Genomic DNA, 40,663 nt, shown 5'->3' on the forward strand with positions numbered 1-40,663 from the left:
GGCCGAGACCGGCATCGATCAGCCAGCTGGCCATCGCCTGCGGAATGCCTTCGCTGGTCATCAGGAACGAGAACAGCACTGCGTTGGTGATGATGTACAGCAGCATCGCCGACATGCTGGCCGAGTCGAGCAGCACCTTGGGTACCTGCTTCAGCGTCAGGTCCTTGTACACGAACACTGCCACGAAGAAGGCGTACACCGCGGACATGGCGGCCGCTTCGGTCGGGGTAAAGATACCGGTGTAGATACCGCCGACCACCACCACGATCAGCAACAGGCCCCAGATGCTTTCACGGAATGCCTTGATGCGCTGGGCAAAGCTGGCCTTGGGCAGGCGCGGGTAGTTGTACTTGCGGGCACGCCACCAGGTGGTGAAGCCCAGCAGGGAGGCTAGCATCAGGCCCGGAATCACGCCGGCCATGAACAGCTGGCCCACCGAAGTATTGGTGGCCACCGAGTACATCACCATGGCAATGGATGGCGGAATCAGGATGCCCAATGCCCCTGCGGTGGTAATGACGCCGGCGCCGAAGTCACGCGGGAAGCCCTGCTTCACCATCGCCGGTAACAGGATGGAGCCGATGGCGACCACGGTCGCCGGGCTGGAGCCGGACACGGCGGCAAACAGCGCGCAAGCCACCACACCGGCGAGGCCGAGGCCTCCGTTCCAGTGGCCGACCATCGACGAGGCGAAGTTGATCATCCGCCGCGCCACCCCGCCGTGGGTGAGGAAGTTGCCGGCGAGGATGAAGAACGGAATCGCCATGATCTCGAACTTCTCGATACCGGTGAACAGCTTCAGCGCCACCGCCTCGATCGGCACTTCGGTCATGGTGAACAGGAAGGTCAGTACCGTCAGGCCCAGCGAGATAGAGATCGGCATGCCGGTCAGCATCAGCACCAGCAGCAGACCAAAAATGATGAGTGCGCTCATTTAGCGTCGCCTCCGTTTTTCTTGATGTCGTGCGGATGCAGGTTGTCGTCCATGGCGTACCAGTTGCTGTCTTCGGCCACATCTTCCATGCCATCGACGTGGCTATGGTCATGCTTGGGCAGGTGGCCGGTCTTGAGGAAGGCCACCATTACCTGCAGGAAGCGGAAGCACATCAGGTAGGAGCCGCACGGTACGGCCAGATAGACCAGCCACATCGGGATTTCCATGTCGACCGAGGTCTGGTCGGTATGGGCGATTTCCCACACGAAGTCGGCGCCGAGGGTGCCGACAATGCCGGTGAACAGTGCGCCGGCCAGCAGGCCGATGACGATGAACTTGGCACGATTGCGATCGGACAGCTTGTTGATCAGCACATCGACGCCGACGTGGATGCCGGTGCGCACACCATAGGCGGCACCGAACTTGGCCATCCACACGAACATATAGATGGTCAGTTCCTGTGCCCAGCTCATGTGGATGCCGGACAGCAGGGGGTTGAGCCAGGCAGTGCCACTACCGTAACGGTGCAGTACGGCCACAAAGGTGATGAGCGTGGCTGCGCCCATCAGGATGGCGATAAGCCACTCCTCCAGATGATCCAGGAATTTCACAACAACCTCGCTGGGAACAGGTAGGCGGCGGGTAGCAGAGCACTACCCGCCGATGGCCGCTTATTTGGCGACAGCGCTACGTACTGCGTTGATGGTTGCCAGGCCAACGCGCGGGGCGATGTCATTGAAGGCTGGCTGCATCGCCTTGACCCATTCGCTCTTCTCGGCAGCAGTGGGGACATAGACCTGGGTCTTGCCGCTGGCCTTGATGCGCTCGTAGGCCTGGTTGGTATCTTTTTCGGCTACCTGGTCGTTGTAGGCGGTGGCATCACGCATCGCGCCTTCCAGCGTGGTGCGGATATCGGCCGGCAAGCCGTCCCAGAATTTCTTGTTCACCACCACGGCGTAGCCGCTGTAGGAATGGCGGGTATCCACAACGTACTTCTGCACTTCAAACTGCTTCTGGGTGTAGAGGTTGGATACGTTACCATCGGCCCCGTCAACCACCCCGGTCTGCATCGCTTGATACACCTCGGACAGCGCCATGGTCTGCGGCAGTGCGCCTACCGACTGGATAATGGCCTGGTTCACTTTCGACGAGTTGATACGGATTTTCAGGCCCTTGATGTCGGCAGGTACTTTCAGCGGCTTGTTGGCGCTGAACACGCGGAAGCCGTTATCCCAGAACGCGAGGCCCTTGATGCCGCGGCTTTCCAGCTTCTGCAGCAGGCTGGCGCCCACCGGACCGCGGGTCACCTTGTGAACCTGGTCTTCATTCATGAAGACATAGGGCATGTCGAATACTTCGAACTCCTTGAAGCCCATGGGGCCGAACTTGCTGGTGGTCGGTGCCAGCATCTGCACGGAGCCCATCTGCAGGGCCTCCAGCTCCTCTTTGTCTTTGTACAGCTGGCTGTTGGGGTAAATCTGTACCTTTACCTGGCCTTTGGTGCGCTCTTCAACCAGCTTCTTGAAGTACTCGGCGGCCTGCCCCTTCGGGGTGTCCGGTGCCACGACATGGCTGAACTTGATCACAATGGGCTCGGCTGCCAGGGCAGCTTGGGAACCCAGCAGCAATGCGGTCATTGCAAGGGGGGCGATCAATTTTTTCATGGTGCTGTCTCTCCGTATTGTGTCTTCCTTACAGCGTAAGCGGTTGCCTGCTGCTTGACTTGCATTGTGGTAGCGTCTTTTTGTTTTGTTAAATGCATTGTTCTTGATTATTTTTGCGAAAAACTGATCAATCTCCGTGGTCTCAAAAAAAAAGCCACCGGATCGGGTGGCCAAAAAGAGAGTACTCATCGCTGTGCTGCCGAAGCAGTCGGCTGCAGTGTGCAAAGTGCCGCTAGCCGAGTAAAGTAAATTTATCTGCAGGATTATTGAGTTTTAGTTATGAAAATCGACACTATCGGGGTACAAGCCTTCGTGGCCATTGCCGAATGCGGCAGTTTCCAGACGGCGGCGGAAAGCCTGTTTCTTTCCCAAGCGGGAATTACCCGCCGTCTGCAGAACCTGGAAGACTACCTGGGCGTAAAGCTGATTGAGCGAACGACGCGTTCGATGGCGCTGACCCAGGTGGGGGCAGAATTCCTGCCGCACGCCAAGCGCCTGCTGATTGAGTTGGCGGGGTCGCTGAACGAGATTCGCGATAGCGGCCGACTCAAGCGCGGCAGTGTCACGATTGCCTGCGTGCCCACCGTTGGCGTGCGCTTTCTGCCGCGCATCATCCAGGCCTACTCGCGGCAATATCCGGAAAACCACATCAAGATTCTCGATCACACCTCGGCCGGTGTCTCGCGGGCGGTGCTGCAGCGCGAGGCCGAATTTGGCATCACCATCGCCGGTAGCCATCATGCGGAGTTATTCGGCGTGCCGCTGATCGAGGATAAGTTTGTACTGGTCTGCCGAGACGATCACCCCCTGGCCAACCTGCCGGCGTTGGAGTGGCGTGATCTCGAACCGCACCCGCTGATCTCGATTGGCCAGTTCAGCGGCAACCGCCCGCTGCTCGACCGAGCCCAGCAAGAAAATGGCGTTTCACTGCAGTCGCTGTACGAAGTGCAGCGGGTGTCTACCGCTCTCGGTCGGGTGGCAGAAGGGGTGGGGGCCGCCGTTTTGCCGGGGCTGGCATTGCAACGCGAGGCCTACCCACGCATCCGGGTATTGAAGCTTGGCAACCCGGTTGTCTCGCGTGGACTGGTGCTGATTACCCGCAAGACAGCCGAACTGTCGCCGGCCGCAGAGGCGCTGTATGAGCTGGTGAAGTCCTATCAGGACAACGCAGAATAATTTACAAAAACACAATAATAACGAAGATAAATTCATTTCTCTTGCGGTGTGGGAGTAACGAGAATGACTCGGTAAGCCATTCATCTACCGAGGTAACACCATGTTGATCCCTATTCCCTGCGTCGTAATGCGCGGTGGCACGTCTAAAGGACCGTTCTTCCTGCGCAGCGACCTGCCGGAAGACGAAGCCCGTCGCGACAAGGTGCTGCTGGCCGTAATGGGCTCGCCGGATCGCCGCCAGATCGACGGCATTGGTGGCGGGGATTCGCTGTCCAGCAAGGTGGTGATGGTGTCGGCATCATCTCGTCCCGGCATTGACGTGGAGTACCTGTTTGCCCAGGTCTCCGTGGACAGTGCCACGGTAGATACCTCGCCCAACTGCGGCAATATGCTGGCTGGCGTGGCGCCCTTTGCGCTGGAGCACGGCCTGGTGGCCGCCGACATGCCGCAGACGGCGGTACGTATCTATAACCAGAACACCGGCAAGGTGGTCGAGGCGGTGGTGCAGACGCCGGGCGGCAAGGTGAACTACGAGGGCGATGTGCACATCGACGGCGTTCCGGGCAGCAGCGCGCCTATCCTGCTCAACTTTCTGGATGCCGCCGGAGCCAAGACTGGCAAGCTGATGCCCACCGGCCAGGCCATTGATGTAATCGATGGCGTAGAAGTGTCGTGTGTGGATTTCTCCAGCCCGATCGTGTTCATCGCAGCCAGCGCGCTGGGAAAAACCGGCTACGAAAGCAAGGCGGAACTGGATGCCGATAGCGCGCTGCTTGCCAGAATCGAAGACCTTCGCCGCAAGGCGGCACTGCGCATGGGGCTGGGCGATGTCAGCGGCAAGGTCTTGCCCAAGGTGGTGCTGTTGGCCGCACCGGCTCATGGCGGGCAGATCAGCTCCCGCTACTTTGTGCCCTGGAATTGCCATGCCGCCCATGCCGTCACCGGCGCGCTGTGTGTGGCGGCCGCCTGCCATATTCCGGGCACGCTGGTGCAGCGCCTGGCACAGCTCGACCCCGCCGCACCGCAAAACGTAACGATCGAACATCCCAGCGGCCAGTTACACACCCAGATCACCCTGGCAGGTGTGGATGCCGAAGGTTGGCCGCAGATCACCAAGGCCGGCGTGATCCGTACCGCACGGCCACTGGTAGCGGGTGTCACCTATATCCAGAGCAGTGTCTGGGACTAGCGGCTTGCCCCCCGGTTAGCCGCGGCTCGCCGCAAAGCGTGCCTCGGCCTCGCGGAACAGCGACTTGGCGTGTTCCACATTCCACGGCTCTTCGATAAGCGTTTCGTGGTCCCATTCACTGCGCGGGTTGGGCGGCGCGAAGAAATCACCGCCATACACGTGTAGCGCGCAAGTCATCTTGCCGATCGGGTTCAGCACCGAATGGATGGCATCGCTGCCGAGGGTGGCCACATCGCCGGCCCCCAGCGATTTGGCCGCGACGGCTTCGATGGTTGTTCCCTTCCGTTGCCAGAACACGTTGTCCTCGCGCCCGGTATAGATGCCGACGACGGAAAACATCTGGTGGTTGTGCGGCATCAGGCTCATGCAGGGCGGTGGGCTTCTGCTGGGGCGGCGGACAGGTGGGGCAGATGGCGGTGCAGTTGCCGGATTTGCGCGCGGCGGTGATGTATTACGGCAGCCATCCGGCGGCCTCAGACGTTAGCCGCGTTCATGCGGCCATGTTGCTGCACCATGCCGGGCTCGACGAGCGTATCAATGCCGGCATTCCCGCCTTCGGGGCCGCGATGAAGGCGGCGGGCAAGCCTTACCAGCTGTATCTGTATCCGGGGGTGAACCACGCGTTCAACAACGATACCAATGCCGCGCGCTACAACCGCGATGCGGCCAACCTTGCCTGGCAGCGCACGCTGGATTTCCTGCGACAGCAACTGGCTTGAGTGAGCAAGAAAAACGGCACCGGGCGCTTGTGCTGCCGGTGCCGTTGCCTCTGGGGCTGCTATCTGGCTAGTTGTTGCCCTTGCCATTGCCGCCTTTATTGCCGCCCCCGTTCCCGCCTTTGTTGCCGCCCCTATTGCCGCTTTTGTTGCTTGAGTTGCCGGCAGCGCTGTTGTCGTCAGTCGCTTCCGGTAGGGTCGCTTTCTTGGCCGGAATCGCCGGGCTGACGCCCGGGATGGCCGGCGCTGTGCCGGAACGGGTGGTGACGCGCTGGCCGTTAATGGTGAGGTTGGCGCGTACCCGGTTCAGGTCGCCCTGGGTGATGCCGGGCAGGCTCAGCAGCTGTTTGCTGCTGGTGAAGGTCGTCGGGGTGCCCGATAGCGGGTGGGTGGCGTCATAGATGGTCTGGGCATCGGCCGGACTGAATCCTGCGGCTTCCAGTTCGGACACGGTGGCCGTGTTCAGTTCCAGTGCCATCGCTTGCCCGGTAATGACGAGCAGGGCGAGGGCCAATAGTGATCTGCGCATGATGTGCTCCTGGTGCTGGCTGTGCTGCAGTATAGACCGGCCGGTTTCGGCTGTTAGTCGTCGCCGCCCTTGCCGCCGCTATCGTGGCCACCATCGTGACCACCGCCGTCGTGACCGCCGCTGTCATGGCCGCCGGACTCGTGGTCACTGCTTTCGTGTTCGCTGTTGCGATCCTGTCCTTTGTCATCGTTGAGGTCGTGAGTGGCGCTATCGGGGCTATCGTTAACAATCACGTTGCTGCCATCCGGGGTGGTAACAGTGTCCTCGGCCTGGGCCAGCGGCAGTAGCAGTGCCAGTGGCAGTGGCAGTAACCAGAGTAGCTTTTTCATGAGTCTCTCCTTGTCGGCCGTTTGGCCTGGGTGTCGTTGCGTCGTAGCGTATTCGGACGCTACATACTTATTGATAGTATCGCTCGCTTATCAGTGCCTTAACACGCGGCACCTGCGGTGCAAGAAAGGCCAGGCTGTGGCGTACAAGGAGAAAATTGTCACCTTGCCAGCCGGAGTGACGGGCGCGGCAAGGGCGGGCGCTGGTCGTGCAGCGCTGGGATTTGGCTACGGGAGTGGGCGACGGCTAGTCGCGGCGGGCTGCGTCCAGCGTGGCAAACAGCTGGTGGATGGCCTGCTGCCAGCCCGGTAGCCGCAGGCCAAAAGTCTGCTGCAGTTTGCTGCAATCCAGTACCGAATACGCCGGCCGCTGCGCTTGTTGCGGGTAGTCGGCACCGGGGATCGGCAACAGACCGTCGCCGGGCAGGGCCAGCGGCCAGCCGGCCTCGCGGGCAAGGCCGATGACATACTCGGCATAGTGGTACCAGCTGGTGCAGCCGCCACTGGCCACGTGATAGGTGCCGTAAGGCTGTTCGCTGTCCTGCAGGGTGCGGCCCAGTAGCTGGGCGCTGACATCGGCCAGCAGGCTGGCTGGCGTGGGGGTGCCAAACTGGTCGTTCACCACCCGTAGCTGTTCCTTGCTGGCGGCCAGCCGCAGCATGCTCTTGGCAAAGTTGCTGCCATGTACCCCGGCCACCCAGCTGGTGCGCAGGATGAAGTGGCGGCAGCCGGCGGCCCGCACCGCCTGCTCGCCCTGCCATTTGCTGTGGCCGTACACCGATAGCGGCCGGGCGGCGTCGTCTTCGCGCCATGCGGTTTCGCCGCTGCCGTCGAACACATAGTCGGTGGAGTAGTGCAGTAGCAGGGCATCGTTGGCCGCGGCCCATTGCGCCATGGCGCCCGGCGCGCTGGCGTTGATGGCATGGGCCAGCTCCGGCTCGCTTTCCGCCTGGTCCACCGCGGTATAGGCCGCCGCATTGACGATGACATCCGGCCGCTCGGCATCCAGCCAGGCCAGTACGGCCTGGCGGCTGGCGAGGTTGAGGCGTTGCCGGCCGGGGCAGCGCAGCTCGCCGAACAGGCACAGCGCGCGCTGCAATTCGAAACCCAGCTGGCCACTGGTGCCGGTAATCAGGATGCGGGGCATGGCGGTGCTTTCTTGGCGATGGGGCGATGGGTGGTGGCGGGGCACGCAGGGTGCGCGCTTTGCCGCGGCAGGGCACAATCCGCCATTTTAGCGCGCGGAGAATGCGATGCCTGTTTCCCGTTACTGGCTGCCGGCCTGGCTGTGGTGGTTGCTGTCGCTGTGGTTGCTGTTCAAGCCGGCCGGCGTGCCCTCCGGTATTCCGTATCTAGACAAGATAGGCCATTTCGCCCTGTTTTTGGCGGGCGGCGTTTTGCTGGCCTGGCCGCGACTGCGGCAGGGGGCACAAGCTGCCGCGCTGTGGCGGCCAACTCTGTCGCTGTGCCTGGCGTGGGCGGTGGGCTCCGAGCTGGGGCAGGGCTTGCTGACAGCCACGCGCTCTGCCGAGGTTGGTGACGCGCTTGCCGATATGCTGGGGGCGGTGGCGGGTGTCATGTTGGCCGCATGGGCCATCGCCTGGCGGCAGCGGCAGGTGTAAACTGGGCGCCGTTCCGATTGCAGGTGTACCGCATGCATCCGAGTCTTGTTGAACGCCGCCGGCAGCTGCTGGCGGCCATTGGCGACGCTGTCGCCATCCTGCCTACCGCGCCGGAAGCGGTGCGCAATGCCGATGCCAATTATCCCTATCGCGCCGACAGCCATTTTCTGTACCTGACCGGCTTTACCGAGCCGGAGGCGGTGCTGGTGCTGGATGGCCGCCGTGGCAAATCCATCCTGTTCTGCCGCGGCAAGAATCCGGAGCTGGAAATCTGGGAAGGCTTCCGTCACGGCCCGCAGGCTGCCGCCGAAGCTTTTGCCTTTGACGAGGCCTATGCCATCGAGGAACTGGACCAGCGCCTGCCCGAGCTGCTGGCCGATGTGCCGGCGCTGTACTGGCCGCTTGGCCGGGTCGCAGCCTGGGATGCGCGGGTGGCTGGCTGGCTGGAGGCGGTGCGCGCCCGCGCACGTTTCGGGGTGGATGCGCCGGCGCAGTTCGGCGATCTGCTGCCGCTGGTCGACGAGATGCGGCTGCTCAAGGACGAGCGCGAGCAGGCGATACTGTTCCGTGCCGGCCAGGTCTCGGCCGAGGCGCACGTACGGGCGATGCAGGCAACCCGTGCCGGCAAGTACGAATACGAAATCGAGGCCGAGCTGCTGTACCACTTTGTGCGCAACGGTGCCCGTCAGCCGGCCTACGAAAGCATTGTTGCCGGTGGCGCCAATGCCTGCACGCTGCACTATGTGGCCAACAATGCCCGCCTCAACGACGGCGAGCTGCTGCTGGTCGATGCCGGCTGCGAGTTCATGGGCTACGCCGGCGATATCACCCGAACCTTTCCGGTGAATGGTCGCTTCAGCCAGCCGCAGCGCGATCTGTACGAAGTGGTGCTGGCGGCGCAGCTGGCCGCCATCGCCGCGGTGCAGCCGGGTGCCACGCTGGATGCACCAGCCAATGCCGCGCTGCGGGTACTGGTGCAGGGCATGCTGGATTACAAACTGCTGGCCGGCAGCGTGGATGGCGTGATCGAATCCGGTGATTACCGCCGCTTCTACATGCACGGTATCGGCCACTTCCTGGGGCTGGATGTGCACGACGTCGGCTTGCGCCGTCCCGGCGGCCAGTGGCGGCAGTTCGCGGCCGGCATGTGCACCACCATCGAGCCAGGACTGTATGTGCGGCCGGACGACAGCGTGCCGGCGGCTTTCCACCATATCGGTATCCGCATCGAGGACAATGTGCTGGTGACCGCCAATGGTCACTATGTGTATACCGATGCGGCACCAAAACGCATTGATGACATCGAGGCGCTGATGCAGGCCAGCTAGTTGGCCGCAGCGTAAGCAAGCATGCAAGCAGACATTCTTCATTCCGACATCGTGATCGTGGGCGGTGGCCCGGTCGGGGCGCTAGCCGCCTTGCGCCTGAAGCAGGCCGGACGCGATGTGTTGCTGATCGAGGCGCGCGCCAAGGATGCGCCAGTGCGTGACGCGCGCGCGCTGGCCTTGTCGTGGTACAGCCGCGAGCAGCTGGCGGCGGCCGGTGCCTGGCCGGACAGCCTACCGGCGACCGATATCGACACCGTGCATGTGTCGCAGCAGGCGGCTTGGGGGCGCACGGTGATCAGCCGCGACGATCTGGCGCTGCCGCACCTGGGCGCGGTAGTGGACTATCCGGCGCTGGCCGCCGGGCTGGGCGATGCGCTGCAGCAGCAGGGCGTGGCGGTGTGCTGGCAGCACAAGGTCACCGCGGTGCAGTCGCTGGCGCGCTATGCCAGCCTGACGGTGGAAGACGCCGCCGGGCGCAGCCGCAAGCTGACGGCGCGGCTGGTAGTGTTGGCCGAGGGCGGTGCGCTGGCGGAATCGCTGCCGGGAATTCGCCGTCATGTGCACGACTACCGGCAGAGCGCGCTGCTGGCCGAAGTCACCCCGGGCCTGCCGCACGGCAATATCGCCTACGAACGCTTTGCCGATGATGGCCCGTTTGCACTGCTGCCGCATGGCGAACGCATGATGCTGGTGTGGACGCGCACGCCGGCAGAAGCGCTGCGTTTGCACGACGCCGACGAGGCTGCCGTGCTGGCCGAGCTGCAGCAGGCCTTTGGCGAGCGCCTCGGCAGCTTTACTGCCATCGGCGAGCGCGCGGTTTTCCCGCTGCTGCTGCGCCAGCTCAATAGTGTGGTCTCCGGGCGGGTGGTGATGATCGGCAATGCCGCGCAGACCATGCATCCGGTGGCGGCGCAGGGTTTCAACCTCGGCTTGCGCGACGCGGTCGGGCTGGCTGCGCTGGTGGCGACGGCCGCCGATCCGGGCGATGCCGCCGTGTTGCGTCGTTACGCGGCGCAGCGCCGGGTGGACAGCCATGCGGTAGTGGGCTTCACCCACAGCCTGATCCGGCTGTTCGACGGCGCCAATCCGCTGCTGAAAACCCTGCGCGGCGCCGGCATGAATGTGCTGGATAGCGTGCCGCCGCTGCGCAAACGCTTTGCCGGCCATCTGGTCTTTGGCGTGTAAGCTGTCACCATTCGATTGCCTGCGGCCAACGTTGGCCACGGCGTTGCCATTAGGGAAACATGAGCAATTCATTTGATGTCGTAATCGTCGGCGGCGGTCTGGTAGGTGCGGCGCTGGCGCTGGCGCTGGACAAGCAGGGCCGGCGCGTCGCGCTGGTGGAAGGCCAGGCGGCAAGATTCGATGATCTGGAACAGGGCTGGGATGCGCGGGTGTATGCCATCAGCCCCGCCAACCGCCGCTTCATCGAAAGCCTGGGCGTGTGGCCGGAAATGGCCCGCATCGGCACCATCGCGGCCATGGATGTGCGCGGCGATCAGGGCGGACGCATCGCGTTTGCCGCCGCCGATGCCGGCGCCGAGGCGCTGGCGTGGATAGTAGAAAACCGCTGGTTGCTGGCCGCACTGTGGCGGCAACTGCAATCCGCCAGTAGCGTCGAGCTGCTGGAGGGTGTGCGACCAACCTTGCTGGAACATTCGCCCAAGTCGGCGTCGTTGCAGCTGGAGGATGGCCGCGTGCTGCAGACCAGCCTGCTGGTCGGCGCCGATGGTGCCAATTCCTGGGTGCGACAGCAGAGCGGCATCGCTGCCGGGGTGAAACCGTATGGCCAGAGCGGCGTGGTGGCCAATTTCGCTACCGAAAAACCGCATGACGGCATCGCGCGGCAGTGGTTTCTGGGCGATGGCATCCTGGCCTGGCTGCCGTTGCCGGAAAACCGCATTTCCATCGTGTGGTCCACGCCGCAACCGGAGCCGCTGCTGGCGCTGCCGGGGGAACGATTTGCCGAAGTGGTGGCCGAAGCCGGTGACCATGCCCTGGGACAGCTGAACCTGCTGACGCCGGCGGCGGCGTTTCCACTGCGGCTGCTGACACCGCAGCATGTGATTGCCGAGCGCGTGGCGCTGGTCGGCGATGCCGCCCATACCGTACATCCGCTGGCCGGACAGGGCGTCAATCTGGGGTTCCAGGATGCCGCGCGGCTGGCCGCCATCATCGCCGGGGGCAAGGACCCGGGCGAGTGGCTGGCGCTGCGCCGGTACGAGCGCGGCCGCAAGGAAGCCGTGCGTACCATGCAGCTGACCTGCGACACGCTGTTCGGGTTGTTCCATGCCAAAGAATTGCCGGGCATTGCCTGGTTGCGCAATACCGGTCTGAACCTGACAAACCGTCTGCCGCTGATCAAGCGGCAGCTGGCCCGCCATGCGGTGGGCTTTTAACTGAAAAGGATTGCAATGAAGCTCCGTCTGCCCCAGTTGGCCATCATTCCGCTTTGCCTGTCGCTGTTGGCCTGCACCGCTTCGGCGGAGGAAACGCCGGCCAGCGTGCTTGCCACGTTCAAAAGCAAGTTCCCGCAACACGAAGTGACCAGCGTGCAGCCGGCACCGGTGGCTGGCCTGTATGAAGTGGTGGTGAAGATGAAGCGCGGCGGTCGCGAGGAGTACACCGTGGTCTATGCCGATGCCAAGGTCGAGCATCTGCTGACCGGCGACCTGATCGATACCAAGACCCGGCAGAGCCTTACCGAACAGCGTCTGGAAGACCTGAACAAGATCAGCTTCGACTGGAACAGCCTGCCACTGGACAAGGCGATCAAGGAAGTGCGCGGCAAGGGCGAGCGCAAACTGGCGGTGTTCTCCGATCCGGATTGCCCGTTCTGCAAGCGTCTGGAGCAGGATGCCCTGTCCAAGCTGGATAACGTCACCATTTACACCTTCCTGTACCCGCTGGCGCAACTGCACCCGGACGCCCCGCGCAAGGCCACCCAAATCTGGTGCAGCAAGGATCGCGCCGCCACCTGGACCGCCGTGATGCGTAGCGGCGCCAAGTTGCCGGCCGGCACCGCCAACTGCAGCACGCCACTGGCCGAGTTGGCCGCACTGGGCGAGAAGCTCGGTGTCGCCGGCACGCCGGCACTGTTCTTCCCCAATGGCCAGATGATCTCCGGTGCCGTGCCGGTCGAGACCATCGAGGCGGCATTCAAGGTCAAGGCCAAGTAAGCGCTGCATGCCTGCCTGTCTGGCAAACGATCGGCCGCTGCTGGCCAGTGCCTTGTTGGCGCTGGTCGTGCATGCGGCCTTGTTGTTGCTGCCGCTGGCTCCGGCCGGGCAGCGTGGCGGGGGGCGGCTGTCGCAGCTGGCGGTGACGCTGGCTGCCGCTGCGCCCGTGCCGGCTGTTCCAGTTACATCACCGCCGGCATTGCCCGAGTCGTCCGCGTTGCCGGTCGAGACTGACTCGCCACCAGAAGATGTAACAGCCTCTCAGCCGCAGGTTGAACAGTCGCCACAGTTGGCTGCAGCGTCGGCCGCTGCGGGCGTGCTGCCGGGGCTGGCGCTGGACCCGTATTACCCGGCCAGCGAGCTGGATGTACTGGCGGCACCGATTGGTCCGCTGTTGCTGGACTATCCTGCGGGCAGTCCCGAGCAGCTGCAGCTGTTGCTGTATATCGGCAGCAATGGCGAAGTGGACCGTGTCGAGGTGGTTGCCGGCAACGGCGACAGCGATTATGCCCGCTTTGTGGTGGCACGCTTCCGGCAGGCGCATTTCATGCCGGCACAGAAGGGGGGTGTGGCGGTCAAAAGCCGCAAGCGTATCCAGGTGGCGCTGCAGCCGCATTAAACGATCGTTTCATGGTAAATTTGGCCGGCCGGTTTGCACCGGTGGGCTAATACAACATAAACCAGGAGCGAGCATTCGTTCCGTCATGCGGAGGATAAAACCATGTCCGATCTGAAAACCCTGTTCGAACAGGCGCAAAAAGATGTCACCACCCTGGCCGAGCGCCCGGATAACCAGACCCTGTTGCAGCTGTATGCCATGTTCAAGCAGGCTACCGATGGCGATGTGCAGGGCGAGCGCCCGGGCATGATGGATTTCATCAATCGCGCCAAATACGATGCCTGGGACAAACTCAAGGGTCAGACCGCCGAGCAGGCGATGCAGGCCTATGTAGACCTGGTGAAATCGCTGCTGGCCTGATGGCAGCGTTGTCGCCGCGTTGCGGATGCAAAAAAGCCGGACCGTAGGATCCGGCTTTTTGCTGGCGGGCAGTGATCAGGCCTTGACCACGTTGGCCGCAGGCTGCAGGTACTTGCCGCGGCTATCGACGATCAGCTGGGCATGCTGCTGCAGCTGGGCGTAGTCGAACTTGTCGTGGTCGGTCGCCAGCAGTACGCAGTCGTAGCTGGCGATGTTGTCGTTGCTCAGTGCCACGCTGGACAGTTCGAAGTGGTGCTCGCGCATCTTCGGGAACACCGGCACGTGCGGGTCGCTGTAGCTGATCTCGGCGCCCAGGTCGCGCAGTTTTTCCATCAGGAACACCGACGGGCTTTCGCGCATGTCGTCGACGTTTTTCTTGTAGGCAATGCCCAGCACCAGAATCTTGCTGCCGTTAATGGCCTTCTTGCGCTCGTTGAGGGCGCTGGCCACCTTGCTGATCACGTAATCCGGCATCGAGGAGTTCACTTCGCCGGCCAGCTCGATGAAGCGGGTGTGCACGCCGTACTCACGCGCTTTCCAGGTCAGGTAGAACGGGTCGATCGGGATGCAGTGGCCGCCGAGGCCCGGGCCCGGGTAGTAGGGTACGAAGCCGAACGGCTTGGTGGCGGCGGCACGGATCACTTCGTGAATGTCGATGCCCATCTTGTCGGCGACGATCTTCATCTCGTTCACCAAGCCGATGTTCACCGCGCGGTGGATGTTCTCCAGCAGCTTGGTCATCTCGGCGGCGCGGGTGGACGACACCGGTACCACCTTGTCGATCACCGCGCTGTACAGAGCCACGCCGATTTCCTGGCAAGCCTCGGTTACGCCGCCGCACACCTTGGGAATGGTGCGGGTGGTGAAATTGGGGTTGCCCGGGTCTTCGCGCTCCGGCGAGAACACCAGATAGGCGTTTTCACCGACCTTGAAGCCGCGGGATTCGATGCGCGGCAGCAGTTCTTCGTCGGTGGTGCCAGGGTAGGTGGTGGATTCCAGCGATACCAGATGACCGGCACGCAGGTGAGGTACCAGGCTGTCGATGGTGCCCAGCACGAAGGACATGTCCGGTTCGCGGTATTTGTTGAGCGGGGTCGGTACGCACAGGATCAGCGCGTCGGCTTCCGGTGCGCGGCTGAAATCGGCGGTGGCTTCAAAGCCGGCAGCGCGAGCGCTGGCGATGCTGTCGCCACTGATATGCTCGATGTAGCTCTTGCCGGCATTCAGGGCATCAACCTTGCTCTGGTCGATGTCGAAGCCCAGGACCTTGAAGCCCACTTCATTGAAACGCAGCATCAGCGGCAGGCCGACATAGCCCAGACCGACGATGCCGATGACCGCGGATTTGTCTGCTATTTTATTCAAAAATTCTTTTTTCATGATCAGAACTTAACTTATTAACTCGAACGCCAAGTCTGCACAATCACACTCCATGGGCTGGGCCGGTTATTCGCCGCCGCACGTGAGTTGAATTCGCGCACAATGGCAAGAAAAAACCCGATTAACAGCCCCAGTGCTGCGCCAGTAATACAAATCAGGGCACGCTGTGGCTTGGATTTTTGATCAGGCACGGTCGCAACATCCAGAACCTGGATAAGAGATGAGTCACGGGCCTCGTCGATTCTGGCCAGTTCAAACTGCTTGGCCAGCATCTCGAACATGGATTCCTGGTATTTAACCTCACGCAGTCGACGCAAGTAATCCAAGCCGGACTCCGGCAATCTGCTAGTTGGGACCATCAGGTCGGATGCTTGCGGATTATCCTTTTCCAGCTTGGCCAGCTGCCCTTTCAGGCTTTGAATCTCCAGCTGCAGCTTCTGCAGATCAGGGTTTGCATTGGTAGCAAATGCCCGCATACTTTCCAGTTGAACTTCACGACTAGAAATAGCCGCCTTTAGCTGGGCCACGTTGGCTACGATCGCAGATATTTGACTGTCAACCTGAAGCAATCCTGTTTTTTCTTGCGTTTTCTTTAATGCCAGCTCCGCAGCAGCAAGCTTCTCTTTTGCACTCTCCAGTTGCTTTTCAAAAAACAACCGTCGCTTTGCTGCATCAGTTACCGCTATTCGCCGCATGATTTCAGTCAGCTCAATCACATAAGCATTAGCCAATTTCGCAGAGAAATTGGGGTCATCAGACTCGACACTGATACTAATCAGGCCATCTTTTCCGGAGCTAACATCAGTAAGCGAATCCAATGTTTTACGTGCACTGGTCAGTGTGACAGACTCAAATCTCTCCCGCAGTTTCAGCTTCTTAATCAAGCTGTCAGCGATTGTCTGACTCTGAAGTATGCCGACATATAGGTCATTGGGGTTTTTCAAACCAGCAATACCACCAACGGCCCCCGATAGCATACCAAGCTGCCCCAACAAGGCAGATGCGCTCGATCCTTGTTGCTGTGGCGGCATGATCTTGGCAGTTGCCCTAAACTGCGGTGTCAGCATGAAACTTACCACCACAGCAATACTCGACATCAAAATCACTGATCCGGCGATGAATTTTCTTTGCCGAATAATAGCCGTGATAACGTCCATGAGATCAACCTCCGCCTGCTGCGGAGCGATATTATTTTGACTTTCCATTATTTTTTAGCCTAGAGCATTGCGCTATTAGTTTTTCAAAACCTTCAAACCAGCGGCACCTAGGCCAAACTGATACAGAATAGTAGTCCACTCTTTTACAGTCTGAGTCCAGTTACTCCGTTCAATATTCTCCGGAACAACTACGGCATCTCCTGGATTAACTCTTAGCCCTCCAACCCCACCAAGCAAGGTACCACTAGCATCTACAGTGCCATCAGCGCGAATCAAGTACATCTCCGATTTATTACCCGTCAAGGAAACACCGCCGGCCATACCCAGATAATCTGCAACCGTGCGATCCGACTTGTAGATAAACGAATTCTGCTGATAAACCGCTCCTAGCACTTCTACCGTTCCCGGCTTTCGCGGCACATACACAGTATCACCATTCTGCAAGGGCATGTCCGGCAGATCTTTAAGTGCGGCACTACCATCTTTCAGCTCAAGAATAATCCGCCCATCAGCTTTTACACCGCGCATTTTTTGAACCAACGAACGCTGGCGTTCTACTTCTTTTTGAATATTTGCGGCAACATCCTTATCCGTTGAACCAGATATTTTTTGAGCGGCGCTAGACTCCACATCCTGCTCGAATCTATCTACAACTATGTCAAGTTGCTTTTGTTGGCTAGCACGTACACTGTCTCGTGTGAATACCATACCAAAAACATAGCCATCTTCATCCACACCGCCCAGCCTAGCCATGAATTCTCGCAGAGTTTCACCTTTTCTTATTTCAAATGAACCAGTATTTTTCGCATAACCAGAAACATTAACAAACTCGCGAGAATTGCTAGCGGCAACCGATACAGCTCCAGGGGCAGTCACTCGCAGAACACTACCGGGAACCAAAGCAATTCCAGCCAGCGAGCTTGCACTAGATATATCATCGCTACTCTTTACTTCAGCGACTGTCTGGAAGGAATTATTAAAATTCCACTCAACAATAAATTTTTTCCCCACTGCAGAAGAGCTCAAACCGCCCGCCCATTCCATCGCCTGTGAGGCATTCTCCTTACCATTCAATTCATAAATGGCAGGTCGCTTCACATCCCCCAAAACGGCAACCAAGGGGCCAGTCTCCGGGATGTAAATAACATCACCATCCTGCAATGAAACATCCTTGCTTTTATCCCCATGTACCAGCATGTCATAGAGGTCGAACTTTGTAATAACTTTATCGCCGCGCTTCAACTGAACATTGCGCATTGAGCCTGTCGCAGACGGACCTCCCGAACTGAACAGGGCATTCAATAGCGTACTCATCGCACTAAGGTTATATGTGCCTGGACGCTGGGCATGCCCTACTACATAAACCTGAACGGAACGCAGCTGCGAGAGGCTTACCGACAATTCAAAATTGGTGAATACTCGCTTAATGGCTGCCTTCAAATATCCCTGAAGGTCACGAAATTTCACACCGGCAACTTTCACCGTTCCAACTCGCGGCAAGTAAATTGCACCACTACGATCTACCTGTGTAGTCAGGTCAATATCGACCATCCCCCATCCATGCATCTGTATCTCGTCACCCGGGCCTACAACATAATCACCATTAACCTGAGCCCCTTCTTGTGGAACAAACCCTGATACATTATCTTGAAACAACTCAGACCCGAAGACATTTAGATCTTTCCCGGTCACACCAAATACATATCTGATAAAATCCGACTGTTTCTTATCTTGCAAAACCGGCGACTGGGTCACAAAGGGATTACCCTGCTTATTCTGCAAAGCTCTGGATTGAGCATTAGAAATATTCGATTGATCAGTCAACTGTGCCGCCGCCAACCCCATGGTCATAGCCTGGCTTGAATTTACAATCGAACTCTGCTGAGAAAAATCCGGCACAGCCGCCGTGCCAGCTTGGCTTACTACACTCAAAAAACACAACAGACAAAATGACGAACACTTAAAATAATTACTCATAAAATTCCTTGGACCAAATTAATACTGCTTGGCAAAAGAGAAACCAACACCAGTTTTGTCAATAGCCACAGATGCTTGATATTTATTTTCGTTTCTCTGGGCGCGCCATAGAAATTTCCCGATGGAATAACCCAACAAGGAACCGGCTACCGTATCTGACAACCAATGTTTATGCTCCGCCGTGCGTGAAATGGCAGCCAGCCCCGCCACCCCATAGAGCCATGGGGCATCATATTCAGAGGCAAATGGGGTAACAAGAGAGAAGACTACAGCGGAATGATTGGAAGGGAACGAGCCACTATTGTCATTTTTTTGCGAATAGCCATCCCCACTCTCAGGCCTAGACCTATTCACGACTTTTTTCAAAGCCATACTGCCAAAACCAGAAGCGACAGCCGACTGCAACGATATTAATCCTGTATTCTTCAAGCGGTCATCTCCGAAAAGCACTGCACTACCCGCCAGCCCCGCTCCAATAAATGGCATAACCTCACTAAATCTATCTAGCGCTTCGGTAGCTTTATTATTTCCATACTGTTTTACTTTTTTATTCCAGAGCTTATCCAGCAATGCAGCTGTAGCGATAACCGATGTAGCAGCAATAGCCTCCTGAGAAAAAGATGAGAAACTTGGCAATGCCGAGTAACTATCATCCAGTCTCATATGCATTTGCGGCCAACCATTGTAGTACTCCACCGGAGGGGCCACTTCAGGAGAGTTATGTTCATCCACCCTTTCGGCAAAGTCACCAAGGCCGTCAAAAGTGCCCATATCACGCGATACCGACTCCTGTAGCTCATACAAATCACCGGGGCTAGAAACCATTTGCCCCACATCACGAGTCCAGGGTGAAAGACTAAAGTTTGGGGAAGATTTTGAGTCAGTAGTCAACATTGCACTCAAAGGAATTTTGAAGAAAATTCCTTTGTCATTATATGGACTACTAGGCGTTCCGGGATTTGTAATGTCATGTCCATTGGTCAATGTATACCATGCACCAAACTCCATACCGGATTTGAACCGGCGCTTAACCTCGAACCTTGCCCCAGTATCACCAGCCAGGAAACGGCCAGCCCGCATGGTTGTTGTTACACCATATGGAAACCGATAGTGTATTGAAGCCAACGCTGTTGTTGTACTGTAGTGACGGAACCCAAAGAAGCCCTGATAGTCTCGTTGCTTTAGACTATCAACAGAAATATCAGCCGCCCAGCGTTTTGCTGCCGGGGCATAAAGTAACTGCCCGCCCACACCAGCATACATTTCTTCATATATACCGGCTGACAATCTGCCATACCAATCCGCTCCTGGCTTCAAGTACTGATTGATTAATGAGCGATAGATTTTCATTTTGCTGCCACGTTTATAATCGGCGACATCGGTACGCACATGGGGCAGCAAGCTATTGGATGGCTGCTGAACTTTACTGACATCTTCCAGCAACGTTGCACCCACCGAAGAGCTGAAATACAACCCCTTTGCCAACCGTCTTTCATAGTCCGCAAAAGCATCCAGGTTATAGTGCAAAGCTCCACTGGGGTCATTAAAATAAAAACCCAGTTTCGGATATAACTTAAATTTGTTCTGTAGCGCATCCTGATGACGCAACTGCACTACATCGCCTTCATCCGATGTAAGCAGCTCAAAATTCACCGGCTCTTTCAAACTTTCATGAAGATTCGCATCTTGGTCTGCATCCGCATGAATATCTTCAAAATCATCGGCACTTCTTAATAAATAGAAATCCTTGAACTCACTACGACTCAGCCGACCATTCAAATAGTCCTGCAGTTTCGAAATTTCAAAGAATTCATAAGTCGCAATAGGAATTTCACGCTCTGTATACGTAACCTTTAGTGTACGTGTCTCACGAGGCATGAAATAAAGAGCAGTCCGTACTGCTCTTCCTATAGATCTTCCCAAGTTAGAGATGCGGCTGTTCGTGAACCTCAGCTGAAAAGCCCCGCTTTCATAGTCCGTGGAAATGAGCTGATAGTTCTGTTTCTGCAGCGCCTTGATCAGATCCACTTTATATTGCGGATCTGCGCGCCACTCGGCGGCACTTGGACGCTCTAAAGACTTTTCTGGCGAAAAGTAGCTGGGCTCTTGAAACTTGGGAACAAACTCTCTCTCGTTCATCGGAATATTGACCATAGCATTTATGCTGCTATGGCTTCGCTGGTTTGCTAACTGCAATGACAGCCAGCCCCAACGATACTCTAACCCCAAGTTTGTTCCTGGAGTTCTCTTTGCTGCAAAGGTGGTTGATGATCTAAAGTCATTCTTGTAATTATTAACGTCCCGCTCCATAACAAAAGACCAATTTGGATAACTTGTCGGCACCCATCTAGCACCGGCAAAGAGACCGTTTATTCTCCCCGTGCCAGAACCAAGTGAAAACTCGACACTTCCAATATGTTTACTCGCAACCAGATAATTGCTTTTGAAAAGCTCTGTACCAAAAATATCATTCTTGCCTAAAGAAAAAGCAGGATTATATTTACCTTCTTCAATAAGCTGCAGTTTCGCACCAATTACTTTATCCTTGTACCGCCCATAACCTTGGTCTGCAAACCGTGGCGCAGCGCCAATTACACTTGTATAAGTACCAGTAAATTCCAGCGCCGGCAAGATCGTCACTGAAGTCCACAAGCTAGCGTAAGGACGATCAAAACTGTAGCCCATACTCCATTGCCCATCAGCACCGGTGAAAGCGCTGGGCATATTAATATAGCCTTCCTGCCCAACCAGATTGGGCAAAGCATTGGCTACGTTACAGGAGACGGTTGTTACAATGATCCAACCTGGAATTACTGATGATTTCACAATGGCATACAAGGATGAAATTAAAAAAAAAGCCACTTTGTTAAGTGGCTTTCTTCCAAGCCGGCATGACTGCCGTACTGTGCTACTTAGTGGCTGGTAGCGGAGTGGGAAGTCGAGGAGTCCGAATTGGAACTCACGGCAACTGCTGCTGCTACAGCAGCGCCGATAGCAGCGATGGTGCCAACGGACAGACCTGCGATCCCCGCGGTAGTGCCTGCAGCGCCAGCGGCAGCTGCAGAAGTAGTGCCTGCAGCACTGCTACCCGCAGCAGAAGTTGCCGCAGCTTCTTCAAGTGCAAACACATTGGTGGACAGGAGGCTAGCAACGACGGCTAACAGTGCGATTTTTTTCATAAATTTCCCACTTAAATTAATCAAGACGAAAAACTCATAAGCAGCGTGCACAGCCCAATGTCACTCTCGCTACCTCTGAGCCCCAAGACAGGCTTAAATCACATATCACAAAGAAGTGTCAAGCACAAACACAAAACTTTAAAGAAAAACTATATCCTATTTGGATACTTTTATATACGAGTCTTCAATAACTGTCAAACTTCTTTGGCACAAGCGACCCGGGACTGTCCACTTCGCATGGCAAACATGCATTCCCTGTTCTGCCACTTAATTTCCCTGTTAATTTCTGTGGTCCATCAGTAGCGTTCTGCCTAATAGTCTTAGTAGCACAAGTTATCGAGACAACGATGCACCGAAAGATTTTGTGACTCTTGCAGATTACCGGCAGATTTCCCTGTTACAGGGAGTTGGTCGCTGAGACAGGCTCGCACCAGACTACGCCCCCCACCAAACCGCATGCCTAAACTATTGACAAGTCTAAATTTTCCCCTTCTCTGGAAACGCGCTCCCGTCCCTGATTCCGTTCTACAAAATCTACTAATGTTCTACAAAAACCGCTCGAGATCTCATGAATTTGCTCGTAAATTGTTCGAAAATGAAAAGGGGCCACTGGCCCCTTTCTTGCTCCTGACGCAGACATCTTGCGCCCACGTCCTCCGCCCAGCTTGTCTCCAGCCTGCACTCGGCAGGAAGTCAGCCACCAGGCACAGTCTATTTGGCGGCTTCGGCGACGAAGATTTCCACCCGGCGGTTGGCCGCACGTCCGGCGGCGGTACTGTTATCGGCCACCGGCTCGCGCGAACCGTGGCCTTCGATGCTGATGCGGTTCATGGCGACGCCATGCTGTACCAGGTAGTCGCGGGTGGCGTTGGCGCGGTTGAGCGACAGCGGGTTGTTGATGGCATCGCTACCGGTGTTGTCGGTATGGCCGATGATGCGCACCGTGGTGACCGGGTTCTGCTGCAAGGTGGTGGCAAAGCGGTCCAGCACCGGTCGCAGGTTGGACTTGATGGCATAGCTGCCGCTGTCGAACGATACATCGCTGGGGATGTTGAGCTTCAGCTGGTTATCGCTGGTCTGGCTGACGCTGACGCCGGTACCCTGCGATGCCTGTTCCATCGCTTCTTTCTGTTTCTGCATGTGCTGCGACCACAGATAGCCGCCGCCCGCGCCGATGGCCGCGCCCACTACCGCGCCGGTGGCGGCACTGCGGCCGGTATGGCCGCCGGCAGTAGCCGCGCCGATCAGTGCGCCGAGACCGGCACCGATCGCCGCACCGGTGCCGGTGGTTTTCTGGGTCTCGTTCATGTTGGCGCAACCGGACAGGCTGCCGAGTGTGAAGGCAAGCAGCAGCACGCTGGAAATGGTTTGTTTCATGATGGCATCGACTCCTCGGAAACTGGGTGCGACGTGAAGCGCCGCGTTGCTGGCCTGAATTCTGGCCCGGCAGGCGATAACACGCGCTAGCTGACTGGCATGCATTCGCCCCGATGATTCAGCGTAGTCAGTTATGGCGAAGTTGCGCGCCAAATAGCGGATAAATATGCGTTTTCCACCGGCGAGCAAGCAGCTCTGAAGCCTGGTCAGCGCGCCACGTACACCAGTGCGAACAGCACCAGCCACACCAGATCCACCATGTGCCAGTAGGCGGCGGCGGTTTCTACCCCGGCATGGTTGGCCGCATCGTAGCGCCCCTGTCGCGCCGCGCGGTACACCGCGGCGATGATCACCATGCCCAGCACCACGTGCAGGTAGTGAAAGCCGGCCAGCGCCAGGTAGAACATCCAGAAGTCGTTGCTGGACAGGGTGATGCCGGCAGCCAGATGGCCGCCAAACTCCGCCCCCTTGAGTAGCAGGAAGCCGCCACCGCACAGCAGGGTGGCCAACAGCCAGCGCGTGCCGCGGCGGCTGCGACCGGCGGCGAAATCCTGCACCGCCGCCGCCATGGTGCCGCTGCCGGCAATCAGCAGCAGGGTGTTGCCCAGTGCCGACAGCCGCGACAAGCCGGCCTGGCCGGCGGCAAACAGCGCCGGCTGGCGCGCACGCACCACGCCGTAGATGGCGAAGAACAGGCCGAACACCGCCAGCTCCGCCAGGATGAAAAACCACATCGCCAGATCACCCGGCACCGTGCGCACGGTGCCGGCGGCCAAATCTTTCGTCTGCATTGTCGTACTCCGCGCCGGCGTCATTGCCGCCGGCCTGTAAACACCGTTCCGGAAACCGTCCCCTGCCGCACGGCGGTCACCACCATGCGGCCAGCATGCACCATGAAAAAAGGCGCCCCTTGCGGGGGCGCCAAGCGTTACACACACATACACGGAATCAGTCGCGCGCATCGCCGCGCACGAAGAAGCTGACGATGTACAGCAGCAGGCCGGCAAAGAACACCACGCCGGCGGCTTCGCGCAGCCAGTAGAAGAACGACAGCTGGTCCTGGGTCGCCATGAACGACAGCGGATGGTCACCCATGCGCTGCATCCACACCTGCAGGATGCCGGCGGCAGTCAGGAACAGGGTGATGAACACCATGGCGATGGTCATCAGCCAGAACGACCACATTTCCACCACCTGCGAACGGTTGCTGTTGGCCTCGCGACCGCGCAGCAAGGGCATGGCGTAGGAGATCATGGTGATCACCACCATGGCGTAGGCGCCGTAGAACGCCATGTGGCCGTGGCTGGCGGTGATCTGGGTGCCGTGGGTCAGGTAGTTCACCGGGGCCAGGGTGTGCAGGAAGCCCCACACGCCGGCACCGAGGAAGGACATCACGCCGGTACCCAGCGCCCACAGCACGGCGGCCTTGTTCGGATGCTCGCGACGACGCTTGTTGACCATATTGAAGGCGAACATCGTCATCATGAAGAACGGAATCGGCTCCAGTGCGGAGAAGGCCGAGCCGAACACCTGCCAGTAGCCGGGCGTACCGATCCAGAAATAATGGTGGCCGGTGCCGATGATGCCGGTGATCAGTGTCATGGCGATAATCACGTACAGCCATTTCTCCACCACCTCGCGGTCAACGCCGGTCACCTTCACCAGCACGAAGGCCAGCATGGCGCCCATGATCAGCTCCCACACCCCTTCCACCCACAGGTGCACCACCCACCACCAGAAGTACTTGTCCAGCACCAGGTTATGCGGGTTGTAGAACGAGAACAGGAAGAAAATCGCCAACCCCCACAGCCCCAGCATCATCACCATGCTGATGGTGGTCTTGCGGCCTTTCAGCACCGTCATGCTGAGGTTGTAGAGGAAGGTCAGCGCCACCACCACGATGCCGGCCTTGGTAATGGTGGGCTGTTCCAGAAACTCGCGCCCCATGGTGGGCAGGAAGTCGTTGCCGGTAATGCGCGCCAGCGTGGCATAGGGCACCGCCAGATAGCCGACGATGGTCAGCGCACCGGCCACCAGGAACACCCAGAAGGCGATCATCGCCAGTTTCGGGCTGTGCAGCTCGCGCTCGGATTCCTCGGGAATCAGGTAATAACCGGCGCCCATGAAGCCGAACAGCAGCCACACGATCAGCAGGTTGGTGTGCACCATGCGTGCCACGTTGAACGGGATCTCCGGAAACAGGAAATCCCCGATCACGTACTGCAGGCCCATTACCAGGCCAAAGATGATCTGCCCGACGAACAGGCCGATGGCGGCCATGAAATACGGCTTGGCCACCGCCTGCGAGCGGTACTTGAGTTGAACGTTGGCCGCCTGCCCCGCAGCGGGGCGCAGTGTGGCCGTAGTGGAGGAAGTCATGCGCATCTCCTGATGGGTAATATCTGCGAACGGAAGCGGATCAGCCTTCGATGTTCGGCGGCCAGTGGTTGGTATTGATCTCGGAGCTGTACTTCAGGAACGCCACCAGATCGTCCAGCTGGCTGTCGGTCAGATGGAAGTTCGGCATCTGGCGCCGGCCCGGTACGCCGGTGGGCTGCGCCTTGATCCAGGCCTTGATGAAATCCGGGCCGCGGCGCTGGTAGACATTGCCCAGCTCCGGCGCGAAGTAGGCACCCTCGCCCAGCAGGGTGTGGCAGCCGATACAGTTGTTGGTCTCCCACAGCTTCTTGCCGCGCACCACCTGTTCGGTCAGGTTGGCGCGGTTGTCGCGCTTGGGCAGCGCCTGCACGGTGTCGAACGTCAGCGCGACGAACAACAGGAAAAAGAACACCGCGCCGCCATAGAAAATATTGCGTGCGGTGGATTTGGTGAATCGGGTGCTCATCGCGACCTCCTCGTCATCTGCTCCGGAACCCCGGCATCTCAGGGCGGACTGTACGGTTGCAGCCATCCCGATAGCATTGACCCGAATCAACGATTTCCGGCCGCCCTGCTCCCTACACTGGCGACATTGCTACCCGTGGAGCCGTCGATGAATCCCGCCCTGCCTTTTCCGCATCCCGCCCCGCTGCAACCGGGCCAGGTCAGCCTGGTTGGCGCCGGCCCCGGCGACCCGGACCTGCTCACCCTCAAGGCGCTGCGCCGGCTGGCCGAAGCCGAGGTGGTGCTGTACGACCTGCTGGTCGCCGACGAGATACTGGCGCTGATCAACAAGCGCGCGCGGCTGATCTGCGTTGGCAAGCGTGCCAGCCGCCACACCCTGCCGCAGCACGACATCAACCAGCTGCTGCTGCGCGAGGCGCAGGCCGGCCAACGCGTGGTGCGGCTCAAGGGCGGCGACCCGTTGCTGTTCGGTCGTGGTGGCGAGGAGTTGGCCGCCTTGCGCGCGGCCGGCATTGAGGTGGAAGTGGTGCCCGGCATCACCGCCGCCGTCGGTGCCGCCGCCGCCGCCGGCATTCCGCTGACCCACCGCGACTGCGCGCAGGGTGTCAGCCTGGTCACCGGCCACCGCCGCGACGGCGCCAGCGGGCTGGACTGGGCGGCGCACAGCGGCAGCGAGCAGACGCTGGTGGTGTACATGGGGCTGGGAGAAGCCGCCGCCATCGCCGCCGACTTGCAGGCGCACGACCGCGCCGGCGACACCCCGGTGGCCATCATCGAGCAGGCCACCACGCCGCGACAGCGGGTGCTGCGCTGCACGCTGGCCACGCTGGCGGACTGCGTAGCCCGCGAGACACCGCAACCGCCGGCGCTGCTGGTGATGGGCGAAGTGGTGGCACTGGCGGCAGGCTGGCAGCAAACCGCCGCACGTTGCGTCAGCGTATAGCCCCTCTGCCAGCCGGAAACACAAAAGGTTGGCCGCAGCTTGCCGTGCGGCCAACCTTTTTTACCAATCACGCCTGACAACCGCGGCCTGCCGCTAACAGCGTAGCATCAGCCGCTAGCCACCTCCGCCTTGACCACCGGCTGGGTACCCTGCCGCCAGCGCAGCCAGGCGGCGCGGTAATGGACTAACAGCGCGGCGGCCAGCAGGCTGCCGCTGATCGCCGGTAGCCACCACAGCGCCGGCCACAGACACCAAAGCACACCAGCCAGTTGCCACAGGCACAACAGTTGCCAGCCCCGCCGCGCCCGTGCCTCCGGCAACAGCACCTGCAGCGACGGCACTTTCTGCTGAGGTTTGACGCCGCGCCGCAACTGCAGCCACAGCAGGAACGGCACGATGCGGTACAGCATGCCCACGCACAGCGTCAACGCCACCCCGCCCAGCAGCAGCCAGCCCTGCAGCCGGCGCAGCACCGCGCCGTCCAGCCATTGTCCGGCGACGAAGGCCACGCACAGCGCCAGCAGCAGGCCCAGCGCCAGCCGCCAGTAGCCGGGCAGCCATTCCTGCGGCCGCCGTCCCTGCCGCAATGCCCTCCACCACACCAGCGCCAGCAGCGGCAGCGGCAAGGCTGCCAGCCACCACCAGCCGCCATCCGGCCAGCGCAAAGACAAGGCGCCGGCCAGCAACAGCAGCCCGCCCCAGCCCGGCGCCGCCCAGCGCTGCCACCAACCGGGCAAGGCCGGGGTGAGCAGGAACATCGGCAGGATCACCTGCGCCACCGCCACCAGCAGCAGCCACACCCAGCCCTGTGCGGCCAACCTGTGCAGCGGCAGCAAGGTGAGCAACGGCCACGGCTGGCCCCAGCCCAGCACGCCCAGCTGGGCGATGCCCAGGCCCAGCGTCAGCAGCAGAAAACCCAACGCCCAGCGCAGGCCGCGGCTGCTGCTGTCCTGCGCCGGGCTGCGCCACAGCAGCCACCACAGCCAGGCCAGCATGCCGCCGGCGACGGCAAAGGCGAGGCTGGCCAGCTGCAGCCAGAACGCGTCCAGTCCGCCGGCAAACGCGCTGAACAGCGCCACACAGCCGATCTGCCAGCTGCCCCACAAGCCGTATCGCCAGATGGCGGGACGCGGAAAGCCCAGCGCCGACACCACCGCCAGCAGCTGCAACAGCGCGCCCAGCATCACGTTGCCGAGTACGCCCAGCGCCAGCAGGTGCAGCGGCAACCACAAACCTGGCGACGGGTAGCTGCCGTCCGCGGTGCCGTGCCAGGCACCGGCCAGCAGCAGCAGCCACAACCAGGCCGCCATGAAAAAGCGCACCGGCAGATCGAGTGGCGGTGCGCTGTCGTAACTGGGGATCGCCTGCATCAGGGGATGTCCACGTGAAAGATGACGCCGCTCATGTCCGGCAGCATTTCGCTGTCGAAGCGCACCATGCGGTCGCGCAGCATCGGCAGCAGCGGGCCGGGAAAGTGCGGCAACACAAACGACAAGCGTTGGCCGCTGGTTGCGGCGTCCACGGCGTCAAGGATGATTTCCATCGGTTCGGGCGGCACCAGGCCGCGCAGGTCACGCGGGCTCATGACCCAGCTCCGCCAGCAGCGCGTTCATGTCGCCGACACGGTCACACATCGGGTACAGGATGTTTTCCTCCTTCAGGTTGTGCTGCTGCATCAGCAGCAGCAGGGTGTCGGCGGCGCCGGCCAGCGCATCGCCATCCAGCGTCGCGGCGGCGCTGCACATCTCGTCCATCAGCTGGCGCATCTCGGCGTGCTCGTGGCGCATCACCACCGTCGGCCCCTGGCTCATGCCGGTGGCCTGTTCGAACGCCGGAAACAGCACGTTTTCCTCTTCGGCAAAGTGTTGCGTCATGGCCTGGCAGAAGGCATCACAGCTGGCGACGACCTGCGGCCAGTCGCCATCGCGCAACGCATTTTCCACAGCCACGAATTGATCGTCACAGGCGCGATGCACCTGAGTAAAGCAGCGGGTAAGTGTCATGTCGGCGGCACCGGTGTTGAGCTTGCTTGCATTGTGCGGCGCGGCAGGCGGACAGCGACATGACGCCGGTCAAGGCTATGCCTCCACCGGCGCCGGTGGCTCGCGGCCAACCACGGTCACCGGCACCGGCGACAGCCGGATTACCTCGCTGATGACCGAACCCAGCAGCGCGCGCCCCAGCCCGGAGCGGCCATGCGAGCCCATCACCACCTGGTGCGCACCCACTTCGCCGGCGTAGCGCGCGATGGTGGTGGCGGTATGCCCCACCGCGATGTGCGCGGTGTACGGCTGGCCGACGGCATCCAGCGCGGCCTTGGCCTGCTGCAATGCGGCCAACCCTTCTTCGCGGTAGTAGCTCTCCAGCTGCTCGTGGCTGATGAACCAGCGCACGTGGCCGGATTCCACCGGCACCTGCACGCTCAGCAGATGCACCTCCAGCGTGCCCAGCAGCTCGCGCAGCTTGAGCACGTGCTTCACCGCGCTCATCGCCCCCGCCGAGCCATCCACCGCCAGCAATATCCGCAAGCTCATCTTGGCTCTCCCGTCACGAGGGGCGGCGCGGGCCGCCATCGCCCAGCGACACGTCATGGATGATGCGCCGCTGCTGGCGACGCTCCAGCAGGGTGCCGGCCAGCACCACCGCCAGCGCGCCGCAGGCAGCCGTGGCGTAGTGCAGCCAGTGGGGCAGGCCCACCAGCAAGGGGCGGATGGCGACATCGCCCAGCAGCATGTCGCCGGCAATCCAGCCCAGCAGCGCCGCCCCCAGGGTAATCACCAGCGGGAAGCGGTCCATCAGCTGCAGCACGAACTGGCTGCCGCCGACGATGACCGGAATGCTGATCAGGATGCCGAGCACCACCAGCCCCAGCTCGCCGCGCGCCGCGCCGGCAACGGCAATCACGTTGTCGATGCTCATCACCGCATCGGCGACGATGATGGTGCGGATGGCGCCAAGCAGGTGGGTGCTGCCCTCGATATTGTCGTGCGCCTCGCCCTCGTCCGGCTGCATCAGCTTGACGCCGATCCACAGCAGCAGCAGTGCGCCCAGCACTTTCAGGTACGGCAGCGTCAGCAGGCGCAGCGCAAAGGCGATCAGTACGATGCGCAGCACGATGGCGCCGGCGGCGCCCCACAGGATGCCTTGGCGGCGTAACGCCGGCGGCAGCTTGCGGCACGCCAGCGCGATCACCACCGCGTTGTCGCCGCCCAGCAGGATGTCGATCATCACGATCTGCAGCACGGCGCCGATAAAGGCCATGCTGAACAGCTCCATCCCGAACAGCTCCATGACAAGTCCTCAGCCGCAAGCCACGCCAGGGCGTGGCAAACACAGGTTGGCCGCCGTTTGCCGGCAGCACGGATGCTTCATGTTAGTTCTGTTTAGCGATAGCGGTTGTAGGCAGCCTGCAGGCGGCCGCTGGCCTGCAGCTGACGGATGGCGGCATTGAGCTGCGCCAGAGTCACCGTGCTGCGCGGCGACAGTGCGCACTGCTCGCGCGCCTTACTGACCGTCAGCGGCGGATGCAGCGTCTGGCGGAACAGGCCGCGCTTGATGCGGTAGCCCAGGTACAGGCTGTTGATCACCACGTGGTGCACGCGACCGGCCAGCAGCTTGTCGAGGTTGGCCTCGGCGCGCGGGGCATCATCACGGATGAAATGCTGGCCCAGTGCCGCCTCCAGCTCCGGATAGTGAAAGCCGAGCACGGTGCCAATCGGCTGGTCGGCCACATCGGCCAGTTTGCGGGGACGCGGATCGCGCAGCAGGGTCACCAGCACATCGCTATGTTCCGCCACCGGCAGGCTCCACTGCAGTGGCCCGGGCAACCAGGCCGGCTGGTAGCCGCAGACGATGTCGGCGTTGCCAGATGTCAGCGCCAGCGGCAGCCGCTTGCGCGGCAGGACGATAAAACGCGGCTCGCGACCCAGCCTGGCCGCCAGCAGCTCGCCGACATCCTTGTGCCAGCCTTGCAGCAGCTGGCCGCCGCGCAGTTCGGCCAGCGGCATCTCGGTACTGTCGTCCACCACGATGCTCAGCGTCGCCGCTGCCGCCGGCATGCTACACAGCAGTAGCCAGCCCAGACACAGCCACAACTGCCGGCAAGCAAGTCCCATTCATCCCCCTGTGCGACGCCAAGGTCGCCACCATCAATCTGCCGCACTTTGCCACAAGGCGGTGACGCTTGTCATGACAACGCCGGCGCGGCAATGCCGGGCCGGCGTCACTTCAAGCCTGCTGCCGCAACTAGGCCGGCAGGGGGATGAACTCGGTCTCGCCCGGCACCATGGCAAAACGGCCGGCGGCCCAATCCTCGCGCGCCTGCTGCAGCCGGGCCTTGTCGCTGGCGACGAAGTTCCAGTCAAGGTAGCGCGGCGCATCCAGCGGCGCACCGCCAAACAGCACCCCGTGGGCGCAGGCGCCGGCCTGCAGCCGGATGTCGCCCTGCCCCAGCTGTACCAGCTCGCCGGCGCGCACGGTTTCGTCACCGATCCGCACTTCCCCATCGAACAGGTACAGGCCGCGCTCGGCGGCCGCCGGCAGCAGCAATTCGCCGCCGCCCTGCAGCTGCCAGTCCAGATACAGGGTGTCGCCGAAGGTACGCACCGGCGACTGCATGCCATAGGCGTTGCCGATCAGCAGCCGTACCAGCGCAGACGACAGCTGGCTTTGCGGCAGCATGTCCGCCGGGTAATGGTGGAATGCCGGCGCGCAGGCCTCGTCCGCCAGCGGCAGCGCCAGCCACATCTGCAAGCCCTCCACCGCCAGTTGCGCCTCGCGGATGTCCGCCGGCACGCGCTCGGAATGCACGATGCCGTGCCCGGCCACCATCAGGTTCACCGCGCCCGGCTCGATGCGCTGCACCGTGCCCAGGCTGTCGCGATGCATCATCGCGCCCTGGGTGAGATAGGTCACCGTGGCCAGGCCGATATGCGGATGCGGCCGCACATCGCCCTCGGTGCCCGGGGCGGCAAAATAGGCTGGCCCCATGTGATCCAGAAACACGAACGGCCCGATATGGCGGCAGCCGCGCACCGGCAACAGCCGGCGCACGATGAAGCCGATATCCTGCTGCTTCGGTTCAATGCGTTGCATGATGGCGTTCATCGCAGCTCCTCAGGCCAGGGTGCCGGCCTGGTAATCGGCAAACGCCTGCTCCAGCTCGGCACGGCTGTTCATCACGAACGGGCCGTACTGCGCGATCGGCTCGCCCAGCGGCTTGCCGGCCAGCACCAGCACGCTGGCGCCCTCTTCGCTGCTGAAGCTCACGCCATCGCCCCCGGCGGACAGCACCGCCATGCGGCCCTCGGTGACCGCGCGCGCCGGCTCGCCGACATCGATCTGGCCCTGGTACACGTACAGGAAGGCGTTATGTCCGGCCGGGATGCTGATCTGCTGCGACTGCCCTGCGGCCAACGTTACGTCCAGGTACAACGGCTCGGTATCCGGCTGCTGGATGGTGCCGGCGGTCGCGCCATAGTGGCCGGCGATCACTTTCACCTTGCTGCCATCGGCCAGGCTCAACAGCGGAATATCGCTGGACGGGATGTCCTGGTAAGCCGCCGGAATCATCTTGCGCTTGGCCGGCAGGTTGATCCACAGCTGGAAGCCGTGCATCAGGCCCTCTTCCTGCTCCGGCATTTCGGAATGGATCACGCCACGACCGGCGGTCATCCACTGCACGCCGCCCGGTCCCAGCAGGCCCTCGTTGCCGCCGCTGTCGCGGTGGCGCATGCGGCCGGCCAGCATATAGGTCACCGTCTCGAAGCCGCGGTGCGGGTGCGGCGGGAAGCCGGCGATGTAGTCATCCGGATCATCGGAACGGAACTCGTCCAGCATCAGGAACGGGTCGAGGCGGCGCTGCAGGTCCTGCGTCAGCACGCGTTTCAGGTTGACGCCGGCACCGTCGGCGGTATCGATACCCACGACCAGGCGTTCGACCTGGCGGGACTGGAAAGCAGTAGTCATGCGGCGTTCCTCGTGACGTTGTTATGCGGCCAACTATAAGAAAGTGGCTGCCGATAGAAAAGCGCAAAAATCTGCAAACCGTCTTCAGAAAAAACGAGTAAAAAAGGCCGCCCGCAATGGACGGCCCGGCATTGCTTGCGCGGCGCCTTACTCGCTGGCCGGCGCCAGCATTTCCTGCGCCCACACCATGGCATCGAGATGGATGCGGTTAACCGCCGCCGGCTCCAGCTTGAGCATGCGCGCCAGCGTGGTCACCCGCTCGATATTGTCCTGCTCCTCAGCCATCGCCAGCGCCAGATACGGGGCAAACAAGCCGCGCTGGTTGAGCAGCGCATCCTTCACCGTCGGCGGCAGCTCTAGCGGTTCCAGCGCATCGGCCAGCTTCACCTGCATCAGCGCATCCAGCAGCGAGAACATGCCGGTCAGGAACAGGTGCTCACATTCCAGCTTGTGGTTGCCGCCCAGTTCGCCCAGTTTCTGCATGAAGTGGGCGCGGAACAGGCAGCGTTCCATCAGCGCGATGGAGCGGCCGTCATCCTTGCGGGTAGTGAACAGCAGCAGCGTCAGCCATTTGAACAGCGAGTCGCGGCCGATCAGCATCAGCGACTCCTGGATGGTCATCACCTTGCGCGACAGGCCGTTCATCGGCGAGTTGATGAAGCGCAGCAGCTTGAACAGCAACAGCGAGTCCAGCTTGAACTGGGCGTCGATCTCGTTGCCGTCGGCACCGGCGCGCAGCAGGCGCATGATTTCCATGATGCGCATCTGGCTGGCATCTACCTGCGCCGCCGGCAGCGGATGGAAGTTGGTGAGGAAGCTGCCCTGGTACAGCGCGAAGCGCTTGGCCGCGCCCGGGGTCTTCACGCACACGTCGAACTCTTCGGCCGAACCGATATTGCGCGCATACCAGCGCGCGGCCGGGTACTTGCCCGGCAGCTGGTCGAGGAACGGCGCCAGCACGTCGTCCACGGCGGCGGCGAAGTCCAGCACCAGGATATCCATGCGCGACAGCAGCTCGTCCTGCAGCAGCTCGGACGCCACGTGGTGGCCGAACAGCGCCGGCTCCAGCGCGAAGCGGCGGCCCTGCGCCTTGTGGCGGTCGATTTCGGCGATGATGGCCTCGGTCACCGGCTCGTCCGACGGCGGGTTGAGCACAAAGAACACGCGGTCGGCCGGAAAACCTTCCAGCGCCGGGTCGTTCAGCGAGGTGGTGGAGATATGCACCAGCGCGCGGCGGAACGCCAGCAGGCGGAACACGTCCATATTGATCAGTGTGCTGATCATCAGGTGGTCGAACTGCACCCACTGGCTGGCGCTGGACTCCTTGCGCCGCAAGGCGTCGCGCACCATGAATTCGTAGGCGACGACCCGCTGCTGGTTGTCATGCACCGCCTGGTGCATGACAAAGCCGAAGGTGGGCGGCAGTACCGGCGCGGCGTCGGCCGCTGGCTCCGGTGCCGGTGCAGCGGGTACCGCCCCCGGCTCGTTGGCCGCGGGTTCATCCTTGTTGCCCTTGCCCAGGCCACCAAACAGACTCTTCAACATGATCGGGATTCCGTCGTAAACCAGTGTTATTCAGTACCAGCCGCCAGCTGCGGCGTGCATACGCGCGGCAGGCGTCTCTGGTTATCAATCTAGCCGATACGCCCCGGAATGCGCGGGGTATCGACATGCACATCGCCACACTGCGCGCGGTGGCGCAGTGCGTGGTCAATCAATATCAGTGCCAGCATCGCCTCGGCGATCGGCGTGGCACGGATGCCGACGCACGGGTCGTGGCGGCCGTGGGTTTCCATCTCGATCGCCTCGCCGGCCTTGTTGATGGAGCGGCGCGGCTGGGCGATGGACGAGGTCGGCTTGATGGCGATCGACACCTCGATGTCCTGGCCGGTGGAAATGCCGCCCAGCACACCGCCGGCGTGGTTGCTGGCAAAGCCCTGCGGCGTCAGCTCGTCGCCGTGTTCGCTGCCGCGCTGGGTGACGCAGCCGAAGCCGGCGCCGATCTCCACGCCCTTCACCGCGTTGATGTTCATCATCGCGTAGGCGATGTCGGCATCCAGCCGGTCGTACACCGGCTCGCCCCAGCCCACCGGCACGTTCTCGGCGACCACGCGCAAGCGCGCACCGACCGAATCCAGGCTCTTGCGGATGCTGTCCATATAGGCTTCCAGCTCGTCCACCTTGCTGGCGTCGGCGGCAAAGAACGGGTTGCTGTTGACCACGTCCCAGCTCTGGAACGGAATCTCCACTTCGCCGATCTGCGTCATGTGGCCGCGGATCACGATGCCGAATTTCTCGCGCAGCCATTTCTTGGCAATCGCGCCAGCAGCCACGCGCACCGCGGTCTCGCGTGCCGAGGAACGGCCGCCACCGCGCGGGTCGCGGATGCCGTACTTGTGCCAGTAGGTGTAGTCGGCATGGCCTGGGCGGAAGGTGTCGGCAATATTGCCGTAGTCCTTGCTGCGCTGGTCGGTGTTGCGGATCAACAGCGCGATCGGCGTGCCAGTGGTCTTGCCCTCGTACACGCCGGAGAGGATTTCCACGGTGTCCGGCTCGCGGCGCTGGGTCACGTGACGACTGGTGCCGGGCTTGCGGCGATCCAGCTCGGCCTGGATGTCGGCCTCGGACAGTTCCAGCCCCGGTGGGCAGCCATCCACCACGCAGCCGATGCCCGGCCCGTGGCTTTCGCCGAAAGAGGTGACAGAAAACAGCAGACCCATGCTATTGCCAGACATCGCTTCATCCCTAGATTCTTGTGGTGATCGCGATGGATTCTAGCACGGCTGGCGCCGCCCCCAGACAGGCAGCCGACAGTTGGCCGCCAGGCCATGCCGCCTCCACCGCAAACACCAGCCACTACAAAGCGACAGCCGGCGGCAAATACTTAAATGCCGGCCGATATGCGGTGGTTACAGCGCGCCGGTTGCGGCCAACCTTACCGCCCCGGCGAGCGCACAACGTTGGCCGCGCCTCAGTGGCGGCCAACGCTGCGCCGGGTCTGGCTCGGGCTTTCGCCGAACAGGCGGCGGTATTCGTAGCTGAACTGGCTGGGACTCCAGAAACCCCAGTCGCTGGCGATGTCCTGGATGCTGTCCTGGCTGCGCTCAGGCTGCCGCAACTCGCGGCGCACCTGGTTGAGACGCAGCGCGCGCAGAAACGGCAGCGGGCTCATTGCCGTCACCGCCTGGAAGCCGTTCTGCAGCGTGCGGCGGGTAACGTGCAGCTCGCGGCACAGCGCTTCGATGCTGCACAACGGCAACTGCGGCGAGATGGCCTGCCGGCTGGCGGCGGTCACCCACTGCCATTGCCGTAGCGCGGTACTGGCCCGCTGCGCCGGGGCACCCGGCTGGCTGTGATGCAAGGCCAGCAGCAGGGCATCGACGATGGCGTGTTGCCATTGCGGCGCGGCAATGTCGTCCGGCGCCAGCCGCGCGCTTGCCAGCAGCATGTCCACCATCTGGCACAGCTGCAGGTGGCGGCCGGCATCCAGTGCCAGCGCGTTGTTGCTGCGCCAGCTCGCCGGCAAGGCGTGGCCCAGCAGCTGCTCGCAACGGGCTGCCAGCAACGGCAGGCCGATCACGATGCCGTAAATCGAGAAATCATCCGGCGTGCGCAGGATGAAATCGCTGCAGCCATCCGATACCAGCACCGCGGCCGCCGGCACGCTGTGGCCGTGAAAGCGCAGCCGCTCGCCGGAGTGCGGCGCCGGAATGCCGAACCACACCGCGCCCGGCCACGGCTGGCACTGCTGGAAGGTCTCGCGCGCCGAGTATTCGCGGAACACCTGCACCGGGCCGCAGCACAGCTCGTCCAGCCGGCCACTGAAACGCCCGGCCGACAGCTGCACATAGTCCTGCGCCCAGCCGCTGATGAACGCCGCCTGATCGGCGGCATCCTGCGCGACGCGGGTGACAAAACTCAGGGTTGAAGCTGGCGGCTGACTGATCATGATGGCTCCCGTAAACCTATGCGGCGACTGCGCAGCGCCGGCGCGGCGGTCGCCAAAAAACCACAGCCCGGCCCGGCAATACCCAGCAAGATCCAGACCATGCCACGGCCATGACAAGCACTATCGGAAATCGGCAAATTGCCGCTTGTGGTGCACCGCAATGCAGCCGTTGCCCCACATCGGATCAGCGTTTTGCCCGCCTGCCGGCCGGGCCACCGCAAGCAACAAGGTTGGCCGCACCAATACCGCCCGCACGGTCCGGCGCGATTATTGCTGCAACGCAATATCCGGCGATTTCCAGCGCCGCAGTTTTCCGATTTCCGATAACGCCGCCGCGTTCGCCGTTCCTAGCATGGGTCACAAGGTCCGGGCACACCCCGCGTGGCCCGGGCAGGGAGCGTCGAACAATCAGGAGCCTGATATGAGCAGCAACACACATGGCCTGGCCCGCAAGCTGGGCGGCTGGCAGTTATGGGGGATCGCCGTCGGTCTGGTGATCTCGGGCGAATACTTTGGCTGGAGTTACGGCTGGGCACAGGCGGGCACACTGGGGTTTCTCGGCACCTCGCTGTTTGTGGCACTGATGTACACCGCCTTCATTTTCAGTTTTACCGAGCTGACCACCGCCATCCCGCATGCCGGCGGCCCGTTTGCCTATGCCCGCCGCGCCTTCGGGCCGGTTGGCGGCTTTATCGCCGGCTTTGCCACGCTGTGCGAGTTCGTGTTTGCGCCGCCGGCCATCGCACTGGCGATCGGTGCCTATCTCAATGTGCAGTTTCCGGCACTGGACCTGAAGTGGATCGCCTGCTGCGCCTATCTGCTGTTCATGGCGCTGAATATTGTCGGCGTCAGCATCGCCGCCACCTTCGAGTTGTGCGTGACGCTGCTGGCGATTTTCGAACTGCTGGTGTTCATGGGCGTGGTAGCGCCGGGCTTTGACTGGGCCAACTTCGGCCATCACGGCTGGGCCGGCCAGGACGGCTTCAGCGTCAGTGCCATCGGCGGCATGTTCGCCGCCATCCCGTTTGCCATCTGGTTCTTCCTCGCCATCGAAGGCGCCGCCATGGCCGCCGAGGAAGCCCGCGACCCGACCCGCACCATTCCGCGCGCCTACATCGCCGGCATCCTGACGCTGGTGGTGCTGGCACTGGGGGTGATGATCATGGCCGGCGGCGCCGGCGACTGGAGCAAGCTGGCCAATATCAACGACCCCCTGCCGCAGGCGATGAAGATGATCGTCGGCGACAGCAGCGGCTGGCTGCACATGCTGGTATGGCTGGGGCTGTTCGGGCTGATCGCCAGCTTCCACGGCATCATCATGGGCTACTCGCGCCAGATCTTCGCGCTGGCCCGCGCCGGCTTCCTGCCGCCGGCGCTGGCGGTGGTCCACCCGCGCTTCAAGACACCGCACCGCGCCATCCTGGCCGGCGGCGTGATCGGCATCGCCGCCATCTTCAGCGACAACCTGATCGAAATCGGCGGTCTGCCGCTGACGGCCAACATCGTGACGCTGTCGGTGTTCGGCGCCATCGTGATGTACATCATTTCCATGCTGTCGCTGTTCAAGCTGCGCCGCAGCGAGCCGGCGCTGGCCCGGCCGTTCCGCGCCCCCGGCTTCCCGCTGGTACCGGCCACCGCCCTCGGCTGCGCACTGATCTGCTTGCTTGCCATGCTGTACTACAACCAGCTGCTGGCGCTGATCTTTGCCCTCACCCTGCTGGCCGGCTTCGCCTACTTCGTGCTGACCCACCGCCAGCGCGCCAATGCCGGCAGCGATGCACTGCTGGATGGCGTGGCCGCGACGGCAGACGACAGCCTGACGCCGTCGGCAGCGACTGTTAACCAATAACCACGAGGCGGGGCGGCGGCCAACCGCCGCCCCGACAGCAGCATGTCTTACGCCATCACCATCGGTCCGCGCCGCTACCGCTTTGACAACCTGAAAACCCTGCTCGCCCGCGCCACACCGGAACGCTCCGGCGACCAGCTGGCGGGCATTGCCGCCAGCAGTGCCGAAGAGCGCGTCGCCGCCCGCATGTGTCTGGCCGATCTGCCGCTGGCAACCTTCCTGCAGGAGCTGCTGATCCCGTACGAGCAGGACGAAGTCAGCCGGCTGATCATCGACAGCCACGATACCGCCGCTTTTGCCGCCATCGCCCACCTCACCGTCGGCGGCTTCCGCGACTGGCTGCTGTCCGATGCGGCCAACCCGGCCACGTTGGCCGCCATCGCCCCCGGCGTCACCCCGGAGATGGCAGCGGCGGTATCCAAGCTGATGCGCAACCAGGACCTGGTGCTGGTGGCCAAGAAGTGCCGCGTGATCACCCGCTTCCGCAACACCCAGGGCCTACCCGGCCACATGGGGGTGCGGCTGCAGCCCAACCACCCCACCGACGACGCCCGCGGCATTGCCGCCGCCATGCTGGACGGCCTGCTGTACGGCGCCGGCGATGCGGTGATCGGCATCAACCCGGCTAGCGACAGCCCGGAAGCCATCCACACCATGCTGGCGATGATGGACGACGTTCGCCAGCGCTACGCCATCCCCACCCAGAGCTGCGTGCTCACCCACGTCACCAGCACGCTGGAACTCATCAACCGCGGTGCGCCGGTGGATCTGGTGTTCCAGTCGGTGGCCGGTACCGAGCAGGCCAACAGCGGCTTCGGCATCAATCTGGCGCTGCTGCAGGAAGCCTGCGACGCCGCCCGCGCGCTGCAGCGCGGCAGCGTCGGCAACAACGTGATGTATTTCGAGACCGGCCAGGGCAGCGCACTGTCGGCTGGCGCCCACTGGGGCGTGGATCAGCAGACCTGCGAGGTACGCGCCTATGCGGTGGCGCGCCACTTCCAGCCGCTGCTGGTCAATACCGTGGTCGGCTTCATCGGCCCGGAGTACCTGTACAACGGCAGGCAGATCATCCGCGCCGGGCTGGAAGACCACTTCTGCGGCAAGCTGCTGGGGCTGCCGATGGGCTGCGACATCTGCTACACCAACCACGCCGAAGCCGACCAGGACGACATGGATACCCTGCTCACCCTGCTGGGCACTGCCGGCATCCACTTCATCATCGGCGTGCCCGGCGCCGACGACATCATGCTGGGCTACCAGAGCACCTCGTTCCACGATGCGCTGTACCTGCGCGAGCTGTTGGGGCTGAAACGGGCGCCGGAATTCGAAGACTGGCTGGAGAGCATGACCATTACCCGCGGCGGCCGCCTGCAGGCGCAAAACGGCCAGCCGCCGCTGCTGGGCCTGATGGAGGCTGTGGCATGAAACCGCTACCGTTCCCCACCGTCGCCGCAGCCGGCGACAGCATCACCGAAGACAACTGGCACGAGCTGTCGCGCCATACCGTGGCGCGCATCGCGCTGGGCCGCGTCGGCAGCAGCCTGCCCACCCGCGAGACGCTGCGCTTTGCCCTCGCTCACGCCCAGGCACGCGATGCGGTGCATACCCCGCTCGATGCGCAAACGTTGGCCGCCACGCTGCTGGCCGCCGGCCATCAGGTAATACACGTCCACAGTGCCGCCAGCAGCCGCGCCGAGTACCTTCAGCGCCCGGACCGCGGCCGCCGCCTGCATCCTGTCAGCCGCACCGCACTGTTGGCCGCCGCCGGCGCCCCCTGCGATGTGCTGTTCGTGATCGGCGATGGCCTGTCCTCGCGTGCGGTGGCCAGCCATGCCGCGGCGCTTATCGCCGCCATCTGCCCGCTGCTGCAGGCACAGCAGCTATCCATCGGCCCGGTGGTGATTGCCAGCGAGGCACGGGTGGCGCTGGGCGACGAGATCGGCGAATGCCTGCAGGCGACGCTGGTGGTGATGCTGATCGGCGAGCGGCCGGGACTGAGTTCGCCGGATAGCATGGGCATCTACCTCACCAGCGCGCCCAGGGTTGGCCGCATGGATTCCGAGCGCAACTGCATCTCCAATGTGCGACCGGAGGGCTTGCCCTACCCGCTGGCCGCCTACAAGCTGAACTGGCTGATCCGCGCCGCGCGGCAACAGGGCAGCGGCGTGGCACTGAAGGACGGCAGCGCCGCCGAGCCCGGCTGGCAGGCACTGCAACAGCAGCTGGCTAGCGCCGGTTAGCGGCGGCCAACGTTGGCCGCAAGCGCTTACGCAGGCAGCACTAACGGGTAGCCAGCGCGCGATCGGGCAGCGCCGGCGCTGCCCGATGCGCCCGGTCCGCCAGCCACACGAACACCGCGCCCAGCAGCGTCAGCGCCAGCAGGCACCACAGCATGGCCG

The 40,663-nt window shown here is 61.8% G+C and carries 41 protein-coding genes; 14 read left to right on the forward strand and 27 right to left on the reverse strand.

Going from position 1 to position 40,663, the window contains the following annotated elements:
- The 3 genes from HU218_RS04450 to HU218_RS04460 all read right to left on the reverse strand — a co-directional run.
- A partial coding sequence (locus tag HU218_RS04450; protein WP_174873736.1) for a TRAP transporter large permease occupies positions 1-934 on the reverse strand: 934 nt, incomplete at its 3' end.
- Positions 931-1,545: a TRAP transporter small permease gene (locus HU218_RS04455; RefSeq protein ID WP_246210717.1), complete on the reverse strand. Its 615-nt coding sequence runs from the start codon at positions 1,543-1,545 to the stop codon at positions 931-933. The genes HU218_RS04450 and HU218_RS04455, both read right to left, overlap by 4 nt.
- Before the next feature lie 60 nt (positions 1,546-1,605).
- Positions 1,606-2,598 (reverse strand): DctP family TRAP transporter solute-binding subunit, encoded by a 993-nt coding sequence (locus HU218_RS04460; protein ID WP_174873737.1) that lies wholly within the window; start codon positions 2,596-2,598, stop codon positions 1,606-1,608.
- 279 nt (positions 2,599-2,877) lie between these two features.
- Here HU218_RS04460 and HU218_RS04465 point away from each other — a divergent pair, with 279 nt between their 5' ends.
- Positions 2,878-3,774 (forward strand): LysR family transcriptional regulator, encoded by an 897-nt coding sequence (locus HU218_RS04465; RefSeq protein WP_174873738.1) that lies wholly within the window; start codon positions 2,878-2,880, stop codon positions 3,772-3,774.
- Positions 3,775-3,874: 100 nt separating this feature from the next.
- Positions 3,875-4,963: a 4-oxalomesaconate tautomerase gene (locus HU218_RS04470; protein ID WP_174873739.1), complete on the forward strand. Its 1,089-nt coding sequence runs from the start codon at positions 3,875-3,877 to the stop codon at positions 4,961-4,963.
- 15 nt (positions 4,964-4,978) lie between these two features.
- Here HU218_RS04470 and HU218_RS04475 read toward each other — a convergent pair whose 3' ends face one another.
- A complete protein-coding gene (locus HU218_RS04475; RefSeq protein ID WP_246210718.1) occupies positions 4,979-5,329 on the reverse strand; it encodes a hypothetical protein in 351 nt (116 codons plus the stop codon).
- 44 nt (positions 5,330-5,373) lie between these two features.
- Between HU218_RS04475 and HU218_RS04480 the strand changes: the two genes are divergently transcribed.
- Positions 5,374-5,682, forward strand: a complete 309-nt coding sequence (locus HU218_RS04480) for a dienelactone hydrolase family protein (RefSeq protein WP_174873740.1) — start codon at positions 5,374-5,376, stop codon at positions 5,680-5,682.
- A 67-nt stretch (positions 5,683-5,749) separates the two neighbouring features.
- Here the strand turns inward: HU218_RS04480 and HU218_RS04485 are convergent, their stop codons facing one another.
- From HU218_RS04485 to rfbD, 3 genes are all read right to left on the reverse strand, one after another.
- On the reverse strand, positions 5,750-6,208 hold the full coding sequence (locus HU218_RS04485; protein WP_174873741.1) for a ComEA family DNA-binding protein: 459 nt from the start codon (positions 6,206-6,208) through the stop codon (positions 5,750-5,752).
- Positions 6,209-6,261: 53 nt separating this feature from the next.
- On the reverse strand, positions 6,262-6,537 hold the full coding sequence (locus tag HU218_RS04490) for a hypothetical protein (RefSeq protein WP_174873742.1): 276 nt from the start codon (positions 6,535-6,537) through the stop codon (positions 6,262-6,264).
- A 244-nt stretch (positions 6,538-6,781) separates the two neighbouring features.
- Positions 6,782-7,681: a dTDP-4-dehydrorhamnose reductase gene (gene rfbD, locus HU218_RS04495; protein WP_174873743.1), complete on the reverse strand. Its 900-nt coding sequence runs from the start codon at positions 7,679-7,681 to the stop codon at positions 6,782-6,784.
- 106 nt (positions 7,682-7,787) lie between these two features.
- On the opposite strand from rfbD, the gene HU218_RS04500 reads away from it, so the two are divergent.
- The 7 genes from HU218_RS04500 to HU218_RS04530 all read left to right on the forward strand — a co-directional run bounded on the left by HU218_RS04500 (position 7,788) and on the right by HU218_RS04530 (position 13,642).
- Complete coding sequence (locus HU218_RS04500) at positions 7,788-8,156, forward strand: VanZ family protein (protein ID WP_174873744.1); 369 nt, start codon at positions 7,788-7,790, stop codon at positions 8,154-8,156.
- A gap of 32 nt (positions 8,157-8,188) precedes the next feature.
- Positions 8,189-9,484: an aminopeptidase P N-terminal domain-containing protein gene (locus HU218_RS04505; RefSeq protein ID WP_174873745.1), complete on the forward strand. Its 1,296-nt coding sequence runs from the start codon at positions 8,189-8,191 to the stop codon at positions 9,482-9,484.
- A 21-nt stretch (positions 9,485-9,505) separates the two neighbouring features.
- The gene (locus tag HU218_RS04510; RefSeq protein ID WP_174873746.1) at positions 9,506-10,669 is read left to right on the forward strand and encodes an FAD-dependent oxidoreductase; all 1,164 of its coding nucleotides are present in this window, start codon (positions 9,506-9,508) and stop codon (positions 10,667-10,669) included.
- Positions 10,670-10,728: 59 nt separating this feature from the next.
- Positions 10,729-11,883: a UbiH/UbiF family hydroxylase gene (locus HU218_RS04515; RefSeq protein ID WP_174873747.1), complete on the forward strand. Its 1,155-nt coding sequence runs from the start codon at positions 10,729-10,731 to the stop codon at positions 11,881-11,883.
- Positions 11,884-11,898: 15 nt separating this feature from the next.
- Positions 11,899-12,663 (forward strand): DsbC family protein, encoded by a 765-nt coding sequence (locus HU218_RS04520; RefSeq protein ID WP_174873748.1) that lies wholly within the window; start codon positions 11,899-11,901, stop codon positions 12,661-12,663.
- A 7-nt stretch (positions 12,664-12,670) separates the two neighbouring features.
- Entirely contained in the window at positions 12,671-13,282 is a 612-nt protein-coding gene (locus HU218_RS04525; protein WP_174873749.1) for an energy transducer TonB, read from the forward strand.
- Positions 13,283-13,384: 102 nt separating this feature from the next.
- A complete protein-coding gene (locus HU218_RS04530) occupies positions 13,385-13,642 on the forward strand; it encodes an acyl-CoA-binding protein (RefSeq protein WP_174873750.1) in 258 nt (85 codons plus the stop codon).
- A 75-nt stretch (positions 13,643-13,717) separates the two neighbouring features.
- Here the strand turns inward: HU218_RS04530 and HU218_RS04535 are convergent, their stop codons facing one another.
- From HU218_RS04535 to HU218_RS04575, 9 genes are all read right to left on the reverse strand, one after another.
- Positions 13,718-15,022 carry a nucleotide sugar dehydrogenase gene (locus tag HU218_RS04535; protein WP_174873751.1) on the reverse strand — a complete coding sequence of 435 codons (1,305 nt, stop codon included), beginning with the start codon at positions 15,020-15,022 and terminating at the stop codon, positions 13,718-13,720.
- A gap of 17 nt (positions 15,023-15,039) precedes the next feature.
- Positions 15,040-16,227 carry a GumC family protein gene (locus HU218_RS04540; RefSeq protein ID WP_174873752.1) on the reverse strand — a complete coding sequence of 396 codons (1,188 nt, stop codon included), beginning with the start codon at positions 16,225-16,227 and terminating at the stop codon, positions 15,040-15,042.
- 27 nt (positions 16,228-16,254) lie between these two features.
- Positions 16,255-18,156, reverse strand: coding sequence for a polysaccharide biosynthesis/export family protein (locus tag HU218_RS04545; protein ID WP_174873753.1), 1,902 nt, complete (start codon positions 18,154-18,156; stop codon positions 16,255-16,257).
- A gap of 18 nt (positions 18,157-18,174) precedes the next feature.
- Complete coding sequence (locus HU218_RS04550) at positions 18,175-21,018, reverse strand: YjbH domain-containing protein (protein WP_217450711.1); 2,844 nt, start codon at positions 21,016-21,018, stop codon at positions 18,175-18,177.
- A gap of 50 nt (positions 21,019-21,068) precedes the next feature.
- Complete coding sequence (locus HU218_RS04555) at positions 21,069-21,386, reverse strand: hypothetical protein (protein ID WP_174873754.1); 318 nt, start codon at positions 21,384-21,386, stop codon at positions 21,069-21,071.
- A gap of 660 nt (positions 21,387-22,046) precedes the next feature.
- The gene (locus HU218_RS04560) at positions 22,047-22,712 is read right to left on the reverse strand and encodes a YiaD family glycine zipper/OmpA-like lipoprotein (protein WP_174873755.1); all 666 of its coding nucleotides are present in this window, start codon (positions 22,710-22,712) and stop codon (positions 22,047-22,049) included.
- 206 nt (positions 22,713-22,918) lie between these two features.
- Positions 22,919-23,503 (reverse strand): cytochrome c oxidase subunit 3, encoded by a 585-nt coding sequence (locus HU218_RS04565; RefSeq protein WP_217450712.1) that lies wholly within the window; start codon positions 23,501-23,503, stop codon positions 22,919-22,921.
- A 157-nt stretch (positions 23,504-23,660) separates the two neighbouring features.
- A complete protein-coding gene (locus tag HU218_RS04570) occupies positions 23,661-25,091 on the reverse strand; it encodes a cbb3-type cytochrome c oxidase subunit I (protein ID WP_174873757.1) in 1,431 nt (476 codons plus the stop codon).
- A gap of 40 nt (positions 25,092-25,131) precedes the next feature.
- The gene (locus tag HU218_RS04575) at positions 25,132-25,557 is read right to left on the reverse strand and encodes a c-type cytochrome (protein ID WP_174873758.1); all 426 of its coding nucleotides are present in this window, start codon (positions 25,555-25,557) and stop codon (positions 25,132-25,134) included.
- A gap of 147 nt (positions 25,558-25,704) precedes the next feature.
- Between HU218_RS04575 and cobA the strand changes: the two genes are divergently transcribed.
- Positions 25,705-26,499 carry a uroporphyrinogen-III C-methyltransferase gene (gene cobA / locus HU218_RS04580; protein WP_174873759.1) on the forward strand — a complete coding sequence of 265 codons (795 nt, stop codon included), beginning with the start codon at positions 25,705-25,707 and terminating at the stop codon, positions 26,497-26,499.
- A gap of 107 nt (positions 26,500-26,606) precedes the next feature.
- Here cobA and HU218_RS04585 read toward each other — a convergent pair whose 3' ends face one another.
- The 11 genes from HU218_RS04585 to HU218_RS04635 all read right to left on the reverse strand — a co-directional run bounded on the left by HU218_RS04585 (position 26,607) and on the right by HU218_RS04635 (position 36,415).
- The gene (locus HU218_RS04585) at positions 26,607-27,869 is read right to left on the reverse strand and encodes a hypothetical protein (RefSeq protein WP_174873760.1); all 1,263 of its coding nucleotides are present in this window, start codon (positions 27,867-27,869) and stop codon (positions 26,607-26,609) included.
- The gene (locus HU218_RS04590) at positions 27,869-28,084 is read right to left on the reverse strand and encodes a DUF2249 domain-containing protein (RefSeq protein ID WP_174873761.1); all 216 of its coding nucleotides are present in this window, start codon (positions 28,082-28,084) and stop codon (positions 27,869-27,871) included. Before HU218_RS04590 ends, HU218_RS04585 begins: the two co-directional genes overlap by 1 nt.
- Positions 28,071-28,502, reverse strand: a complete 432-nt coding sequence (locus tag HU218_RS04595) for a hemerythrin domain-containing protein (RefSeq protein WP_174873762.1) — start codon at positions 28,500-28,502, stop codon at positions 28,071-28,073. The genes HU218_RS04590 and HU218_RS04595 overlap by 14 nt, the downstream gene beginning before the upstream one ends.
- 75 nt (positions 28,503-28,577) lie before the next feature.
- Positions 28,578-29,033 carry a universal stress protein gene (locus HU218_RS04600; RefSeq protein WP_174873763.1) on the reverse strand — a complete coding sequence of 152 codons (456 nt, stop codon included), beginning with the start codon at positions 29,031-29,033 and terminating at the stop codon, positions 28,578-28,580.
- Positions 29,034-29,046: 13 nt separating this feature from the next.
- On the reverse strand, positions 29,047-29,790 hold the full coding sequence (locus HU218_RS04605; protein ID WP_246210719.1) for a TerC family protein: 744 nt from the start codon (positions 29,788-29,790) through the stop codon (positions 29,047-29,049).
- Positions 29,791-29,882: 92 nt separating this feature from the next.
- Positions 29,883-30,614 (reverse strand): substrate-binding periplasmic protein, encoded by a 732-nt coding sequence (locus tag HU218_RS04610; protein ID WP_174873764.1) that lies wholly within the window; start codon positions 30,612-30,614, stop codon positions 29,883-29,885.
- A gap of 130 nt (positions 30,615-30,744) precedes the next feature.
- Complete coding sequence (locus HU218_RS04615; RefSeq protein ID WP_246210720.1) at positions 30,745-31,593, reverse strand: pirin family protein; 849 nt, start codon at positions 31,591-31,593, stop codon at positions 30,745-30,747.
- Positions 31,594-31,614: 21 nt separating this feature from the next.
- The gene (locus HU218_RS04620) at positions 31,615-32,466 is read right to left on the reverse strand and encodes a pirin family protein (RefSeq protein ID WP_174873766.1); all 852 of its coding nucleotides are present in this window, start codon (positions 32,464-32,466) and stop codon (positions 31,615-31,617) included.
- A gap of 147 nt (positions 32,467-32,613) precedes the next feature.
- Positions 32,614-34,011 (reverse strand): EAL and HDOD domain-containing protein, encoded by a 1,398-nt coding sequence (locus HU218_RS04625; RefSeq protein WP_174873767.1) that lies wholly within the window; start codon positions 34,009-34,011, stop codon positions 32,614-32,616.
- 89 nt (positions 34,012-34,100) lie between these two features.
- Complete coding sequence (aroC, locus tag HU218_RS04630; RefSeq protein WP_174873768.1) at positions 34,101-35,201, reverse strand: chorismate synthase; 1,101 nt, start codon at positions 35,199-35,201, stop codon at positions 34,101-34,103.
- A gap of 236 nt (positions 35,202-35,437) precedes the next feature.
- Positions 35,438-36,415 (reverse strand): helix-turn-helix domain-containing protein, encoded by a 978-nt coding sequence (locus tag HU218_RS04635; RefSeq protein ID WP_174873769.1) that lies wholly within the window; start codon positions 36,413-36,415, stop codon positions 35,438-35,440.
- A 421-nt stretch (positions 36,416-36,836) separates the two neighbouring features.
- Between HU218_RS04635 and eat the strand changes: the two genes are divergently transcribed.
- Genes eat through eutC form a run of 3 tightly spaced genes read left to right on the forward strand, consistent with a single transcriptional unit; the run spans position 36,837 to position 40,504 of the window.
- Positions 36,837-38,264 carry an ethanolamine permease gene (gene eat, locus HU218_RS04640; protein WP_174873770.1) on the forward strand — a complete coding sequence of 476 codons (1,428 nt, stop codon included), beginning with the start codon at positions 36,837-36,839 and terminating at the stop codon, positions 38,262-38,264.
- Between the two features lie 42 nt (positions 38,265-38,306).
- Positions 38,307-39,689, forward strand: coding sequence for an ethanolamine ammonia-lyase subunit EutB (locus HU218_RS04645; protein WP_174873771.1), 1,383 nt, complete (start codon positions 38,307-38,309; stop codon positions 39,687-39,689).
- Positions 39,686-40,504 (forward strand): ethanolamine ammonia-lyase subunit EutC, encoded by an 819-nt coding sequence (gene eutC / locus HU218_RS04650; protein WP_174873772.1) that lies wholly within the window; start codon positions 39,686-39,688, stop codon positions 40,502-40,504. Before HU218_RS04645 ends, eutC begins: the two co-directional genes overlap by 4 nt.
- Positions 40,505-40,663 lie beyond the last annotated feature (159 nt).

The sequence above is a fragment of the Vogesella oryzae genome (genome assembly GCF_902829295.1).
In the GTDB taxonomy this organism is placed as follows: Bacteria; Pseudomonadota; Gammaproteobacteria; order Burkholderiales; family Chromobacteriaceae; genus Vogesella; species Vogesella oryzae.

Excerpts from the sequence above, each read along its gene's own strand:
- HU218_RS04500 (WP_174873744.1), top strand. The coding sequence starts at position 7,788 with ATGCCTGTTTCCCGTTACTGGCTGCCGGCCTGGCTGTGGTGGTTGCTG.
- HU218_RS04610 (WP_174873764.1), bottom strand. The coding sequence starts at position 30,614 with ATGGGACTTGCTTGCCGGCAGTTGTGGCTGTGTCTGGGCTGGCTACTG.
- HU218_RS04595 (WP_174873762.1), bottom strand. The coding sequence starts at position 28,502 with ATGACACTTACCCGCTGCTTTACTCAGGTGCATCGCGCCTGTGACGAT.
- HU218_RS04605 (WP_246210719.1), bottom strand. The coding sequence starts at position 29,790 with ATGGAGCTGTTCGGGATGGAGCTGTTCAGCATGGCCTTTATCGGCGCC.
- HU218_RS04625 (WP_174873767.1), bottom strand. The coding sequence starts at position 34,011 with ATGTTGAAGAGTCTGTTTGGTGGCCTGGGCAAGGGCAACAAGGATGAA.
- HU218_RS04475 (WP_246210718.1), bottom strand. The coding sequence starts at position 5,329 with ATGAGCCTGATGCCGCACAACCACCAGATGTTTTCCGTCGTCGGCATC.
- aroC (WP_174873768.1), bottom strand. The coding sequence starts at position 35,201 with ATGTCTGGCAATAGCATGGGTCTGCTGTTTTCTGTCACCTCTTTCGGC.
- eat (WP_174873770.1), top strand. The coding sequence starts at position 36,837 with ATGAGCAGCAACACACATGGCCTGGCCCGCAAGCTGGGCGGCTGGCAG.
- HU218_RS04565 (WP_217450712.1), bottom strand. The coding sequence starts at position 23,503 with ATGCAGACGAAAGATTTGGCCGCCGGCACCGTGCGCACGGTGCCGGGT.
- HU218_RS04520 (WP_174873748.1), top strand. The coding sequence starts at position 11,899 with ATGAAGCTCCGTCTGCCCCAGTTGGCCATCATTCCGCTTTGCCTGTCG.
- eutC (WP_174873772.1), top strand. The coding sequence starts at position 39,686 with ATGAAACCGCTACCGTTCCCCACCGTCGCCGCAGCCGGCGACAGCATC.
- rfbD (WP_174873743.1), bottom strand. The coding sequence starts at position 7,681 with ATGCCCCGCATCCTGATTACCGGCACCAGTGGCCAGCTGGGTTTCGAA.
- cobA (WP_174873759.1), top strand. The coding sequence starts at position 25,705 with ATGAATCCCGCCCTGCCTTTTCCGCATCCCGCCCCGCTGCAACCGGGC.
- HU218_RS04540 (WP_174873752.1), bottom strand. The coding sequence starts at position 16,227 with ATGGAAAGTCAAAATAATATCGCTCCGCAGCAGGCGGAGGTTGATCTC.
- HU218_RS04645 (WP_174873771.1), top strand. The coding sequence starts at position 38,307 with ATGTCTTACGCCATCACCATCGGTCCGCGCCGCTACCGCTTTGACAAC.
- HU218_RS04535 (WP_174873751.1), bottom strand. The coding sequence starts at position 15,022 with ATGAAAAAAGAATTTTTGAATAAAATAGCAGACAAATCCGCGGTCATC.
- HU218_RS04480 (WP_174873740.1), top strand. The coding sequence starts at position 5,374 with ATGGCGGTGCAGTTGCCGGATTTGCGCGCGGCGGTGATGTATTACGGC.
- HU218_RS04585 (WP_174873760.1), bottom strand. The coding sequence starts at position 27,869 with ATGCAGGCGATCCCCAGTTACGACAGCGCACCGCCACTCGATCTGCCG.
- HU218_RS04545 (WP_174873753.1), bottom strand. The coding sequence starts at position 18,156 with ATGAGTAATTATTTTAAGTGTTCGTCATTTTGTCTGTTGTGTTTTTTG.
- HU218_RS04490 (WP_174873742.1), bottom strand. The coding sequence starts at position 6,537 with ATGAAAAAGCTACTCTGGTTACTGCCACTGCCACTGGCACTGCTACTG.
- HU218_RS04530 (WP_174873750.1), top strand. The coding sequence starts at position 13,385 with ATGTCCGATCTGAAAACCCTGTTCGAACAGGCGCAAAAAGATGTCACC.
- HU218_RS04460 (WP_174873737.1), bottom strand. The coding sequence starts at position 2,598 with ATGAAAAAATTGATCGCCCCCCTTGCAATGACCGCATTGCTGCTGGGT.
- HU218_RS04635 (WP_174873769.1), bottom strand. The coding sequence starts at position 36,415 with ATGATCAGTCAGCCGCCAGCTTCAACCCTGAGTTTTGTCACCCGCGTC.
- HU218_RS04615 (WP_246210720.1), bottom strand. The coding sequence starts at position 31,593 with ATGCAACGCATTGAACCGAAGCAGCAGGATATCGGCTTCATCGTGCGC.
- HU218_RS04525 (WP_174873749.1), top strand. The coding sequence starts at position 12,671 with ATGCCTGCCTGTCTGGCAAACGATCGGCCGCTGCTGGCCAGTGCCTTG.
- HU218_RS04570 (WP_174873757.1), bottom strand. The coding sequence starts at position 25,091 with ATGACTTCCTCCACTACGGCCACACTGCGCCCCGCTGCGGGGCAGGCG.
- HU218_RS04505 (WP_174873745.1), top strand. The coding sequence starts at position 8,189 with ATGCATCCGAGTCTTGTTGAACGCCGCCGGCAGCTGCTGGCGGCCATT.
- HU218_RS04510 (WP_174873746.1), top strand. The coding sequence starts at position 9,506 with ATGCAAGCAGACATTCTTCATTCCGACATCGTGATCGTGGGCGGTGGC.
- HU218_RS04620 (WP_174873766.1), bottom strand. The coding sequence starts at position 32,466 with ATGACTACTGCTTTCCAGTCCCGCCAGGTCGAACGCCTGGTCGTGGGT.
- HU218_RS04465 (WP_174873738.1), top strand. The coding sequence starts at position 2,878 with ATGAAAATCGACACTATCGGGGTACAAGCCTTCGTGGCCATTGCCGAA.
- HU218_RS04600 (WP_174873763.1), bottom strand. The coding sequence starts at position 29,033 with ATGAGCTTGCGGATATTGCTGGCGGTGGATGGCTCGGCGGGGGCGATG.
- HU218_RS04470 (WP_174873739.1), top strand. The coding sequence starts at position 3,875 with ATGTTGATCCCTATTCCCTGCGTCGTAATGCGCGGTGGCACGTCTAAA.
- HU218_RS04485 (WP_174873741.1), bottom strand. The coding sequence starts at position 6,208 with ATGCGCAGATCACTATTGGCCCTCGCCCTGCTCGTCATTACCGGGCAA.
- HU218_RS04575 (WP_174873758.1), bottom strand. The coding sequence starts at position 25,557 with ATGAGCACCCGATTCACCAAATCCACCGCACGCAATATTTTCTATGGC.
- HU218_RS04515 (WP_174873747.1), top strand. The coding sequence starts at position 10,729 with ATGAGCAATTCATTTGATGTCGTAATCGTCGGCGGCGGTCTGGTAGGT.
- HU218_RS04590 (WP_174873761.1), bottom strand. The coding sequence starts at position 28,084 with ATGAGCCCGCGTGACCTGCGCGGCCTGGTGCCGCCCGAACCGATGGAA.
- HU218_RS04560 (WP_174873755.1), bottom strand. The coding sequence starts at position 22,712 with ATGAAACAAACCATTTCCAGCGTGCTGCTGCTTGCCTTCACACTCGGC.